This is a genomic window from Pseudomonas sp. SORT22, from assembly GCF_018417635.1.
GTDB lineage: Bacteria > Pseudomonadota > Gammaproteobacteria > Pseudomonadales > Pseudomonadaceae > Aquipseudomonas.
In genome coordinates this window covers 840,962-895,698 of record NZ_CP071007.1, presented here as the reverse complement: position 1 = coordinate 895,698, position 54,737 = coordinate 840,962, and the positions used below count along the sequence as shown (strand labels likewise).

The 54,737-nt window shown below is 63.8% G+C and carries 57 protein-coding genes (2 of these 57 running past the window's edge); 26 read left to right on the top strand and 31 right to left on the bottom strand.

Annotation, left to right across the window (positions count from 1 at the left end; genetic code table 11):
- Positions 1-813: the 3' portion of a TIGR03862 family flavoprotein gene (locus JYG36_RS04265; RefSeq protein ID WP_213603190.1), read on the top strand. The gene continues 423 nt to the left of window position 1, outside the view; the window shows 813 of its 1,236 coding nt (coding positions 424-1,236); its start codon lies off the left edge, out of view; the stop codon is at positions 811-813.
- Positions 814-824: 11 nt separating this feature from the next.
- Here the strand turns inward: JYG36_RS04265 and rhlE1 are convergent, their stop codons facing one another.
- The 3 genes from rhlE1 to yedA all read right to left on the bottom strand — a co-directional run bounded on the left by rhlE1 (position 825) and on the right by yedA (position 4,113).
- Positions 825-2,156 (bottom strand): RNA helicase RhlE1, encoded by a 1,332-nt coding sequence (gene rhlE1, locus JYG36_RS04260; RefSeq protein WP_045200051.1) that lies wholly within the window; start codon positions 2,154-2,156, stop codon positions 825-827.
- A gap of 74 nt (positions 2,157-2,230) precedes the next feature.
- Positions 2,231-3,139, bottom strand: coding sequence for a hypothetical protein (locus JYG36_RS04255; protein WP_213603188.1), 909 nt, complete (start codon positions 3,137-3,139; stop codon positions 2,231-2,233).
- Between the two features lie 41 nt (positions 3,140-3,180).
- Complete coding sequence (gene yedA / locus JYG36_RS04250; RefSeq protein ID WP_045199804.1) at positions 3,181-4,113, bottom strand: drug/metabolite exporter YedA; 933 nt, start codon at positions 4,111-4,113, stop codon at positions 3,181-3,183.
- A 153-nt stretch (positions 4,114-4,266) separates the two neighbouring features.
- On the opposite strand from yedA, the gene JYG36_RS04245 reads away from it, so the two are divergent.
- On the top strand, positions 4,267-4,725 hold the full coding sequence (locus JYG36_RS04245; protein ID WP_045199806.1) for an Lrp/AsnC family transcriptional regulator: 459 nt from the start codon (positions 4,267-4,269) through the stop codon (positions 4,723-4,725).
- Here the strand turns inward: JYG36_RS04245 and JYG36_RS04240 are convergent.
- From JYG36_RS04240 to JYG36_RS04230, 3 genes are all read right to left on the bottom strand, one after another.
- Entirely contained in the window at positions 4,722-5,324 is a 603-nt protein-coding gene (locus JYG36_RS04240) for a 3'-5' exonuclease (protein WP_045199808.1), read from the bottom strand. The genes JYG36_RS04245 and JYG36_RS04240 overlap by 4 nt on opposite strands.
- Positions 5,325-5,343: 19 nt before the next feature.
- A complete protein-coding gene (locus JYG36_RS04235; RefSeq protein WP_036996945.1) occupies positions 5,344-5,823 on the bottom strand; it encodes a LabA-like NYN domain-containing protein in 480 nt (159 codons plus the stop codon).
- 101 nt (positions 5,824-5,924) lie between these two features.
- Entirely contained in the window at positions 5,925-6,671 is a 747-nt protein-coding gene (locus tag JYG36_RS04230) for a DUF2076 domain-containing protein (protein ID WP_213603186.1), read from the bottom strand.
- A 153-nt stretch (positions 6,672-6,824) separates the two neighbouring features.
- Between JYG36_RS04230 and JYG36_RS04225 the strand changes: the two genes are divergently transcribed.
- Together JYG36_RS04225 and JYG36_RS04220 are read left to right on the top strand one after the other, a co-directional pair.
- Entirely contained in the window at positions 6,825-7,493 is a 669-nt protein-coding gene (locus JYG36_RS04225) for a DUF7847 domain-containing protein (protein ID WP_045199812.1), read from the top strand.
- An 11-nt stretch (positions 7,494-7,504) separates the two neighbouring features.
- Positions 7,505-8,584 carry an endonuclease/exonuclease/phosphatase family protein gene (locus JYG36_RS04220; protein WP_123565135.1) on the top strand — a complete coding sequence of 360 codons (1,080 nt, stop codon included), beginning with the start codon at positions 7,505-7,507 and terminating at the stop codon, positions 8,582-8,584.
- On the opposite strand, the gene hrpB is transcribed toward JYG36_RS04220, so the two are convergent.
- Positions 8,585-11,110 carry an ATP-dependent helicase HrpB gene (hrpB, locus tag JYG36_RS04215; RefSeq protein WP_213603184.1) on the bottom strand — a complete coding sequence of 842 codons (2,526 nt, stop codon included), beginning with the start codon at positions 11,108-11,110 and terminating at the stop codon, positions 8,585-8,587.
- 118 nt (positions 11,111-11,228) lie between these two features.
- Between hrpB and pmcY the strand changes: the two genes are divergently transcribed.
- On the top strand, positions 11,229-11,648 hold the full coding sequence (pmcY, locus tag JYG36_RS04210) for a periplasmic Zn2+ metallochaperone PmcY (protein ID WP_093379221.1): 420 nt from the start codon (positions 11,229-11,231) through the stop codon (positions 11,646-11,648).
- A gap of 25 nt (positions 11,649-11,673) precedes the next feature.
- On the top strand, positions 11,674-12,546 hold the full coding sequence (locus JYG36_RS04205; protein WP_213603182.1) for a cation diffusion facilitator family transporter: 873 nt from the start codon (positions 11,674-11,676) through the stop codon (positions 12,544-12,546).
- Positions 12,547-12,582: 36 nt separating this feature from the next.
- On the opposite strand, the gene JYG36_RS04200 is transcribed toward JYG36_RS04205, so the two are convergent.
- A complete protein-coding gene (locus JYG36_RS04200; protein WP_093379215.1) occupies positions 12,583-13,332 on the bottom strand; it encodes a DUF6515 family protein in 750 nt (249 codons plus the stop codon).
- Between the two features lie 406 nt (positions 13,333-13,738).
- On the opposite strand from JYG36_RS04200, the gene JYG36_RS04195 reads away from it, so the two are divergent.
- Both JYG36_RS04195 and JYG36_RS04190 read left to right on the top strand, forming a co-directional pair.
- Positions 13,739-14,215 carry an Lrp/AsnC family transcriptional regulator gene (locus tag JYG36_RS04195; protein WP_010222927.1) on the top strand — a complete coding sequence of 159 codons (477 nt, stop codon included), beginning with the start codon at positions 13,739-13,741 and terminating at the stop codon, positions 14,213-14,215.
- Positions 14,216-14,270: 55 nt separating this feature from the next.
- Positions 14,271-14,474, top strand: a complete 204-nt coding sequence (locus tag JYG36_RS04190; protein ID WP_010222926.1) for a DUF2788 domain-containing protein — start codon at positions 14,271-14,273, stop codon at positions 14,472-14,474.
- Here JYG36_RS04190 and JYG36_RS04185 read toward each other — a convergent pair.
- The 4 genes from JYG36_RS04185 to JYG36_RS04170 form a co-directional block, all read right to left on the bottom strand.
- Positions 14,471-15,100 (bottom strand): pseudouridine synthase, encoded by a 630-nt coding sequence (locus JYG36_RS04185; protein WP_045199823.1) that lies wholly within the window; start codon positions 15,098-15,100, stop codon positions 14,471-14,473. The two genes, JYG36_RS04190 and JYG36_RS04185, sit on opposite strands and share 4 nt — an antisense overlap.
- A gap of 6 nt (positions 15,101-15,106) precedes the next feature.
- Positions 15,107-16,612 carry an AMP nucleosidase gene (amn, locus tag JYG36_RS04180; protein WP_401292543.1) on the bottom strand — a complete coding sequence of 502 codons (1,506 nt, stop codon included), beginning with the start codon at positions 16,610-16,612 and terminating at the stop codon, positions 15,107-15,109.
- Positions 16,613-16,644: 32 nt separating this feature from the next.
- A complete protein-coding gene (locus JYG36_RS04175) occupies positions 16,645-18,297 on the bottom strand; it encodes an acyl-CoA dehydrogenase family protein (RefSeq protein WP_213603180.1) in 1,653 nt (550 codons plus the stop codon).
- Positions 18,298-18,380: 83 nt separating this feature from the next.
- Positions 18,381-20,372 (bottom strand): sensor histidine kinase, encoded by a 1,992-nt coding sequence (locus JYG36_RS04170; RefSeq protein WP_045199830.1) that lies wholly within the window; start codon positions 20,370-20,372, stop codon positions 18,381-18,383.
- 263 nt (positions 20,373-20,635) lie between these two features.
- Between JYG36_RS04170 and JYG36_RS04165 the strand changes: the two genes are divergently transcribed.
- The 4 genes from JYG36_RS04165 (at position 20,636) to JYG36_RS04150 (ending at position 24,096) form a co-directional block, all read left to right on the top strand.
- The gene (locus JYG36_RS04165) at positions 20,636-21,433 is read left to right on the top strand and encodes a hydroxymethylpyrimidine/phosphomethylpyrimidine kinase (protein WP_045199832.1); all 798 of its coding nucleotides are present in this window, start codon (positions 20,636-20,638) and stop codon (positions 21,431-21,433) included.
- 21 nt (positions 21,434-21,454) lie between these two features.
- Complete coding sequence (thiE, locus tag JYG36_RS04160; RefSeq protein ID WP_213603178.1) at positions 21,455-22,081, top strand: thiamine phosphate synthase; 627 nt, start codon at positions 21,455-21,457, stop codon at positions 22,079-22,081.
- Positions 22,082-22,096: 15 nt separating this feature from the next.
- A complete protein-coding gene (gene hemL / locus JYG36_RS04155; RefSeq protein ID WP_045199836.1) occupies positions 22,097-23,377 on the top strand; it encodes a glutamate-1-semialdehyde 2,1-aminomutase in 1,281 nt (426 codons plus the stop codon).
- 170 nt (positions 23,378-23,547) lie between these two features.
- On the top strand, positions 23,548-24,096 hold the full coding sequence (locus tag JYG36_RS04150) for a tetratricopeptide repeat protein (protein ID WP_045199838.1): 549 nt from the start codon (positions 23,548-23,550) through the stop codon (positions 24,094-24,096).
- Positions 24,097-24,103: 7 nt separating this feature from the next.
- Here the strand turns inward: JYG36_RS04150 and JYG36_RS04145 are convergent, their stop codons facing one another.
- Positions 24,104-24,430, bottom strand: coding sequence for a DUF1820 family protein (locus JYG36_RS04145; RefSeq protein ID WP_010222917.1), 327 nt, complete (start codon positions 24,428-24,430; stop codon positions 24,104-24,106).
- 130 nt (positions 24,431-24,560) lie between these two features.
- Here JYG36_RS04145 and miaB point away from each other — a divergent pair, with 130 nt between their 5' ends.
- The 5 genes from miaB to lnt all read left to right on the top strand — a co-directional run bounded on the left by miaB (position 24,561) and on the right by lnt (position 29,875).
- Positions 24,561-25,889 (top strand): tRNA (N6-isopentenyl adenosine(37)-C2)-methylthiotransferase MiaB, encoded by a 1,329-nt coding sequence (gene miaB, locus JYG36_RS04140; RefSeq protein ID WP_045199840.1) that lies wholly within the window; start codon positions 24,561-24,563, stop codon positions 25,887-25,889.
- A 123-nt stretch (positions 25,890-26,012) separates the two neighbouring features.
- Positions 26,013-27,014: a PhoH family protein gene (locus JYG36_RS04135; protein WP_213603176.1), complete on the top strand. Its 1,002-nt coding sequence runs from the start codon at positions 26,013-26,015 to the stop codon at positions 27,012-27,014.
- Positions 27,007-27,504, top strand: a complete 498-nt coding sequence (ybeY, locus tag JYG36_RS04130; protein ID WP_045199843.1) for an rRNA maturation RNase YbeY — start codon at positions 27,007-27,009, stop codon at positions 27,502-27,504. Before JYG36_RS04135 ends, ybeY begins: the two co-directional genes overlap by 8 nt.
- Positions 27,505-27,509: 5 nt before the next feature.
- The gene (locus tag JYG36_RS04125; RefSeq protein ID WP_010222913.1) at positions 27,510-28,349 is read left to right on the top strand and encodes a CorC family transporter; all 840 of its coding nucleotides are present in this window, start codon (positions 27,510-27,512) and stop codon (positions 28,347-28,349) included.
- 8 nt (positions 28,350-28,357) lie between these two features.
- Positions 28,358-29,875, top strand: coding sequence for an apolipoprotein N-acyltransferase (gene lnt, locus JYG36_RS04120; protein ID WP_045199845.1), 1,518 nt, complete (start codon positions 28,358-28,360; stop codon positions 29,873-29,875).
- Here the strand turns inward: lnt and JYG36_RS04115 are convergent.
- Both JYG36_RS04115 and JYG36_RS04110 read right to left on the bottom strand, forming a co-directional pair.
- The gene (locus JYG36_RS04115) at positions 29,872-30,633 is read right to left on the bottom strand and encodes a YdcF family protein (protein WP_213603174.1); all 762 of its coding nucleotides are present in this window, start codon (positions 30,631-30,633) and stop codon (positions 29,872-29,874) included. The two genes, lnt and JYG36_RS04115, sit on opposite strands and share 4 nt — an antisense overlap.
- A gap of 124 nt (positions 30,634-30,757) precedes the next feature.
- Entirely contained in the window at positions 30,758-31,072 is a 315-nt protein-coding gene (locus JYG36_RS04110) for a hypothetical protein (RefSeq protein WP_045199850.1), read from the bottom strand.
- Positions 31,073-31,312: 240 nt separating this feature from the next.
- Between JYG36_RS04110 and leuS the strand changes: the two genes are divergently transcribed.
- The 5 genes from leuS (at position 31,313) to JYG36_RS04085 (ending at position 37,318) form a co-directional block, all read left to right on the top strand.
- A complete protein-coding gene (leuS, locus tag JYG36_RS04105; RefSeq protein WP_213603172.1) occupies positions 31,313-33,919 on the top strand; it encodes a leucine--tRNA ligase in 2,607 nt (868 codons plus the stop codon).
- Positions 33,920-33,984: 65 nt separating this feature from the next.
- Complete coding sequence (locus JYG36_RS04100; RefSeq protein WP_045199854.1) at positions 33,985-34,590, top strand: LPS-assembly lipoprotein LptE; 606 nt, start codon at positions 33,985-33,987, stop codon at positions 34,588-34,590.
- A 36-nt stretch (positions 34,591-34,626) separates the two neighbouring features.
- A complete protein-coding gene (gene holA, locus JYG36_RS04095) occupies positions 34,627-35,664 on the top strand; it encodes a DNA polymerase III subunit delta (protein WP_045199856.1) in 1,038 nt (345 codons plus the stop codon).
- 111 nt (positions 35,665-35,775) lie between these two features.
- Entirely contained in the window at positions 35,776-35,940 is a 165-nt protein-coding gene (gene arfA / locus JYG36_RS04090) for an alternative ribosome rescue factor ArfA (RefSeq protein ID WP_045199858.1), read from the top strand.
- Between the two features lie 61 nt (positions 35,941-36,001).
- Positions 36,002-37,318: a lytic murein transglycosylase gene (locus JYG36_RS04085; protein WP_213603170.1), complete on the top strand. Its 1,317-nt coding sequence runs from the start codon at positions 36,002-36,004 to the stop codon at positions 37,316-37,318.
- Here the strand turns inward: JYG36_RS04085 and JYG36_RS04080 are convergent.
- The 13 genes from JYG36_RS04080 to JYG36_RS04020 all read right to left on the bottom strand — a co-directional run bounded on the left by JYG36_RS04080 (position 37,309) and on the right by JYG36_RS04020 (position 49,686).
- Positions 37,309-38,316 (bottom strand): S66 peptidase family protein, encoded by a 1,008-nt coding sequence (locus JYG36_RS04080; protein ID WP_045199860.1) that lies wholly within the window; start codon positions 38,314-38,316, stop codon positions 37,309-37,311. The genes JYG36_RS04085 and JYG36_RS04080 overlap by 10 nt on opposite strands.
- A gap of 91 nt (positions 38,317-38,407) precedes the next feature.
- Positions 38,408-39,406, bottom strand: a complete 999-nt coding sequence (lipA, locus tag JYG36_RS04075; RefSeq protein WP_010222903.1) for a lipoyl synthase — start codon at positions 39,404-39,406, stop codon at positions 38,408-38,410.
- A gap of 2 nt (positions 39,407-39,408) precedes the next feature.
- The gene (lipB, locus tag JYG36_RS04070; protein ID WP_045199863.1) at positions 39,409-40,056 is read right to left on the bottom strand and encodes a lipoyl(octanoyl) transferase LipB; all 648 of its coding nucleotides are present in this window, start codon (positions 40,054-40,056) and stop codon (positions 39,409-39,411) included.
- Positions 40,056-40,328, bottom strand: a complete 273-nt coding sequence (locus JYG36_RS04065) for a DUF493 domain-containing protein (RefSeq protein ID WP_045199865.1) — start codon at positions 40,326-40,328, stop codon at positions 40,056-40,058. The genes lipB and JYG36_RS04065 overlap by 1 nt, the downstream gene beginning before the upstream one ends.
- Before the next feature lie 75 nt (positions 40,329-40,403).
- Positions 40,404-41,564, bottom strand: coding sequence for a D-alanyl-D-alanine carboxypeptidase family protein (locus tag JYG36_RS04060; RefSeq protein WP_045199868.1), 1,161 nt, complete (start codon positions 41,562-41,564; stop codon positions 40,404-40,406).
- Positions 41,565-41,698: 134 nt separating this feature from the next.
- Positions 41,699-42,703, bottom strand: a complete 1,005-nt coding sequence (locus tag JYG36_RS04055; protein ID WP_045199870.1) for a septal ring lytic transglycosylase RlpA family protein — start codon at positions 42,701-42,703, stop codon at positions 41,699-41,701.
- Positions 42,703-43,713: a lytic murein transglycosylase B gene (mltB, locus tag JYG36_RS04050; RefSeq protein WP_045200056.1), complete on the bottom strand. Its 1,011-nt coding sequence runs from the start codon at positions 43,711-43,713 to the stop codon at positions 42,703-42,705. The genes JYG36_RS04055 and mltB overlap by 1 nt, the downstream gene beginning before the upstream one ends.
- Positions 43,714-43,730: 17 nt before the next feature.
- The gene (gene rodA, locus JYG36_RS04045) at positions 43,731-44,834 is read right to left on the bottom strand and encodes a rod shape-determining protein RodA (protein WP_045200058.1); all 1,104 of its coding nucleotides are present in this window, start codon (positions 44,832-44,834) and stop codon (positions 43,731-43,733) included.
- Positions 44,835-44,872: 38 nt separating this feature from the next.
- Positions 44,873-46,762: a penicillin-binding protein 2 gene (gene mrdA / locus JYG36_RS04040; RefSeq protein ID WP_045199872.1), complete on the bottom strand. Its 1,890-nt coding sequence runs from the start codon at positions 46,760-46,762 to the stop codon at positions 44,873-44,875.
- A gap of 16 nt (positions 46,763-46,778) precedes the next feature.
- On the bottom strand, positions 46,779-47,246 hold the full coding sequence (gene rlmH / locus JYG36_RS04035; protein WP_045199875.1) for a 23S rRNA (pseudouridine(1915)-N(3))-methyltransferase RlmH: 468 nt from the start codon (positions 47,244-47,246) through the stop codon (positions 46,779-46,781).
- A 9-nt stretch (positions 47,247-47,255) separates the two neighbouring features.
- Positions 47,256-47,681 carry a ribosome silencing factor gene (gene rsfS / locus JYG36_RS04030; protein ID WP_045199877.1) on the bottom strand — a complete coding sequence of 142 codons (426 nt, stop codon included), beginning with the start codon at positions 47,679-47,681 and terminating at the stop codon, positions 47,256-47,258.
- A gap of 45 nt (positions 47,682-47,726) precedes the next feature.
- On the bottom strand, positions 47,727-48,377 hold the full coding sequence (gene nadD / locus JYG36_RS04025; RefSeq protein WP_050990013.1) for a nicotinate-nucleotide adenylyltransferase: 651 nt from the start codon (positions 48,375-48,377) through the stop codon (positions 47,727-47,729).
- A gap of 37 nt (positions 48,378-48,414) precedes the next feature.
- Positions 48,415-49,686: a glutamate-5-semialdehyde dehydrogenase gene (locus JYG36_RS04020; protein ID WP_045199881.1), complete on the bottom strand. Its 1,272-nt coding sequence runs from the start codon at positions 49,684-49,686 to the stop codon at positions 48,415-48,417.
- 184 nt (positions 49,687-49,870) lie between these two features.
- On the opposite strand from JYG36_RS04020, the gene JYG36_RS04015 reads away from it, so the two are divergent.
- Complete coding sequence (locus tag JYG36_RS04015; RefSeq protein WP_213603168.1) at positions 49,871-50,563, top strand: DNA-3-methyladenine glycosylase; 693 nt, start codon at positions 49,871-49,873, stop codon at positions 50,561-50,563.
- A 4-nt stretch (positions 50,564-50,567) separates the two neighbouring features.
- Positions 50,568-51,884, top strand: a complete 1,317-nt coding sequence (locus JYG36_RS04010; protein WP_045199883.1) for a bifunctional DedA family/phosphatase PAP2 family protein — start codon at positions 50,568-50,570, stop codon at positions 51,882-51,884.
- A 4-nt stretch (positions 51,885-51,888) separates the two neighbouring features.
- Here the strand turns inward: JYG36_RS04010 and JYG36_RS04005 are convergent, their stop codons facing one another.
- From JYG36_RS04005 to JYG36_RS03995, 3 genes are read right to left on the bottom strand one after another with little or no spacing between them, the layout of a single operon-like run.
- Positions 51,889-52,479 (bottom strand): LON peptidase substrate-binding domain-containing protein, encoded by a 591-nt coding sequence (locus JYG36_RS04005; RefSeq protein ID WP_045199885.1) that lies wholly within the window; start codon positions 52,477-52,479, stop codon positions 51,889-51,891.
- A gap of 9 nt (positions 52,480-52,488) precedes the next feature.
- Positions 52,489-53,205 carry an LrgB family protein gene (locus JYG36_RS04000; RefSeq protein ID WP_045199887.1) on the bottom strand — a complete coding sequence of 239 codons (717 nt, stop codon included), beginning with the start codon at positions 53,203-53,205 and terminating at the stop codon, positions 52,489-52,491.
- Positions 53,202-53,564: a CidA/LrgA family protein gene (locus JYG36_RS03995; RefSeq protein WP_045199889.1), complete on the bottom strand. Its 363-nt coding sequence runs from the start codon at positions 53,562-53,564 to the stop codon at positions 53,202-53,204. The genes JYG36_RS04000 and JYG36_RS03995 overlap by 4 nt, the downstream gene beginning before the upstream one ends.
- A 158-nt stretch (positions 53,565-53,722) precedes the next feature.
- On the opposite strand from JYG36_RS03995, the gene JYG36_RS03990 reads away from it, so the two are divergent.
- Both JYG36_RS03990 and JYG36_RS03985 read left to right on the top strand, forming a co-directional pair.
- Positions 53,723-54,178 carry a MaoC family dehydratase gene (locus JYG36_RS03990; protein ID WP_045199890.1) on the top strand — a complete coding sequence of 152 codons (456 nt, stop codon included), beginning with the start codon at positions 53,723-53,725 and terminating at the stop codon, positions 54,176-54,178.
- A gap of 88 nt (positions 54,179-54,266) precedes the next feature.
- Positions 54,267-54,737: the beginning of a C13 family peptidase gene (locus JYG36_RS03985; protein ID WP_093379172.1), read on the top strand. The gene runs 1,263 nt beyond the window's last position; only the first 471 of its 1,734 coding nucleotides appear in the window; it begins with the start codon at positions 54,267-54,269; its stop codon lies off the right edge, out of view.

Here is a 54,737-nt window from a genome sequence, read left to right as displayed (position 1 = left end):
GGCTGGAATGCCGATGGCAGTTTGCGAATCGCTTATCCACAGGGCGAGCTGGCGCTCAAGCCGACCGCCACCGTGCTGGCGCTGGGCGGCGGCAGCTGGGCACGCCTGGGCTCCGATGCGGCCTGGCTGCCCTGGCTGCAAGCGCAAGGCGTGCAGATCGCGCCATTGCAGGCGGCCAACAGCGGCTTCGAGGTCGAGGGCTGGAGCGCGCTGCTCAAGGACAAGTTTGCCGGCGCGCCGCTGAAGAACATCGCCCTGAGCCTTGCCGGCCAGGCGCCGCGCCTGGGCGAATGCGTGCTCACTGCCCAAGGCCTGGAGGGCAGCCTGGTGTACGCCTGGTCGGCGCAGATCCGCGAAGCGATCAACCGCGATGGCAGCGCCAGGGTGCTGGTCGACCTGCTGCCCAACCGGCCTGTGGATAAAATCCAGCAGGCCCTGGCCAAGCCGCGGGGTTCGCGCTCAATGGCCAAGCACCTGCACAGTCAACTGGGGCTGGACGGGGTCAAGGCGGCGTTGTTGCGAGAGCAGACCGATCAACCGACCTTTGCTGACCCGGCCTTGCTGGCGCGGGCGATCAAGGCCTTGCCGATCACCCTGGTGCGCCCTCGCCCGCTGGACGAAGCGATCAGCAGTGCCGGCGGAGTAACCTTCGAAGCACTGGATCAGCGCTTGATGCTCAAGCAGCTGCCCGGCGTGTTCTGTGCCGGTGAAATGCTCGACTGGGAAGCGCCAACCGGCGGCTATCTGCTGACTGCCTGTTTTGCCAGTGGGCGCAAGGCCGGGTTGGGGCTGCTGGAGTGGCTTAATGGCTGAATAATCGCGGGTCAAGGCTTGCGCTTGCGCGGCCCGGTATTGAAGGCCGGCACCTTGCGTACCGGCTTGGCCTGCGGCGCTGCCGCTGGCGCTTCAGCGCTGTCCATCCAGCGCCCGAGGCTGCGCTTGCTGCTGCTTTCCTTGGGCTTCTTCGGCTTTTTCGGCTTCTTCAGCACCTGGCCGCTGGCATCGGTCATCGGCACCTTGTGGTCCGGAATGAAATCCGGCTCTTCGTGGCGTGGCAAGGTCTTGCGGGTCAGGGTTTCAATCGCCGACAGCAGCTGCACTTCGTCGGCGCACACCAGCGAAATCGCCTCACCGCTATTGCCTTTGCGCCCGGTACGACCGATGCGGTGAATATAGTCCTCGGCGACGATCGGCAGGTCGAAGTTGACCACCAGCGGCAGGTCGTCGATATCCAGCCCGCGCGCCGCCACATCGGTGGCGACCAGGATCTGGATCTCGCGGGCCTTGAAGCTGTCCAGGGCACGCTGGCGGGTTGCCTGGGGCTTGTCGCCATGAATGCCGTCGGCATTGACGCCCTGGCCACGCAGGCGCTCGACCAACTGGTCAACGCCATTGCGGGTCTTGGCGAACACCAGCACCTGCTTCCAGCGCTGCTTGCGCATCAGGTGGCTGAACAGCTCCGGCTTGCGCTTCTTGTCCACCGGCACGATCCACTGTTTGACCGTACTGGCGGTGACATTGCGCGGGCTGACTTCGATGCTCAGCGGGTCATTGAGGGTCTGCGCGGCCAGTTGGCGGATCTCGTCAGAGAACGTCGCTGAGAACAGCAGGGTTTGCCGGCGTGCCGGCAGGGCGGCGTACACCGCGCGCAGCTCTTCGGCAAAACCCAGGTCGAGCATGCGGTCGGCTTCATCGAGCACCAGCGCCTGCAACTGGTTGAACTTGACTGCGTTCTGGCGGAACAGGTCGAGCAGCCGGCCCGGGGTGGCCACCAGCAGGTCGATGCCCTTGCGCAGCTTCATCATCTGCGGGTTGATGCTGACCCCGCCGTACACCGCATAGGTGCTCAGCGGCAGGTGCTCGGCGTACTCACGAATGTTGGCGTGAACCTGTTCGGCCAGTTCACGGGTCGGCACCAGCACCAGGGCGCGCACCGAGTTGCTGGCGACCTTGGCCCCTTCCAGGGTCAGGCGTTGCAGCAGCGGCAGGGCAAAACCTGCGGTCTTGCCGGTGCCGGTCTGGGCGGCGGCCATCAGGTCGCGGCCGGCCAGTACGGCAGGAATGGCCTGGGCCTGGACCGGTGTCGGGGTGTTGTAGTCCAGGCGCTCGAGCGCGCGCAGCAAGGGTTCGATCAGGCCGAGTTTGGCGAAAGTCATGGCAATACCGTCAGGGGAATTCAGCAATGGCGGCAGTTTACCTTGTTCAGGCCCGGCGCGTGCCGCCATCGCTATCAGCCTTGCGGTGCAAAGCGTACCTTGAGCAGGCGATCGAGCCCTTCACCCAGGTAGAACGAAAACGGCCTGCCGCTCTGGTAGGCAATCGCACGACATGCCGCGAATGCTTCGGGATCGCTGCGGATGAAAAACAGGTAAGGCTGATCCCTGACAGTGCCAATTTTGCCGAACTCGAACACCAACCGGTCGATAGTCTCCGGGCGCTGGATCCGCACCCGCATATCGCCCATTTCCAGGCGCTCAAGCAATCGCTGCTCATCGAACGACAATTGCGCCGGCGCCCGCAGTTGTAAACCGCTGGGCATGCGCAGTTTCATCTCGCCACGCAGATCGGCGCCACTGACATCGAACTCGGTCACCTCGAAGGGCAAGGCGCCATTCAGCCTGGCGCTAGCCTCGCAGATCATATCGGCCTGCGGCTTTTGCGCAGTCGCCTGCTCGTTGCGCCGCAGTTGCACATCGATTTGCGAAGGAAAGCTGAAGTGCAGCGCCAGCGACATCTCGCCAAGCGCGACGACTTCAGCGGGCGCCGGGCCAAAATCGTAAACACCCAGGCCCACCTGACGCGCCTGACGCATGTCGACCAGCAGCCGGCCAGTGGGCCGAACCTCTTCCCGCGCAGGCTCGAATGACTCGAACAGCGCCCGCAGTTGCTGACGCTGCCCGGCGTCCAGGGCATCCTTGGCAAAACGCACCTGCAACGCTTGCCGGTTGCCGGGCTCAAGACGCAGTTCGAGCTTGCCCGCCGGGATCGGCCAGGGGGCCATGGCTTGGCGCACGGCCTGCAAATAGGCGGCCTCGATTTCGAAACTGTTTTCCAGAGAGATGGGTTCCTGGAAATACAGGGTCATGAAGGTTTGCTTACCGTCGTACAGCATGACCACGCCCATTACGAGCAAGGCCACACAAGCAAAAATCTTCACTGCCTTCCTGGCAAAACGTCCTTTCATTTACACAGTTCACCTTCCACTTCGCCAACAGTTTTGGCTTTTTCCACTGCCGGCCGGCGCCACTGCGGCACACCGATCAGCACAACGGCGCCAATGATAACCGCCATTGCCACGCATTCCTCGAAACCAATTTGCTCGCCGGCAAAAACGATCCCCAGCAACACCGCCACCGCCGGGTTGACGTAGGCATAACTGGTGGCTGCGGCCGGGCGCACATGCTTGAGCAGGTACATGTAGGCGCTGAAGGCCAGGATCGAACCGAAGAACACCAGATAGGCCAGCGCCCCCCAGCCAGCGGCGGTAGGCATCTGGGTCATGCGTTCGCCACTCAGGGCGCTGCCGAGCAGCAAGACCACGCCACCGACAAGCATTTCTGCGGCGCTGGCCATCGGCCCGGCGGGCAGCGGCAGGCTTTTGCTCCAGACCGAACCGAAGGCCCAGGAGGCGGCGGCAAACAGGATCAGCGCAGCGCCGACCGGGCTGGCCTGCAGGTTGGAGCCGAGGTTGAGCAAGGCGATGCCGACCAGGCCGAGGACAATCCCGGCCCATTCCAGACGGGTGTTGCGATGGCCCCAGAGCAGGCCGAACATCAAGGTGAACAGCGGCACTGTGGCCACCGCCAGCGCTGCCACGCCTGAAGCTACACCGGCATGTTCAGCCAGGGTTACGCCGCCGTTGCCGCAACTGAGCAGCAATACGCCGATGACACTCGCCGCCCGCCATTGCGGCCAGGTCGGCGCCGGCACGCCGCGCCAGCGCAAAAAGCCGTAGAGCAAGGAGCCGGCAATGACGAAACGCACCCCGGCCATCAGCAACGGCGGCCAGGATTCGACGCCGATGCGAATCACCAGGTAAGTCGAGCCCCAGACCAGGTACAAGGCGAGAAAGGCACCGATCAAGACTAACGGGAAGCGACGGGAGGCAGGCATGGGGGGCTCGAATTATGGGTGTCGGGCAGTTAGTTTAGAAAGGCAGCGCAGTAAACATAAGTTACAAAACCTGTTTAAACGAACCGTACACTTTTGAAACAACGGATCTTTTGGCCTTGCGCCTTGGAATCAACAACCCGCCCCTGGAAACCCATGGACAAATACGATCGCATGCTCCTCAGCGCCCTGCTGGACAACGGCCGCGCCTCCTTCGCCGAGCTCGCGCGCAAGGTCAATCTCTCCGCTCCGGCGGTGGCCGAGCGGGTGGCCAAGCTTGAGGCCAGCGGGGTGATTACCGGCTACCAGGCCAAGGTCGACCTGGAGAAGATCGGCCTGCCGATCCAGTGCGTGATCGAACTGCGCCTGGCCAGCCATGGCAACCAGCAAACCTACGAAGAACTCACGCAGATTCCGCAACTGACCGAGTGCCACCGGGTGACCGGCGACCCCTGCGTGATCATGCAAGCGGCAGTGGGTTCGATGCCGGAACTCGAAGAGCTGATCAACCGGGTCGCCCGGTTCGGCTTCAGCAAGACCTCGATCATTCTCTCCAGCGCCGTGGAACGGCGCTTGCCGCTGGGCCACCTGGAACACAACGGCAAGAAGGCCTAGCGATAGGTTTTCAGCGCTTCGCCGATCTTCGCCGCGGGGACTTTCTGCAGGCTGCAGAACAATTGGTGGGAAACGCCGTTGACGCCCTGCTGGCGCAATTGTCCGGCCAGGTGCTGGGCGAGGTTGGCGGCCATTTCGGCATCGGCCATGGCCCGGTGCGCGGTGCCGGTGTCAGGCAGGCCGGCCCAGCGGGTCAGGGTGCCCAGCTTGTGGTTTGGCGCCGAGGGCATCAGGCGCCGCGCCAGCAACATCGAGCAGGCGAAACGCTGACTACGGCTACGGCCGATCTGCGCCAGCTCGTAGTCCCAGAACTTCTGGTCGAACGAGGCGTTGTGGGCGAGCATCGGCGTATCGCCAACGAACTCGGCTACTTCGTTCATCACCCGGGCAATTGGCGGCGCGCTGCGCAGCATGGCGGTGGTGATACCGGTCAGGCCGGCGACAAACGCCGGTACCGGTACCCCGGCATTCATCAGGCTTTGGTAGCGCTCGACGATGCGCCCGCGTTCCAGCATGACCACCGCCACTTCGGTGGCGCGGCAACCGGCGCCGGGTGAAATGCCAGTGGTTTCAAAGTCGATGACAGCGATACGTTCCAAAACGACAACCTCAAAAATCTTAATGCTTGAGCAGCAGGCTGCCCTCGATGGGCACATATCGGCTAGCAGCGCGAATCAGTGAGTTGGCGGTCAGCCCCGGCACGCCATAGGCAACGGCCTGAATGCCGTGACGGCTGATGACCCGTTCCAGCAGCAGGTCGAAATCGCCGTCGCCGGAGGCCAGCACCACCTCATCGACCCGCGCGGCGGCATCGATCACATCGAGGGTGATGCCCACGTCCCAGTCGCCCTTGGCCGAGCCGTCGCTGCGCTGGATGTAGGGTTTGAGTTTGACCGTGAAACCGAGGTTGCGCAGGATCTGTTGAAACTGCTGCTGCTTGCTGTCGCCGCGGTCGATGGCGTAAGCCACCGCCTCGACGATCTGCCCGTGCTGGCTGATATCGGCCCACAGCGCCGCGTAGTTGAAGTGGCAACCGTAGGCCTGGCGCACGGTGTAGTAGAGGTTTTGCACATCGGCGAATACCGCGATCTTCTTCACCGCTTTTCCTCATGGCGCCACGGCGCTGTTGCCGGCCGCCGCACACCGGGGCCGTTTCGGCGCCCAGTATGCCAGCCCGCGGGCCATGCGGGTAAGCGCGGTCAGACGAAGCTGTCGTCGTCGCCGCCGAAGAAGCCGCCATCATCGCTGCCGTAGTCGGTGTCGATGAAGCCGCCCTGGTCGTTGCCATAGCCGCCGTTGTCGGCGGTCAGGCGCTGCTCGTCGTTGCTGCCCCAGCCGCCGCTATCGCTGGCGGGTGCTGGTTCTTCCTTGATCACTTCGACCACCTCTTCAGGCTGCGAGTGATGGTTGAACAGGCTGCTGATGCCCTGGGCCAGCATCACCCCGCCGGCCACGCCTGCAGCAGTTTGCAGCGCGCCACCAAGGAAGCTGCTGGCACCGCCGCGGGCCGGGGCCTGGGCGGGAGCTGCGTTGAAGCCCTGCTGCTGGGCCGGCGGGTTGAACGAGGGGCGCGACGGTTCGCGCCAGCCGCCACCACTGGCAGGAGCGCTGGCCGCCGCCTGGTTTTGCACCGGCTGCGGGTCGCGGGTGCCGCTGCCGAAGATGCTCGACAGGAAGCCGCCACTGCTGCTCGGTGCGGTAGCGGCTACCTGGGCCTTGGCCTGTTTGAGCTCGGCCTGCAGTTGCTTGTTCTGTTCATCCAGGCGCTTGAGCGCCGCTTCCTGCACCAGGATCGCCTGGGCCATGTAGTAAGGCGCCGCCGGTTGCTGCTGCAGGTGCTCGCCAATGCGCGCCTGGGCCTGGGCATCACGCGGCACGGCCGGATCTTCGGCCTGCTTGAGCCGACCGAACAGGCCGTCGATCAGGGTTTGTTCTTCACTGTTCATGGGCAACCTCACTGCAAAAGCGGAAAAACGGGTACCGGTAAAATGGGGTGCCGAGGCGCCAGATTCAACACAAGCCGGGATTAAACTTTCTTCAGGTTGGCCAGCGCCTGGGCTAAAGTGACGCCCTGCTTTTATTCAATGCGATATCGACCGATGAATCCGCTTAGTGTTCTGCGCGACTCCCTGTATTTCTTCCGCCGTCACCTGCTGAGCATTGCCCAGTTGTGCCTGCCGCTGGTGGTGCTCGAAGCCCTGTGCGCCCAATTGCTGTACCAGCAACTGGGCAAGGACGCCTCGCCAGGCTACGGCATGCTGGTCAGCCTGCTGTTCTACCCGCTGTACAGCGCCGCGCTGATCCTCTACCTCGACAGCCGCAGCAACGGCTACGCCCCGCTCAAGCGCAACCTGCTGGCCATGGCCTTGCGCCTGTGGCCGTCGTTTGCGCTGATGGTGATGCTCAGCTCGTTGCTGATCATGGCCGGCGCCGCGCTGTTCATCATTCCCGGCATCTGGGTGATGATCCACCTGGTGTTTGCCGAATACGCCCTGGTATTGCGCGGCCAGCCACCGATCGAAGCCATGCGTACCAGTTTCCAGATGACCACCGGCAACTTCTGGCGCATCTTCAGTTGCGTCCTCGGCGTAATGGCAGTGCTGTGGCTGATCGACGGCCTGAGCATGATGCTGGTGCCCGAGCCGTCGCCGCTGGCGCAACTGGCTCTGGATAGCGGCAACGGCTTTTTGCAGCTGTTCAGCACCGTAGTGATGTTCCGCCTGTACATGCTGGTCAGCGAACCGGCGACAGAGCCACCGCTGTCCTGACTGGTTAGCCGATGACCCGACTACTGCGCAACGCCCTGCTGACCCTGCTTGTTGTGATCGCCCTGCTGTGGCTGCTGGCCAGCCAGCTGAGCTGGCAACCTGAACCGCGCGAGAGCCTGGCGGTCAGTTGCCGGGCCAGCACGGCGGCGCTGGTACCCGGCCAGGTGCTCAAGGTGATGACCTGGAACGTGCAGTACCTGGCCGGCAAGCGCTACGTATTCTGGTACGACCAGGGCCGCGGCGACGATACCCGCCCTACCCCTGAAGACCTCGCCTTCAACCTTGATGAAGTGGCGCGGGTAATCCGCGCCGAGCAGCCGGACATCGTCCTGCTCCAGGAACTGGACAACAACGCCAAGGCCAGCGGCTACCAAGACCAACTGGCACTGCTGCGCGAACGGCTGGTGGATATTTACCCCTGCGCGGTGCAGGCCTACGACTGGAAAGCCGATTTCGTCCCCGACTGGCACATCTTCGGCAGTGTCGGCCGCAGCCTGGCGACCCTGAGCCGCTACCCGATCAAGCAGGCCGAGCGCCTGCAATTGCCGGTCGACGCCAGCAATGCCTGGCAGCGCTTGCTGCAACCGCAGCAGGCGATTGTTGCCAGCTACCTGCCGCTGCGCGATGGCGGTCAGCTGGCGGTGCTCAACACCCGCCTGGCGACCTTCGAAGCCGGCAGCGATATCCAGCGCCAGCAGGTGCAACAGGTGACGCGCCTGCTCGACAAGCTGGAAAGCCAAGGCACGCCGTGGTTGATCGGCGGCGACTTCAACCTGCTGCCGCTCGGCCAGTACCGCCGCCTGCCGGCCGAACTGCGCGGCCAGTACGGTGCCGACAGCGACCTGCATCTGCTCTGGGACAAATACCCGATGATCCCCAGCAACGCCGAAGCCAGCGGCGCCGACCGCGCGGCCTGGCTGACCCACTACCCCAACGACCGCAACCTGCAAGGCCCGGACCGCACCCTCGACTACCTGTTCCACAGCCCCAAACTGCAGCGTCTGGGGGCACAGGTAATTCAGCAGGACACCCTGGAGATTTCCGATCACCTGCCAGTGACGGCGCGCCTGCTGTTGCCGGCGCAGCCGTGACTACTTGCGCGGCTTGGCCCGCGCCGTGGCTTCGGCCACCAACGGGTCATCCGGCCAGTAGTGCTTGGGGTAGCGCCCTTTGAGGTCTTTCTTCACTTCGGCATAGGTACTGCGCCAGAAGTTGGCCAGGTCCTGAGTCACCTGTACCGGCCTGCGCGCGGGCGACAGCAAATGCAGCAGGACTTGCTGACGGCCCTGGGCGATGCGCGGAGTTTCGGCCAGGCCGAACAGTTCCTGCAGACGCACGGCGAGAATCGGCGGGGTTTCGCTGTAGTCCAGGCGAATGTTCGAACCCGAGGGCACACTCAGGTGCACCGGCGCCTGCTCATCCAGGCGCTGGGGCAGCGGCCAGGGCAGCAGGTTGCGCAAGATCGACGCGAGGTCGAGCTGGGCAAAATGGCTCAGGCGGGTGACCTTGCCCAGGTAGGGTTGCAACCACTCGGACAGGTTCGCCAGCAGCGCGGCATCACCCAGGTCCGGCCACTCGCTTTCACCACGGCTTGCCAGGTCGAGCTGGCGCAACAGCGCCACCCGCGCCTGCCACTGGCGCAGCTCGGGCGTCCACGACAGCAACTCCAGACCCTTGCGCCGCACCAGTTCCAGCAGTGCCTTGGCGCGGGCGTCTTCATCCAGGCCGGTCAAAGGCTCGCGGCTGAGCACCAGCTCGCCGACCTTGCGCTGACGCTCGGCACGCAAAACGTTCTCGCGTTCGTCCCAGTCGAGGATATCCAGGCTGCGCACCTGTTCGGCCAGCACCCCATCGAACAGCGCCGGGTCGAAATCGGCGGCCAGGTAAATGCGCTCCTCGCGCTGGCCCTGACGGCTGCCCAGATCGGCGATCACCAGCCACGAATGTTTCATCAAGGCATCGGCTTCGCCAAACAACGCAGCGCGACCGTTGGCCAGGCGATATTCCGCACCGCCGGCACGCCGCTGCTGCGCAACGCGGTCGGGATAAGCCAGTGCCAGCAGGGCGCCGAGCCAGCGCGAATGCTCGGGGTCGGCGACGGCTGCAGTGGCTTTGCCGCGCAGGTAACCGCGGTACTGACGGGCCAGTTGCCGGGCGCGCTGCACACCGCCCTGCGCGCCTTTGGCCGCGCGGGTTTCGCCGCTGAGCAGGGCCAGGCGGCTATGCAGGTCGGCACCGCCGCCGCGCAGAATGTCGCGCTCACCGAGCAAGGCGGCGACATCGCAGGCCATGTCGGCCAGGCCCAGGTCCTGGCCGCGCAACAGCAGGTGGGCGATGCGCGGATGCGCCGGCAGTTCGGCCATGGCCTGGCCGTGGGCGCTGAGGCTGTCCGGGCTGTCGGCCTTGAATGCGCCCAGGCGCTGCAACAGCTCCAGCGCCTGGCCATAGGCGGCCGCAGGCGGTTGGTCGAGCCAGCGCAGTTGTTCGGGGGTAACGCCCCAGCGCGACAGTTGCAGGGCCAATCCAGCCAGGTCAGCCTGGAGAATTTCGGCCGCGCCATAGGCCGCCAGTTGCTCGTGCTGGGCTTCGGACCACAAGCGATAACACACGCCGGGCTCCAGGCGCCCAGCGCGGCCAGCACGCTGGGTGGCGCTGGCGCGGGAGATGCGCTGGGTGTCCAGGCGGGTCATGCCGCTGCCAGGATCAAAGCGCGGCACCCGCGCCAGGCCCGCATCGACCACCACGCGCACACCGTCGATGGTCAGGCTGGTCTCGGCGATGTTGGTCGCCAGCACCACTTTGCGCAGGCCGGCGGCTGGCGTGTCGATGGCGGCGCGCTGGGCATTGAGATCGAGCTCGCCATGCAGCGGGCACAGGAGGATATCGCGGCGCTCGCCCAGGGCCTCCTGCAGTGACTGATGCACGCGGCGAATCTCCGCCTGCCCCGGCAGGAACACCAGCACGCTGCCCGACTCGTCGCTGATGGCCTGCAGCACCGTATCGACCACCCGCGGCTCGATGAACTCGCCTGCCTGGAACGGCCGGCTCCAGCAAATATCCACCGGGTACATGCGCCCTTCGCTGCTGACCACCGGAGCATCGTCGAGCAGGCTCGACAGGCGCTCGCCCTCAAGGGTCGCCGACATCAGCAGGATTTTCAGCGGCGGGTCGTCACGCAACAATTCGCGACCATTGAGGCTCAGGGCCAGGGCCAGGTCAGCATCGAGGCTGCGCTCGTGGAATTCGTCGAAGATCAGCAGGCCCACTCCGTCCAGCGCCGGATCGGCCTGCAGGCGGCGGGTGAGAATCCCTTCGGTGACCACCTCGATGCGCGTGTTCGGCCCGACCTTGCTGTCCAGGCGAATGCGGTAACCGACCGTTTGCCCGACCTGCTCACCCAGCTCGCTGGCCAGCCGTTCGGCCGCCGCCCGCGCCGCCAGGCGCCGAGGTTCGAGCATGAGGATGCGCTGCCCGGCCAGCCACGGCTCATCGAGCAGCGCCAGCGGTACGCGGGTGGTCTTGCCGGCGCCGGGGGGCGCTTCGAGCACTGCCTCGTGGCGCTGGCTCAAGGCGGCGCGCAAGGCTGGCAGTACGGCATCGATCGGTAATGATTTCATGGTGGCCCTCAAACAATCCGCCGAGTATAACGGCGAACCGAGCCTGCCTTATCATGGTCTTAGCTGTAGATACAGGCTCTTTGCCTGTATCTTTGTCGCCTTCATTCCGGAGACTTCCATGCGTATTCCCTCCCGTGTCATTGGCGGCGTCGTGATCGCCACCCTGCTGAGCCAACTGACCGCCTGCGGCACCCTGTTCTTCCCCGACCGGCGCGGCCAGATCGAAGGCAAGATCGACCCGGTGGTCGCTGCCCTCGACGCCATCGGCATTCTTTTCTATGTGATCCCGGGCCTGATCGCTTTCGGCATCGACTTCGCCACCGGCGCCATCTACCTGCCCGGCGGCACCACCGCCCAGGTCGCGCCTGAAAAACTCAATGAAGCCATCAGCGCCGACGGCAAGGTCGACAACAGCAAGCTGCAGGCTATTCTCGAAAGCGAACTGGGCCAGCGCCTGCCGCTCAACGACCCGCGCCTGATCCAGCACAAGGGCAGTGTCGAGCAACTGGCCATGTACGGCCTCAAGCCCGCTGCTTGAACTCTGACAGGAAGCCACTTTAGGCATGACTCCCTCGGCTGAACACCAACGCCTGCTGCGCCTGGCCACCCGCGCATCGCTGGCGGTGGCCAGTATCCTGATCCTGACCAAGGCGCTGGCCTGGTGGCTCAGCGGTTCGGTCAGCCTGCTGGCCGGGTTGACCGACTCGGCCCTCGATGGCGTCGCCTCGTTCCTCAACCTGCTGGCGGTGCACTACGCCCTGCGCCCGGCCGATGACGACCACCGTTACGGCCACGGCAAGGCCGAAGCCATGGCCGGCATGGCCCAGGCGCTGTTCATCGGCGTCAGCGCGGTGTTGATCGGCGTGCAGGCGGTTGAGCGGCTGCAGAATCCGCAGCCTCTGGGTGACACCGGCATCGGCATTGCGGTGATGCTGTTGTCGCTGGTGCTGACCATTGCCTTGCTGATGCTGCAGGGCAAGGTGATCCGCATCACCGGCTCGACCGCGGTGCGCGCCGACTCACTGCATTACCGCTCTGACCTGCTGCTCAACGGCAGCATCCTCGTTGCCCTGGTGCTGGCGCGCTTTGGCTGGCCACAGCTGGATGCAATCTTCGGCCTGGGCATTGCCCTGTACATCCTCTGGAGCGCCCTGCAGATTGCCCGCGAGAGCAGCTCGATCCTGATGGATCAGGAGCTGCCCGGCGACATCAGCGATCAGATGCTGGCGCTGGCCTGCAGTGTGCCGGGGGTGCGCGGCGCCCACGACTTGCGTACGCGGGTGTCGGGTAGCCACTGGTTCGTGCAGCTGCACCTGGAGTTGCCCGGGGACCTGCCGCTGACCCAGGCCCACGCCTTGTGTGACCAGGCAGCGGCGGCGATCAACAGCAAGTACCCCAAGGCTGAAGTGCTGGTGCATGCGGATCCGGTGCTGTGAGGCCTTGCCAGCGATGGGCTGCGCAGCAGCCCTGGGTCAATTGACGCTATAACCTCGCCCGCTCAAACAAGCACCCTGCGCCCGCCGATAGTTATCGGCCACCTGCGCCGACGGCGCGTAGCTGGCCGCAGCCGGGTCAAAACCGGTCTGCTGCACCGCCCAGCGATGGCATTCGTAGCGGTCGCGATCAAGCTGCTGCGGGCTCTGGCCCTGCGCGGGATAAGCAATCACGTCATAACCTGGGCCGCTTCGGGCCGGCGTACTGGCCGCCGGCGGGTTGACCACCACATACTCGCGGCTGTCTTCCAGGTACTGGTAATACGTCCCTGCCGCCAGAAAGAACAGCGCACTGCCTATCCACACTTGCTGGGCATAGTCGGGCAGGTAGTTGACCCGCACGCCATAGGGCGGAGTCACCACTACATAGCGCGGGCCTTGCGGGCGATACCAGTAACCGCCGGAATAGAAGTAGTCATGCCCGCGATAGGGTACTTTCCAGTACTGCTCGGGGAAGTGTTCGATGGTTTGCCCCGGGCGGTATTGCGGCCCCGGCCCCCAGCCATTGCCGTGGCCATTCCCATGCCCGCCGCCACCGGCGTGGTAATAGCGGTTGTCGTTGCGCCGCGGGATATCCTGGTAATAGCCGGTGCGTGGCTCCTGGGTCTGGCGCACTTCATCGGGCCGCGACTGCAGGGGTGAAGCTCCCTGCCCCTCAGCCAGCAGCGGCAGATTGACACTCATGCACAGCACACCCACACCCGCCATACGCCAGACACGCGACTTCATACTTTCCTCTCGGACCGATAACAAGGGGCCTGTGATTACTCTATCAGGCCGTCTGCCAGGGGTTATCGGCCGCCAGATGAAATTTGAGTAATAAAAAAGGGAGACCCTGGGGTCTCCCTTTGAGAATTTTGTCCGTGCTCGGCGCTTGTGACACCGGCTCACCTCACGCCGTCTTGTGGACAGTGTGTAGCCCGGGGGCCGAGCACAACCTGGTGGGGTTGCTGGCCGCAGCTGGCCTGATTCGGCCCGCCGCACTGGACTGATGTCCGGGCAGTGATTCTGGTGATAAGAATACGGCGATGGCAGCGGCAGAGGATTGCGAAGATTGCTCATTTAAATATCACTTGCGCAATTTTTGCCTACAGATTGATAATTCGACGCAATCGAAACAGAAAAGGCCAATCCCATGAGCAAGCTCGACCGTTATGACCTGAGCATTCTTGCCGAATTGCAGCGCGACGCGCGTATCTCCAACCAGGAACTGGCCGAACGCATCGGCCTGTCACCTTCGCCCTGCTCGCGTCGGGTCAAGCAACTGGAAGACGACGGTTATATTGCCCGCCAGGTCGCCCTGCTCGACCGCAAGAAGCTCGGCCTGAGCCTGACCGCCTATGTGCTGATCGGCATGGACCGGCACACTCCCGAGCGTTTCGAGACCTTCGAGGCGGCGATCCGCAGCCTGCCGCAGGTGCTCGAATGCAGCCTGGTGACCGGGATGGATGCCGACTACCAACTGAAAGTCGTGGTGCCCGACATGGACCATTACCAGCAGTTGCTGCTCGGCCACCTGACCCGTATCGAAGGCGTGACCAGCGTGCGCTCCAGCTTTGTTCTCAACCAGGTACTGGCCAGCACCGAACTGCCGCTCACGCACCTGCGTTAGTCAGGCTGGCAACGGCGGCGTATAATCGCGCGCCTCAACCTGCCGGAGAGTATCGATGGATCCTGCGTTGTTCGAAGAATGGATGATGACCATCCTGGTCACCATCCTGATTGGTTTCATGGGTTTTATCGTCTGGGACCTGGCGAAAAAATCCAAGGCCGGCAAGTTCGGCACCTTCATCCTGTTTTTCGTGCTGGGCCTGGGCATCCTCGCCTTCATCATCAAAAGCGTGGTGATCGGCTTTATCGAAGGCGTCTAAAGCCTGGCCGGTACTTCCCGCCACTGGCCCTGATCGAGGCCATCCAGGCTCCAGTCGCCGATCCGCACGCGCACCAGGCGCAGGGTCGGCAAGCCGACGGCAGCGGTCATGCGCCGCACCTGACGGTTGCGCCCTTCCTTGATGACCAGCTCCAGCCAGCTTGTCGGTACGCTTTTGCGAAAGCGTACCGGCGGGTTGCGTGGCCACAGTTCGGGCTCGTCGAGCTGACGGGCCTGGGCCGGCAAAGTCGGGCCGTCGTTGAGCTCGACGCCATCGCGCAAACGCTGCAGTTGCTCCTCGCTCGGCTCCCCTTCTACCTGTACCCAATAGGTTTTCGCCAGCTTGTGCCTGGGGTCGGCGATCCGCGCCTGCAACTGGCCGTCGTTGGTCAACAGCAGCAGGCCCTCGCTGTCACGGTCCAGCCGCCCAGCCGGGTAGATGCCGGGGATGGCGATGAAGTCCTTGAGGGTCGCGCGCCCTTCGCCGTCGCTGAACTGGGTCAGCACGTCAAAGGGCTTGTTGAACAGGATCAACCGCGGCTCGGCCGGCGGCGCCTTGGCGTGGCGACGCGGGCCGGCGGGTTTGGCCGCGGGGCGCCGCGGCTTGGAGCGTGGGGGTAACGACATGGGGCCTCAGCGGAACGGCGGCTCGTCAAAACTGCGCAGTTTACGCGAGTGCAGTGAGTTGAGCTCGGTACGCAGCAGGTCGAGGGCAGCGATGCCGATCTTCAAGTGCTGGCTGACCGCCCGGTTGTAGAAGGCGTTGGCAGCCCCCGGCAGTTTGATCTCGCTGTGCAGCGGCTTGTCGGAAACGCACAGCAAAGTGCCGTAGGGTACCCGCAGACGATAGCCCTGGGCGGCGATGGTGCCGCTCTCCATGTCTACCGCCACCGCCCGCGACAGGTTGATCAACGGCCGCTCCTGCGCCCAGCGCAACTCCCAGTTACGGTCGTCGTAGGTCAGCACGGTGCCGGTGCGCAGGCGCTTTTTCAGCTCGTCGCCACGCTCGCCGGTCACTTGCGCCGCCGCTTCCTGCAAGGCCAGTTGCACTTCGGCCAGGGCCGGAATCGGAATGTTCGGCGGCACTACCCGGTCGAGAATCCCGTCGCGGCGCATGTAGGCGTGGGCCAGCACGTAGTCGCCGATGGTCTGCGATTGGCGCAGGCCGCCACAGTGGCCGATCATCAGCCAGCAATGCGGGCGCAGTACCGCCAGGTGGTCGGTGATGTTCTTGGCGTTGGACGGGCCGACGCCGATGTTGACCAGGGTGATGCCGTCGCCATCGGCGGCGATCAGGTGGTAGGCCGGCATCTGGTAGCGGTGCCACACCACTCCGGCAACCAGGGCCTGCGCTTCGCCGTTGTCCATGGCCTTTTCGATGATTACGTTGCCGGGCAGGACCATGCGCACGAAGCGCGGGTCGTCACGCAACCGCTCGAGGCCGTGGCTGATGAACTGGTCGACATAGCGGTGGTAGTTGGTCAGCAGGATCCACGGCTGCACATGGCGCCAGTCGCTGCCGGTGTAATGCACCAGGCGGCGCAGGGAAAAATCCACCCGCGCGGCGTCGAACAGCGCCAGCGGCAGCGGGTCGACGTTGGCCCAGTCGTACAGGCCGTCAGCGATGCCATCGGTGGCGGCAGAAAGATCGGTGCTGGGGAACACCCGCGCCAGCGCCGCAGCCGTAATGCCCGTACCGGCCAGCTCATCGCCCTGCTCGACCACATAGGGGTACGGAATGTTCTGCTGACTGACGCCCACTTCAACCGTGACGGTGAAGTCGCGCATCAGCGGCTTCAATTGCTCCAGCAGGTAAGCCCGGAACGCCGCCGGCTGGGTCACGGTCACGCTGTAGGTGCCCGGCAACTGGACCTTGGCATAGGCGCGGGTGATCGCCGGCACTTCGCCATGGTACTGGTAGGTCAGGCGCAGCTCGGGGTAGCGGAACAGTGCGCGCTCCTCGGCATCCGGCTCGGTACGGTCCTTGAGGTAGCGCTTGAGCGCCTGGCTCAGGGCCGCGGTGGCTTGTTCGTGCAGGGCGGCGAGGCGATCGACGGCCTGCTCGGCGGTTGCTACGACAACGAAGGCTTCATCAGTACGGCTCACAATGTACTTCCTGTCTGACATGCATACGCCCATCTTGCCTATATCCGGCGGCAAAGGCACGCACGTTAGAGCGGCCAGTTCGGGGTCGAGCGTTGCACCAGCGCGGCGACGTCGACGCCACGGGGCAGTACGCCATACACCCGGCCATTGCCGCCCAGGCGGCTGGCAATAAAGGCATCGCTGACCGCGGCGTTACCGGCTTCGAGCAGCAGCTTGGCCTGCAGGCCGACGGCGATGTCTTCGGTGAGCTGGCGGGCGCGGTACTGGATGTCCGCGGTGTCGGCAAAGGCCGCCTTGAGGTTACCGATATGTGCGGCCAGGCGCGGGTCGCCGTGGCCATCACCGAGCTCGGCGAACAACGTGTCGAGCACACCTGGCTCCTTGGACAGTGCCCGCAACACGTCCAGACACTGGACATTGCCCGAACCTTCCCAGGTCGAGTTGACCGGCGCTTCGCGGTACAGCCGCGGCAGGATGCTATCTTCGACATAACCGGCGCCGCCCATGCATTCGGCCGCTTCGTTGATCATTGCCGGCGCACGCTTGCAGATCCAGTACTTGCCCACGGCGGTAATCAAGCGGGCAAAACGCGTCTGGTGCGGATCATCCGGCTGGTCGAGGGCGCGGCCCATGCGCAGGCTCAGGGCCAGCGCCGCTTCGCTTTCCAGGGCCAGATCGGCCAACACGTTCTGCATCAATGGCTGCTCGGCCAGCAAGCGCCCGCCGACCTGGCGATGGGCACAATGATGGGCAGCCTGGGTCAGGGCCTGACGCATCAGGGCGCTGGAGCCGACCATGCAGTCGAAGCGGGTCATGGCCACCATCTCGATGATGGTCGGCACGCCGCGGCCTTCTTCGCCGATCATCCAGGCCAGGGCGCCACGGAACTCGACCTCGCTGGAGGCGTTGGAGCAGTTGCCGAGCTTGTTCTTCAGGCGCTGGATATAGAACTGGTTGCGGCTGTCATCCGGGCGGTGGCGCGGCAGCAGGAAGCAGCTCAAGCCCTTGTCAGTCTGCGCCAGGGTCAGGAAGGCATCACACATCGGCGCCGAACAGAACCATTTATGCCCGACCAGCTCATAGGCCTGTCCCGGGCCGGGTGCTCCCACCGGATAGGCGCGGGTGGTGTTGGCACGCACATCGGTGCCGCCCTGCTTCTCGGTCATGGCCATGCCCAGGGTCACGCCGGCCTTGTGGCGATCGCCGAGGTTGCGCGGGTCGTATTCGGTGGCCAGCACTTTCGGCAGCCAGTACTCGGCCAGCTCAGGTTGCAGCTTGAGCGCCGGCACCGCGGCAAAGGTCATGGTCAGCGGGCAACCACTACCGGCTTCGGCCTGGCTGTGCAGGTAGGTCATCGAGGCGCGGGCGACATGCGCGCCTTCACGCGGGTCGGTCCACGGCAAGGACGGCAGGCCATGCTCGATGGCCGTGCGCATCAGTTCATGATAGGCCGGATGGAACTCCACCAGGTCGATGCGATGGCCATAACGGTCATGGCTGCTGAACTGCGGCTTGTTCTGGTTGGCCAGAAAGCCTGCGGCCATCAGCGGCCCGCCGGCCAGGGCACCGTACGCGTCGATGCGCTCCTGCGCCCAACCCGCCCCGTAGCGCCGCGACCATTCCTGCAGTGGCAGGTCGATGCGGTACAGGTTGGCCCCGTCCAGGGACGGTGGCTGGTTGGTGACCTCATGGGTTTCAGCGTACTGGTGCAGGTTCATCGAGGGGCCTCCTGGATCCTGGCGTGACTGAATTTTCAGTGAATCACGCCCTGCCCCCCTGTCAAAGTGACAAAAACGCCTAACTAGCCGTGGTTTAACCCTGGCCGAGGCATGCCCAACTGCGCCTGGGGCGGGCTCAAGGGCACGCTCAGGTTCAGCTCGAAACGGCTGCCCAGGCCCGGGTTGGATTCGTGCTGCAGGCGTGCACCGATCAACTCGACCAGCTGCCGGCAAATCGCCAGGCCAATGCCCAAGCCGCCGTATTCACGGGTCATCGAACCGTCGACCTGGAAGAAGCGCTGGTACAGCGTGGCTTCGTCCAGGCAGTCAAAACCGATGCCGCTGTCGCTGACACTGATGCTCAGGCCCAACAGGTCCGGCCCCAGCCGTGTGCCGCGGGCCTGCAACATGACTCCACCCTGGTGGGTGAATTTGATGCCGTTGTCCATCAGGTAACCCAGGCACATGGCCAGCTTGTGTCGATCGCCGATCAGTACGTCAGGCAGCTCCGCCGGGATATCCAGGCTCAGGTACAAGCCCTTGGCCATGGCCGGCGCGGCGTATTCGGCACGCACTTCCTGCAGCAGCGAGCGCAGGCTGAACGGTGCATTTTGCGCGCTGAGGCGGCCGGCCTGCAGTTCGGTGAGGATGAGGATGTCATCGACCATGCCCATCATGTCCTGGGCCGCGGAGCTTGCGGTGTGCTGGTACTGGGCCAGCTCGCCGTCCAGCGACATGGTCTGCATCAGTTCCAGCGAACCGATCACACCGTTCATCGGCGTGCGCAGTTCGTGGGTGACGGTAGCCAGGAACTGGTCCTTGAGACGGTTGCTGTTGGCCAGCTCGATGTTCAGCTGTTCCAGGGTACGGCCGGTTTCGCGCAGGGTCCGGGCCTGCTCGTCGCGCATGCTGTTGATGCGGTCGGCCAGGGCCAGGGACAACAGGCCGACCTCCAGCGCCGAACCGATCTGGCTGGCATACATGGTCAGGAACACGTTCGGCAGGTAACCCAGCACCATCAGGGTGTTGACCAGGCCGCCGAGCAAGAATGCCGACCAGGCGATGATGAAGTAGCGGGCCACGCGCAAACCACGGCGCCAGGCGAAAATCCCGGCGGCGAAAATGCACACGGTAAACAGCAGGGCCAAGGCGGTGGCCAGGCGCAGGGCAACACCGTAGCTGCTGGTCAGCGACAACAGCATGACCAGCGCGCCGCAGCCCATCAGCACCTTGAGCACTGCATCGAAGACACGGCTGTGATTGCTCAATTGCAGGAAACTGCGGGCAAACTGGCAACCGAACAAACCTGCCGCGCCGATGAACATCGGCGTGGCGGCGTTCGCCCACCAGGGACTGTCCGGCCAGAAATACGCCACGCCAGCGCCGTTGACCGACACCTGGTACAGGCCGAACGAGGCGATGTAGAGGATGTAATACAGGTAACTGGTGTCGCGTACGCTCAGGTAGATGAACAGGTTGTACACCAGCATCCCCAGCAATACGCCGTAGATCAGGCCCAACACGTACAAGCGGGTGGGCTGTGCTTCGAGGTAAGCCTGGGCCGACCACAGGGTCAGCGGCGCTTGCACCGAACCTTCGCTGTGCAGGCGCAAATAAGCGGTGGTGGTCTGGCCGGGGGTGAACGGTAATTCGAACAGGTAGTTGTTCTGTTTGATCTGCCGGCTGGCATAGGGCAAGGCGTCGCCGGTGCGCTGGGCCAGGTGGAAGGTGCCGCTGGCGTCGGCCAGGTAGAGTTCCAGGTGATCGAGCGGCGGGTAGGCCAGTTCCAGCAACCAGGCGCGGGGCGCAGCCGAGGGCAAGGCGGTGTAGCGCAGCTGGACTTTCAGCCAGAACACCGAGGTGGAGTAACCGGCGTTGAGGACCTCGGCCCGGTGCGGGCGAAAATGCTCGGCGAACGAGGGCGCACTGACCTGCGCAATGCTGGCATTGCCATCGCGGTCTTCGAACACTTGCATCACTTGCCCCAGCGGCAAGCTGCGGGTGGAGTCGTCGAAATCGACCGCCGGGGCCAGTAACGGCAACCAGCCCAGCACAACAATCAGCAAATAGCGCATACAGCCCCAGCATGGCCTGTCCCGGTCGCGTCGCGTAGCCTCCTGTCCGTTTGAGGCGATGCAATCCGGCAGTAACCGTTATCGGTTTATTCGAGCACTCTAGCATAGCTTTCCGAGCCTGCCAGATGCCACTGAAAACTTTACGCCGAAGGCTCTAGAACGCCACTTTCAGCGATTTCACAAGTACAGTTCAAACGCCCGTTGAAAAATCCCCGGCGCCGGGGCGGACCCAGCAAAAGCGTTTGGTGATAAGCTCGCGCACCATGAATACCTACAGCTCCCGCCCCGTTGTCCTCTGTCTCTCCGGCCACGACCCCAGTGGCGGTGCCGGCTTGCAGGCAGATATCGAAGCCCTGATTGCGCAAGGCTGTCATGCCGCTCCGGCCGTGACCGCCCTGACCGTTCAGGATACCGTCAATGTCACTGACTTCCGTGTCCTCGACCGCGAGTGGGTACTGGCCCAGGCCAATGCCGTGCTTGCCGATTCGACCGTAGCGGCGGTCAAGCTGGGCATGCTCGGCTCGACCGAAATGGTCGATACCGTGGTCGAACTGCTCAGTGCCCACCCGCACCTGCCGCTGGTCTGCGACCCGGTCCTGCGCGCTGGCGGCGGTGGCCGCCTGGGCAAGGATGAAGTCGGCTACGCCATGCGCGAACGCCTGCTGCCGCTGGCAACCATTGCTACCCCCAACCTTCCCGAAGCGCGCATCCTGGCCGAGCTGCCCGACGGCAGCGCCGATGAATGCGCCGAAAAACTCCTGCCGTTTGTCAGACACCTGCTGATCACCGGCGGTCACGGTGACGAACACGAAATCCACAACCGCCTGTACAGCCGCGACGGCCAGCGTCATACCTGGACCTGCCAGCGCCTGCCCGGCAGTTACCACGGTTCCGGCTGCACCCTGGCCAGCGCCCTGGCCGGCCGCCTGGCCCTTGGCGAGCAACTGCAAAGCGCGGTGCGTTCGGCCCTGGACTACACCTGGCGAACCCTGCGCGACGCCGAGCAACTGGGCAAAGGCCAGTACGTGCCGCGCCGCCTGCCCCTGGATTTCTGTTCCTGATCTTCGCTTGAGGTCTACACCATGAAGTTACGCGGCCTGTATGCCATCACTGACAGCCAGTTGCTGGCCGGCAAGTTCCTGCCCTATGTCGAAGCGGCGCTTGAAGGCGGCGTGACCTTGCTGCAGTACCGTGACAAAAGTCAGGACGAGTCCCACCGGCTGCGCGAAGCCGAAGCCCTGGCCGAGCTTTGCGCACGCTACAAGACCCAACTGATCATCAACGACGATGCCGAGCTGGCCGCGCGCCTGGGTGTCGGTGTGCACCTGGGCCAGACCGATGGCCCGCTGACGCCAGCGCGCACCCTGCTCGGCCGCAACGCAATCATTGGTTCAACCTGCCACGCGCAACTGGACCTGGCCGAGCAGGCCGCCCGAGAAGGCGCCAGCTACGTCGCCTTTGGCCGCTTCTTCAACTCGGTGACCAAGCCGGGCGTGCCCGCCGCCGACATCGCCTTGCTGGAACAAGCGCGCACCCGCATCAAGCTGCCGATCTGCGTGATCGGCGGCATCACCCTCGACAACGCCGCCCCGCTGGTCGCCCACGGCGCCGACCTGCTGGCGGTGATTCATGGCCTGTTCGGCGCCGACAGCACGCAGGAAGTCACCCGCCGTGCCCGCGCCTTCAACGCCCTGTTCGCATCTGCCTGATTGAGAGAGCCCATCATGTCTCGTTCCGAAACCCTGTTTGCCAACGCCCAGAAACACATCCCCGGTGGCGTCAACTCGCCGGTGCGGGCGTTCAAGAGCGTTGGCGGCACGCCACTGTTCTTCAAGCATGCCGCTGGCGCCTATGTCACCGATGAAGATGACAAACGCTACGTCGACTACGTTGGTTCCTGGGGCCCGATGATCCTTGGCCACAGCCACCCGGACGTGCTCGACTCGGTGCGCAAGCAGCTGGAACACGGTTTGTCTTATGGCGCGCCAACCGCCATGGAAACCGAAATGGCCGATCTGGTCTGCTCGATCGTGCCCTCGATGGAAATGGTCCGCATGGTCAGCTCCGGCACCGAAGCGACCATGAGCGCCATCCGTCTGGCCCGTGGTTACACCGGCCGCGACAGCATCATCAAGTTCGAAGGCTGCTACCACGGCCACTCCGACAGCCTGCTGGTCAAAGCTGGTTCCGGCCTGTTGACCCAGGGCGTGCCAAGCTCCGCCGGCGTGCCGGCAGCCTTCGCCAAACACACCCTGACCCTGCCGTTCAACGACATCGACGCGGTCGAGAAGATGCTCGCCGAAGTCGGCCAGGAGGTCGCCTGCATCATCGTCGAGCCGGTAGCCGGCAACATGAACTGCGTGCCACCGGCGCCGGGCTTCCTCGAAGGCCTGCGTACGCTGTGTGACAAGCATGGCGTGGTGTTGATTTTTGACGAAGTGATGACCGGTTTTCGCGTCGCCCTGGGTGGCGCCCAGGCGCACTATGGTGTTACTCCGGACCTGTCGACCTTCGGCAAGATCGTCGGCGGCGGCATGCCGGTCGGTTGCTTCGGCGGCAAGCGCAAGATCATGGAACAGATCGCGCCGCTGGGTCCGGTCTACCAGGCCGGCACCCTGTCGGGCAACCCGCTGGCCATGGCCGCCGGCCTGACCACCCTCAAGCTGATCAGCCGCCCGGGCTTTCATGACGAGCTGAGCGCCTTCACCAGCCGCCTGCTCGATGGCCTGCAACAGCGCGCCGATGCTGCTGGCATCCCGTTCGTCACCACCCAGGCCGGTGGCATGTTCGGCCTGTACTTCAGTGGCGCCGACGATATCGTTACTTTCGATGACGTCATGGCCAGCGATGCCGAGCGCTTCAAGCGCTTCTTCCACCTGATGCTCGAAGGTGGCGTGTACCTCGCGCCAAGCGCCTTCGAAGCCGGCTTTACCTCGATCGCCCACGGTGACACCGAGCTGCAGATCACCCTGGATGCGGCTGAGAAGGCGTTTGCCAAGCTGTAATTCAGTGGACCATCGCGGGGCAATCGTGCGCCTGCAGGCGCACGATTGCCCCGCGATGGGGCCTTGCAAAGCAGAAAATCGAGTAAAGACTTTGTAAGGTAGGCGCTGCTTATCCCATAATGTGCCACCAGACACTTTGGCCGCAGCTTTGCAGAGGTATGTCGATCCCCATGAACCGCACCGGCCGCGCCCTCGCCCTGGGCTGCCTGTTGCTTCTTCAGCCCCTGCTGGCCACGGCAGGCGGTAACTCGTTGCTGATTCCGGCAACGGGCCGCTGCACCCTCGATTCCCAGCCCGAAGACCTGCCGCAAGCCCTCGCCGCCTGCCAGGACGCGGCAAAGTCCGGGGATGCCCAGGCCCAGTACGAGTTGGGTGAGTTCTACTACGAGGGCACCAACACCCCGCGCGACCTCAACCAGGCCCTGAGCTACTTCGAGCAAGCCTCGCTGCAAGGCCACGCCGAGGCGCAATACCGCCTGGGCAGCATGTTCTACAAGGGTGAAGGTGTGGCGGCCAACAATGTGCAGGCCTACATCGTGCTGAAGATGGCGGCGGTCAACGGCGCCGAAGATGCCCTGGACATGGCCGACGAGGTGTCTGCGAAGATGCCCCGCGATGAACTGGAAGTCGCCACCCAGGTGCTGGGGCAGATTTTCCGCAAGTACCTGCTGGAGCTGCAGACCGCCGAAGGCCGCACGCCCTTCTCGCCGCTGCCCTGATCCCCGCTTACTTTTCCGGCATTGGCATCGGGAATGGCATTACATTGCCAGTACCGCGTGCTTCGCTGATCTTCGGCGTGCCCAGACGCTCCACCTCGTCGATACGCACGATCGAATGCATCGGCACAAAGCTGCGCACCACGCCTTCGAACTGGGCCTTGAGCTTTTCTTCGCTCGGGTCGACCACCACCTGGGTGCGCTCGCCAAAGACAAACTCCTCGACCTCAAGGAAGCCCCACAGATCGCTTTGGTAGATCTGTTTGGCGTACATCTCGTACACCTGGCCCTGGTTGAGAAAGATCACTTTGTAGATCGGAGCTTCGCGTTTGGTCATTTTGGGCGGGGACAATCAAGGGTGGTAAAGAAGTCGCAAACTATAACATAGGCACCGGGCCGACAACGCTAGGATCCACGGCGCCGGCCCCTTATAATGTGCGGTTCTTCGAATTACCAGATGATCTCCCATGGCCAAGAAGCTTTACATCGAAACCCACGGTTGCCAGATGAACGAGTACGACAGCTCGCGCATGGTCGATCTGCTGGGTGAACATCAAGCCCTTGAAGTCACGGCCCGCGCCGAAGACGCCGACGTCATCCTGCTCAACACCTGCTCGATCCGCGAGCGTGCCCAGGACCGGGTGTACTCCCAGCTGGGCCGCTGGCGTGAACTCAAGGACCTCAAACCGGACATGGTCATCGCCGTCGGCGGCTGCGTGGCCAGCCAGGAAGGCGAGTCGATCCGCAAGCGCGCGCCCTATGTCGACGTGGTCTTCGGCCCGCAGACCCTGCACCGCCTGCCGGAGATGATCGACGCCGCACGCACCACGCGCCTGCCGCAGGTCGATGTGTCGTTCCCGGAGATCGAAAAATTCGACCACCTGCCCGAGCCACGCATCGACGGCCCCACCGCCTATGTCTCAGTGATGGAAGGCTGCAGCAAGTACTGCACCTTCTGCGTGGTGCCCTACACCCGCGGCGAGGAAGTCAGCCGGCCGTTCGACGACGTGCTGGCCGAGGTCATCCACCTGGCCGAGAACGGCGTGCGTGAAGTCACCCTGCTGGGGCAGAACGTCAACGGCTACCGCGGCCAGACCCACGACGGCCGCCTTGCCGACCTTGCCGAGCTGATCCGCGTGGTCGCCGCCGTCGATGGCATCGAGCGCATCCGCTACACCACCTCGCACCCGCTGGAATTTTCCGACAGCCTGATCCAGGCCCACGCCGAGGTGCCGGAGCTGGTCAAGCACCTGCACCTGCCGGTGCAATCGGGCTCCGACCGGGTGCTGGCGGCGATGAAGCGCAACCACACCGTCCTCGAGTACAAGTCCAAGCTGCGCAAGCTCAAGGCGGCGGTACCGGGCATCTGCATCAGCTCGGACTTCATTGTCGGCTTCCCCGGCGAAACCGAGAAAGACTTCGAGCAGACCATGAAGCTGGTGGCCGACGTCGGTTTCGATTTTTCCTACTCGTTCGTCTACAGCCAGCGCCCGGGCACCCCGGCCTCGGACTTGCCGGACGAAACCCCGGAAGAACTGAAAAAAGAGCGCCTCAAGGCCCTGCAGCACCGCCTCGACACCCAGGGCTTCGAGATCAGCCGACAAATGGTCGGTACGGTCCAGCGCATTCTGGTCACCGACTACTCGCGCCGCGATCCTGGCCAGTTGCAGGGGCGTACCGAGAATAATCGTATCGTCAACTTTCGCTGCGACAATCCCAAGCTGATCGGCCAGTTCGTCGATATCCATATCGACGACGCGCGCCCACACTCGCTGTTCGGCTCGCTGGCCCACTGAGCTGTCCTGCCGGGCCTGGTTACAGGCCCGGCGACCCTTGATCGTTTCAGCGCTTTCGCCCTGCAGCGGCTAGGGTTATCCTTGAGACCATATCCTTTGCCGTTGGGCGGCTGAAAAACGACCTTGAACGCACCTATCGAACCACTTCGTTTCATCCTCGAGCCTTTCGAGGCCCATCGCTTCGCCAACCTGTGCGGGCAGTTCGACGAGCATTTGCGCCTGATCGAACAGCGCCTGGCCATCGAAATCCGCAACCGCGGCAATCAGTTCGAACTGATCGGCGAACCCAAGCACACCTCCTCTGCCGAGCAACTGCTGCGCCGCCTCTATCGCGAGGCCAAGGCCACCGAGCTGTCGCCGGAAATGGTCCACCTGTACCTGCAGGAATCGGCCGTCGAAGAGCTGGAGAACCCGGCCGTCAACGAAGTCAGTGTTTCCTTGCGCACGCGCAAGGGCATGATTCGTCCGCGCGGGCTGAACCAGCAGCGCTACGTGAAGGAAATCCTCGGCAACGACATCAACTTCGGCATCGGCCCGGCCGGTACCGGCAAGACCTACCTGGCCGTGGCCTGCGCGGTTGATGCCCTGGAGCGTGAACAGGTGCGACGCATCCTGCTGGTGCGTCCGGCGGTCGAAGCGGGTGAAAAACTCGGCTTCCTGCCCGGCGACCTGGCACAGAAGATCGACCCGTACCTGCGCCCGCTGTATGACGCGCTGTACGAGATGCTCGGCTTTGAACACGTGGCCAAGCTGATCGAACGCCAGGTGATCGAGATCGCACCGCTGGCCTACATGCGCGGGCGCACCCTGAACAACAGCTTCATCATCCTCGACGAAAGCCAGAACACCACGGTCGAGCAGATGAAGATGTTCCTCACCCGCATTGGTTTCGGTTCCACCGCGGTGATCACCGGTGACATCACCCAGGTCGACCTGCCGCGTGGCACCAAGTCGGGCCTGGCCCATGTCATCGAGGTGCTCAAGGGCGTGCCGGGCATCAGCTTTACGCACTTCCAGCCCAAGGACGTGGTCCGCCATCCGTTGGTGCAGCGCATTGTCGAGGCCTACGAGCGCTTCGACAGCCAGCAGCAGAACCCGACCGAAGGCAAACACCGCGATGCTTGAGCTCGATCTGCAGCTGGCAAGCGATGCGAACCACCCGACCGAAGATCAATTCCGCCAATGGTGCGAGCTGGCCCTGCGCCAGCGCACGGCCGACTCGGAGATGACCATCCGTCTGGTCGATGAAGCCGAAGGCCGCGAACTGAATCACACCTGGCGGCACAAAGACTACGCCACCAACGTGCTGTCGTTCCCGGCCGATGTGCCTGACGAGTTGCTCGACATTCCGCTGCTCGGCGACCTGGTGATCTGCATCGCCGTGGTCGAACGCGAGGCTGTCGAACAGGGCAAGGCGCTCGAGGCCCACTGGGCGCACCTGGTCATCCATGGCTGCCTGCACCTGCTGGGCTACGACCACATCGACGACGATGAGGCCGAGGAAATGGAAGCACTGGAACGAACGTTGCTTGCTGAACTGGGTCATCCGGACCCGTACGCCGACGACGAACACGACGACAATTCAACACTGATATCTGCAAAGGATCACGAGTAACCGCCATGAGCGAAGATCGATCGAGCAACGGGCAAAAGTCCTGGCTGGGCAAACTGACCCAGGCTTTTGCCCACGAGCCGAAAAACCGTCAGGAGCTGCTTGAGCTGCTGCGCGAAGCCCATCAGAACAAGCTGCTCGACAGCGAGGCGCTGACCATTGTCGAGGGCGCCATCCAGGTCGCCGACCTGCAGGTGCGCGACATCATGGTGCCGCGCTCGCAGATGATGAGCATCAAGGCGACCCAGTCGCCGCGTGAGTTCCTGCCGGCGGTGATCGACGCCGCCCACTCGCGCTACCCGGTGGTCGGCGAAAGCCACGATGACGTGCTCGGCGTGCTGCTGGCCAAAGACCTGCTGCCGTTGATCCTCAAGGAGAACGGCGACAGCTTCAACATCAAGGACCTGCTGCGCCCGGCCACCTTCGTGCCCGAGTCCAAGCGCCTGAACGTGCTGCTGCGCGAGTTTCGCGCCAACCACAACCACATGGCCATCGTCATCGACGAGTACGGCGGCGTGGCGGGCCTGGTGACCATCGAAGACGTCCTCGAGCAAATCGTCGGCGACATCGAAGACGAGCATGACGTCGAGGAAGACAGCTACATCAAGCCACTGCCCAGCGGCGACTTCCTGATCAAGGCGCTGACGCCGATCGAGAACTTCAACGAGTTCTTCGACAGCCAGTTCTCCGACGACGAGTTCGACACCGTCGGCGGCCTGGTGATGAGCGCCTTCGGCCACCTGCCCAAGCGTAACGAGACCACCGAGATCGGCCCGTACCGTTTCCGTATTCTCAACGCCGACAGCCGCCGGATTCACCTGCTGCGTCTGACCCCTATCACCCGTTAAGGACAACCATGCGCTGGATCACCCGCCCCGGCTGGCCCGGTAACCTGCTGGCCGTGGCGGCCGGTGCAATCACCACCCTGGCCCTGGCGCCGTTCGACATCTGGCCGCTGGCATTGCTTGCGGCCGGCCTGTTCTACCTCGGCCTGCGCGAGCTCAGCCCGCGCCAGGCCCTGGGCCGCGGCTGGTGCTTCGGCTTTGGCCTGTACGCCGCCGGCACCAGCTGGATCTACGTCAGCATCAATACCTACGGCGGCGCCACGCCGCTGCTGGCCACCGGGCTGTTGCTGGCGTTCTTTGCCGCCATTGCCTGGTTCTTCGCCCTGCCCGCCTGGCTCTGGGCGCGCTGGCTACGGCGCAACGAGGCGCCGTTGGCCGATGCCCTGTGCTTCGCCGCCTTATGGGTCGGCCAGGAGGCGTTCCGCGGCTGGTTCCTTACCGGTTTCCCCTGGCTGTACTCCGGTTACAGCCAGCTCGACGGCCCGCTGTCGGGCCTGGCGCCGCTGGGCGGCATGTGGCTGATCTCGTTCTGCCTGGCGCTGTGCGCGGCGCTGCTGTGCAACCTGCCACGCCTGCGCGCGCGCACGTCGTTTCTGGCGGTGGCCGTGGTCTTGCTGCTGGCGCCCTGGGCCATCGGCCTGGCGCTGAAAAACCACGCCTGGACCAGCCCGGCGGGCAAGCCGCTGACCGTTGCTGCGCTGCAAGGCAACGTCGAGCAGGAAATGAAGTGGAACCCCGAACACGTCAATGCTCAACTGGCCCTGTACCGCGACATGAGCTTCAGCTCCAAGCCGGTCGACCTGCTGGTGTGGCCGGAAACCGCGGTGCCGATCCTCAAGGACCAGGCCCAGGGCTACCTGGACATGATGGGCAACTTCGCCGCCGAGCGTAATACCGCCTTGATCACCGGGGTTCCGGTACGTGAAGTGGTGCACGAGCAACGCCGCTATTACAACGGCATCACTGTCACCGGCGAAGGCGATGGCACCTACCTCAAGCAGAAACTGGTGCCATTTGGCGAGTACGTGCCGCTGCAGGACATGCTCCGTGGCCTGATCGCCTTCTTTGACCTGCCAATGTCGGACTTCGCCCGTGGCCCGGCCGATCAGCCACTGTTGCAGGCCAAGGGCTATCAAATCGCGCCGTACATCTGCTACGAAGTGGTTTATCCGGAGTTTGCCGCAAGCCTGGCGGCCCGCAGCGATATCCTCCTGACCATCAGCAACGACACCTGGTTCGGCACCTCGATCGGCCCCCTGCAGCATCTGCAGATGGCGCAGATGCGTGCCCTGGAAGCCGGCCGCTGGATGATCCGCGCCACCAACAACGGTGTCACCGGCCTGATCGACCCGTTCGGGCGCATCACCGCACAGATCCCGCAGTTCGAGCGTGGCATCCTCTATGGCGAAGTGGTGCCGATGCAGCAACTCACCCCGTACCTGCAGTGGCGCTCCTGGCCATTGGTGATTCTCTGCGCGCTGCTGCTGGGCTGGGCCCTGCTGGCCAGCCGGATCGCCAAGACCGTCTAGTAGAACAGCTTGTAGCCGAGCAGGCCGACTGCCTCATTGAGCAGTTGGCCGCTCTGCCACAACGACTTGCCTTCCGGCAGCCAGCCACCGAAGGGCCGGGCATGGTCACGACCCAGAAAGCCCACCGGTGCCGGCACCACGACAAACCCCGCCTGCTCGAAGCTCCAGCGTGAACGCTGCATGTGCCAGGCCTGGGTCACCACCACTACGCGCTTGATCCCCAGAGGCTGCAACAACTCGGCACTCATCTGCGCGTTTTCCCAGGTGGTACGGCTGCGTTCTTCCTTCCAGCGTACGCTCACGCCCAGATCGCGTTGCAACGAGTCGGCCATCAGCTGTGCTTCGCTGGGCGGCGTACCGTAATGCAGACCGCCGCTGGTCAATACTGGCAACCCCGAGGCCTTGGCCAGCTGCGCGGCGTAACGCATGCGCTCCATGGCCACGCCCGTGGGCTGGTCCTGCGAGTCCCAGGCAGGGTCGCCGCGCTCGCGCCCGGCCCCGAGGATGACGATGGCATCGGCCTGTTGCGCAAGCCCCACCCACTGGCTGCGGGCCAGTGCCGGCTCGCTTTCCAGTTGCCGGGCAGCCTGCTCCACCACGATCGGCAGGCTCATCAGCCACAAGCCGCCCAGGCCCAGGACAAAGCACAGGGTCGACAGCCGCGGCCAGGATTTGCGCAGCCACCAGGCAGCAATCAGCAAAAGAAACAGGATGCCGGGCGGCATGATCATTTGTTTGATGAGATAGCGAATGGGCACAGGACACCTCCTTGGAGGTGCGCAGCCTAAGAGGAACGGCACCTGGCAACAATAGTCAGGTGCCGCTCCGGGAAGTTTTTGCTGCAGTGGCGCACTCCGCCTTGCGCCGGAAAAACCCGAACAGCTACTTGAAATGCAGCGTCCTGGACTTCGCTGTGGTAGCGGAGCGCTTGTCCTTGAGCCAGACAACTCTGGCCGCAGGTGGCGTCTCCACGTGTGGCAATGCGCCGACGCGTCCATGCCCGCCCTCCGGAAGGGATTCCAGATAGGCCTTGATCACTTCGAATTCAGCGCGGCTCAAACCACGCAACTCCAATTCAGCAGGCACTTCATCGCGTAATCGAACGGAGGTTCTGGCGACCTCGAGGGCCAGGCCCAGACGATCGATCAGCCGTTCGTAAAGCTCCGGTTTGGTTACTTGTTGCTGCGACTCTCCCATCCGTTCACCTCATTGAAGATAAATATATCTCCCCCCACACATGAGCTTAGCGTTACTCGCAAAAGCAGCCGGACGCCGCGACCAACGGCCCGCCGCGCCAAAGGCGGTGCAATCAGGGTTTCCCTCGGTGGACAGGGGTCATGTATGCTAGGGCGTTCACCATACTTGACACCGGATTGCCGATGCAGCGGTTTGATCGCTGCCTGGATAAGGTCTCCCATTTCTCAGCGCAAAGTAGCCATGCACGAACTCTATCAGCCCCGCGAAATCGAAGCCGCCGCCCAGTCTTACTGGGATGAGCAAAAGTCTTTTGAAGTCAGTGAACAGCCAGGCAAGGACACGTACTACTGCCTATCGATGTTCCCGTACCCAAGCGGCAAGCTACATATGGGCCACGTGCGCAACTACACCATCGGTGACGTGATCGCCCGTTACCAGCGCATGCTCGGCAAGAACGTCCTGCAGCCAATGGGCTGGGACGCCTTCGGCATGCCGGCGGAAAACGCCGCGATGAAGAACAACGTCGCCCCGGCCAAGTGGACCTACGAAAACATCGACTACATGAAGACCCAGCTCAAGAGCCTGGGCCTGGCATTCGACTGGTCGCGTGAAGTCACCACTTGCAAGCCGGACTACTACCGCTGGGAACAGTGGCTGTTCACCCGCCTGTTCGAAAAAGGCGTGATCTACCGCAAGAACGGTACCGTGAACTGGGACCCGGCCGACCAGACCGTGCTCGCCAACGAGCAGGTCATCGACGGTCGCGGCTGGCGTTCGGGCGCGCTGATCGAGAAGCGCGAAATCCCGATGTACTACTTCAAGATCACCGACTACGCCGACGAGCTGCTGGAAAGCCTCGACGAGTTGTCGGGCTGGCCTGAGCAGGTCAAGACCATGCAGCGCAACTGGATCGGCAAGTCCCGCGGCATGGAAGTGCAGTTCCCCTACGACCAGGCCAGCATCGGCCACGCCGGGGTGCTGAAAGTCTTCACCACCCGTCCGGACACCCTGATGGGCGCCACCTACGTGGCCGTTGCCGCCGAGCACCCGCTGGCCACCCAGGCCGCCCAGGGCAACCCCGAGCTGCAAGCCTTCATCGATGAATGCAAGAGCGGCAGCGTCGCTGAAGCCGACATCGCCACCCAGGAGAAAAAGGGCCTGGCCACCTCGCTGTTCGTCGAGCACCCGCTGACCGGCGAGAAGTTGCCGGTGTGGGTCGCCAACTACGTGCTGATGCACTACGGCGATGGCGCAGTAATGGCGGTACCGGCACACGACGAGCGCGATTTCGAGTTCGCCCACAAGTACAACCTGCCAGTGAAGGCCGTGGTGCGCACCAGTGCCGGCGATGAAGTCGGCAACGAGTGGCTGGCCGCCTATGGCGAGCACGGCCAGCTGATCAATTCCGGCGAATTCGACGGCCTGGACTTCGCCGGCGCGTTCGACGCCATCGAAGTGGCGCTGATCAAGAAAGAGCTGGGCAAATCCCGCACCCAGTTCCGCCTGCGCGACTGGGGCATCAGCCGCCAGCGCTACTGGGGCTGCCCGATCCCGATTATCCACTGCCCGTCCTGTGGCGATGTGCCGGTACCGGAAGAGCAACTGCCGGTCATCCTGCCAGAAAACGTCGTGCCCGATGGCGCCGGCTCGCCGCTGGCGCGCATGCCCGAGTTCTACGAGTGCAGCTGCCCGAAATGCGGCACCGCGGCCAAGCGTGAAACCGACACCATGGACACCTTCGTCGAGTCGTCGTGGTACTTCGCCCGCTACGCCTCGCCTAACTACGAAGGCGGCATGGTCGACCCGAAAGCGGCCAACCACTGGCTGCCGGTCGACCAGTACATCGGCGGTATCGAACACGCGATCCTGCACCTGCTGTACGCGCGCTTCTTCCACAAGCTGATGCGCGACGAAGGCCTGGTCACCTCCAACGAGCCGTTCAAGAACCTGCTGACCCAGGGCATGGTCGTTGCCGAAACCTACTACCGCGTTGCCAGCAACGGCGGCAAGGACTGGTTCAACCCGGCCGACGTCGAGATCGAGCGCGACGCCAAGGCCAAGATCATCGGCGCCACGCTGAAAACCGACGGCCTGCCGGTCGAGATAGGCGGCACCGAGAAGATGTCCAAGTCCAAGAATAACGGCGTTGACCCGCAGGCGATGATCGAAGCCTACGGCGCCGACACCTGCCGCCTGTTCATGATGTTCGCCTCGCCGCCGGACATGAGCCTGGAATGGTCCGACTCCGGTGTCGAAGGTGCCAACCGCTTCCTGCGCCGCGTCTGGCGCCTGGCCCAGGCCCACGTGGCCCAGGGCCTGCCGGGCAAGCTGGATGTCGCCAGCCTCGATGACGGGCAAAAAGTGATCCGCCGCGCCATCCACGCAGCCATCAAGCAGGCCAGCACCGATGTCGGCCAGCACCACAAGTTCAACACCGCCATCGCCCAGGTGATGACCGTGATGAACGTACTGGAGAAAGCCCCGCAAGCCAGCGAACAGGACCGCGCCCTGCTGCAGGAAGGCCTGGAAGCTGTAACCTTGCTGCTGGCACCGATCACCCCGCACATCAGCCACGAGCTGTGGCAGCGCCTGGGCCACCAGGACGCAGTGATCGATGCGGCCTGGCCGGTACTGGACGAGAGCGCCCTGGTCCAGGACAGCATCGTCCTGGTCATCCAGGTCAACGGCAAGCTGCGTGGCCAGATCGAAATGCCGGCCGCGGCCAGCCGTGAAGAAGTCGAAGCCGCCGCGCGCAGCAACGAGAACGTGCTGCGCTTCACCGAAGGCCTGAGCATCCGCAAGGTCATCGTGGTACCGGGCAAGCTGGTCAACATCGTCGCCAACTGACAGGAAAAGCCGGCCCGCCACAGCGCGGGCCGGCGCACAGAATCGGCCCACAAGGGAGCTACAACATGATCAAACGCAATCTGCTGGTAATGGGCCTGGCCGTTATGCTCAGCGCCTGCGGTTTCCAGCTGCGCGGTACCGGCAACACGGAACTGGCGATCAAGGAACTGGACCTGAGCGCGCGTAACGCCTACGGCGATACCGTGCTGCAGTTGCGCCAGGCATTGCAAAGCAACGGCGTCAATGTCCACGCCGGCGCGCCTTACAAGCTGGTGCTGACCAACGAACAAGAGTCCCAGCGTGCGGCAACCTACGCCGGTTCCGGGCGCTCGGCCGAGTACGAACTGACCACCGTGCTGAGCTACAGCATCGAAGGTCACAACGACACCAACCTGCTCAACGACAAGCTCGAAGTGCGCAAGATCTACGTGCATGACGGCAACAACATCACCGGTTCCGACCAGGAAGCCAACCAGACCCGCAAGGAAATGCGCCGCGACCTGGTGCAGAACATGCTCGTACGCCTGCAACTGCTGACCCCGAGCCAGCTTGAAGGCCTGCAACAAAAGGCTGACGAACGTGCGCAAGCCGAAGCCGACGCCCTGGAAGCTGCCCGCCGTGCCCAGGACGAAACGCCTCAGCAGTCGCCGCTGCAACTGCCGCGCAACTGAGACTGAACGGGGCACTTCGGTGCCCCGTCTGCCATCATGAAACTCACTCCCGCCCAGCTCAACAAACACCTGCAAGGCAGCCTCGCGCCGGTTTACGTGATCAGCGGCGATGACCCGCTGCTGTGCCAGGAAGCGGCCGACGCCGTGCGTGCCGCGGCGCGCCAGCAAGGCTTCGATGAACGCCAGGTGTTCAGCGCCGACGCCAACTTCGACTGGGGCACCCTGCTCCAGGCCGGGGCCAGCCTGTCGCTGTTCGCCCAGCGCCGCCTGCTCGAGCTGCGCCTGCCCTCCGGCAAGCCTGGCGACAAGGGCGCGGCAGCACTGATCGAGTACTGCGCCAAGCCTGCCGAAGACACCCTGCTGCTGATCAGCCTGCCCAAGCTCGATGGCAGTGCGCAGAAGACCAAGTGGGGCAAGGCGCTGATCGAAGGCCAGCACGTCCAGTTCGTGCAGATTTGGCCGGTAGACAGCCACCAGTTGCCGCAATGGATCAGCCAGCGCCTGTCCCAGGCCGGGCTGAGCGCCCAGCGCGACGCGGTTGACCTGATCGCCGCCCGGGTTGAAGGCAACCTGCTGGCAGCAGCCCAGGAGATCGAGAAGCTCAAGCTGCTGGCCGAAGGCAATCAGATCACGGTTGAAACGGTCCAGGCGGCAGTAGCCGACAGTGCCCGTTTCGATGTGTTCGGCCTGGTCGATGCGATCCTCAATGGCGAGGCAGCCCATGCTTTGCGCATGCTTGAGGGCTTGCGCGGCGAAGGGGTCGAGCCACCGGTGATTCTCTGGGCCCTGGCCCGGGAACTGCGCCTGCTGGCCGGGCTTGCTCAGCAGTTCAGCCAGGGCGTGCCGCTGGACAAGGCCTTCAGCCAGGCCCGGCCGCCGGTCTGGGACAAGCGCAAGCCGCTGATGAGCAAAGCCCTGCAACGCCATTCGGCGCAGCGCTGGAGCCAGTTGCTGCAGGATGCCCAGCGCATCGATGCGCAGATCAAGGGCCAGGCCCAGGGTTCGCCGTGGACCAGCCTGGCGCGCTTGTCGTTGTTGATGGCGGGGCAGCGCCTGGCTTTGCCGGCGGAGTGAAATGTATCGCGGGGCAAGCCCGCTCCTACCGATTTGTGTGGGAGCGGGCTTGCCCCGCGATAACTTCACACCTATATTGCGCCCCACACCCACCCTGCAGGACTCCCTGTCATGAGCAAAAAACCCGCAAAGCCCGGGCCCAACAAGGCCAAATCCATCGTCGCCCAGCCCTTGTTCCGCAGCCGCCAGGAACGCGCCGGCAAAGGCAAAGGCAGCTACCGCCGCGAAGCCTTCCAATCGAGAGATTGGGAGGCTTCTTACTTTTTGGCCGCATAAAGGCAAGAATCCGGCAGGCATGGTATGGTCGGCACCTGACCTGAAATACCTGGACCTGTGCATGCCCCTTTGTCTTTCCCGTCGCTGGCAACCTCGCCAGCTGATTGCCGCCTCCAGCCTCATCCTGCTTGTCGCCTGCGCGGAGAAACCCACCGCCGCCGATGCGCTGCCGCTGGCCCCTGCCCAACCGGCTCCAGTCGTCACCCTGCCCACCCCTGCCGTCGACACGCTCAGCGAGATCCAGCCGCTGCAAAGCTTCGCCCAATGGCAGGCGGGATTCCGCCAGCAAGCCCTGCAAGCGGGTATCAATGCCAGCACCTTCGACCGCGCATTCCTCGGTGTCACACCCGACATGGACGTGATCAAGGCCGACCGCAGCCAGCCTGAGTTTACCCGGCCGGTATGGGAGTACCTCGATGGTGCGCTGTCGCCACTGCGGGTACGCAACGGCAAAGGCCTGCTGGAAAAACATGCCGAGTTGCTGAGCCAGATCGAACAACGCTACGGCGTCGACCGCAATGTGCTGGTGTCGGTGTGGGGAATGGAGAGCAACTTTGGCCAGTTCCAGGGCAACAAATCGGTTATCCGCTCTCTCGCCACCCTGGCCTATGAAGGCCGCCGCCCGGCATTCGCCCAGGCGCAGTTGATCGCGGCGCTGCAAATCCTGCAAAACGGTGATATCCAGCCCGACGCCATGAAGGGCTCGTGGGCCGGGGCCATGGGCCAGACCCAGTTCATCCCCACCACCTACAACACCCATGCCGTGGACTTCGACGGCGACGGCCGCCGAGATATCTGGAACAGCTCGGCTGACGCCCTGGCCTCGACTGCGCATTACCTGCAGAGCTCCGGCTGGAAACGCGGCGAACCCTGGGGTTTTGAGGTGCTGCTGGTGCCTGGCTTCGACTACTGGCTGGCCGATGGCAGCCAGCGCAAGCCGGTATCGGAATGGCTGCAGATGGGCCTGAAACTGCCCGCCGGCGTACGTTTGCCAGCCGGCAGCGAGCAGCTGTCCGCCGCCCTGCTGTTGCCGGCCGGTTATCGCGGCCCGGCATTCCTGGTACTGGACAACTTCCGCGCGATCCTCAAGTACAACAACTCGTCGTCCTACGCCATGGCCGTCGGCCTGCTCGGCCAGCGCTTCGATGGCTCGGGCTACATTGCCGGCTCATGGCCCAAGGATGACCTGCCACTGAGCCGCAGCGAGCGTGTCGAGCTGCAGACCCTGCTCAGTGCCCGCAACTACGACGCCGGCGCCGCCGACGGCATCATCGGCGCCAACACCCGCAAGGCCATCCGCAGCGCCCAGCAGGCGCTGGGCTGGCCGGCTGATGGCTATCCGACGCACAAGCTGCTCGATAGCTTGCGTCAGCGCTGAAGCACCTCGCGGGGCAGGTCACTCTGGCCTGCCCCGCGATGGCGCTCAAACAAATCCTGCTCCAGTCGTAAACACTTGCCATCGGCATCCAGGCACACCCTGGCCCCCATCGGCAACGTCAGGTTCGGGTCGCAATGACCACTGCGCCAGCCGGCCAGCACCGGCACCTGCAGCGGTGCAAAGAACTGGCGCAGCAAGGGCGCCAGCGCCTCTAGTGCAATCCCGGCGAAATCCCCGACCAGCACGCCACGAATCCCTTCGAGCTTGCCCGCCAGACGCAATTGCGTCAGCAGGCGGTCGACCCGGTACAGCGGCTCGTTGACGTCTTCGATAAACAGAATACCGCCATCACAGTGGAGTTCTGCCGGGGTGCCCAGGGTCGCGCACAACAACGACAGATTACCCCCCAGTAAAGGCCCGCTGGCAGTGCCTGGCAGGATGGTGGTCAATGGCCAGGCCTGAGGGTGCTCAAGACGGTCACCGGCGCCCAGCTGGCCGCGCAGCTGCTCGAACAGCGAAGAGAGTGTCGGCTCCTGCTTGTTGCCCAGCAGCTCCGACTTGAGCATGGCACCATGGAAAGACACAAACCCGGCATGACGGGCAATCGCCGTGTGCAGCGCGGTAATGTCGCTGTAGCCGACCAACGGCTTGGGATGCCGGCGCAGCAAGTCGAAATCGATGTTTTCCAGCAGGCGCATGCTGCCGTAGCCACCGCGCAGGCAGATGATGGCATCGACATCCTTAGCGGCAAATGCACTGTGCAGGTCTTGCAGGCGCTGCGCATCGCTACCGGCCAGATAACCCTCGGCGGCGGTAACTCCCGGGTAGATCCGGCAGCGATAGCCGCGCGCCTCGAACCACTGGTTGACCTTGAGCGTATCGACCTGGGCGGGACCTGCCGGGGCGATGATTGCGATCAGCCCGCCAGCGGGCAAGGCGCTCGGTAACGGCAAGGCATGCGCCAGCACGCCAGCCTCTTGAGTAAAAGGTAGGTTCATCCAGACGACTCCTTGTGTGGACAGGTCGGCAAACAAAAATGCCGATGTCGCTTTGCAGCAGACATCGGCATCGAGACAACCAGGCTGTCGATCAGAGCTTGATCTTGGCCTCATGCGCCTGCTGGTCGGCATGGTACGAAGAACGCACCAGCGGACCGGAAGCAACGTTCTTGAAGCCCATCTTGTAACCTTCTTCGGCGAACCAGGCAAAGGTGTCCGGGTGCACGAAACGCTGCACCGGCAAGTGGCTGCGCGACGGCTGCAGGTACTGGCCGAGGGTCAGCATGTCGATGTTGTGCTCGCGCATGCGATGCATCACTTCGATCACTTCTTCATCGGTTTCGCCAAGGCCCAGCATCAGCCCGGACTTGGTCGGTACGTGCGGCACCAGTTCCTTGAACTTCTGCAGCAAGGTCAGCGACCACTGGTAGTCCGAACCCGGACGCGCGGCCTTGTACAGGCGCGGTACGGTTTCGAGGTTGTGGTTGAACACATCCGGCGGGGTTTCGGCGGTAATCGCCAGGGCTACATCCATGCGCCCGCGGTAGTCCGGCACCAGGGTCTCGAGCTGCACACCCGGCGACAGCGCGCGGATCTCACGGATACAGTCGGCAAAATGCTGGGCACCACCGTCGCGCAGGTCGTCGCGGTCCACCGAGGTGATCACCACGTACTTCAGGCGCAGGTCGGCAATGGCCACGGCGAGGTTCTTCGGCTCGTCGACGTCCAAGGGCTTCGGCCGGCCATGGCCGACGTCGCAGAACGGGCAGCGACGGGTGCAGATGTCACCCATGATCATGAAGGTCGCGGTGCCGCCCGAGAAGCACTCGCCCAGGTTCGGGCAGGAGGCTTCTTCGCAGACGCTGTGCAGCTTGTGCTTGCGCAGCAGTTGCTTGATGCGGTCGACTTCCGGCGAAACCGGGATACGCACGCGAATCCAGTCAGGCTTCTTTGGCAGCTCGTCAGTGGGGATGATCTTTACCGGGATACGCGCGACTTTTTCCGCGCCACGCAGTTTGACACCCGCCTCGACCTTCGGCCGAGGCGCTGGCGTCACGCTTTGCACTGGTTCTTGCACAACAGTAGTCATATTCAGAAGATTCCGCCCGTAAGGGTCGTCTGCTCAGCATAGTCGAGGTGCTTGACCAGCTGCCCGCGCAGCCTTGCCCTTACCTCAGAGAGTTCGATCGAGCCTGCCTGGTCGCGCAGCTGGGTCATGGCCAGCCCCGCATACCCGCAGGGGTTAATCCGGCGGAATGGCGCCAGGTCCATGTCCACGTTCAAGGCAAGGCCGTGGAACGAACAGCCATTGCGAATCCGCAGGCCGAGCGAGGCGATCTTCGCCCCGTCGACATAAACGCCTGGGGCATCGGCCTTGGCCGCCGCCTCGACGTTGTAACTGGCCAGCAACTCGATCAGGCAGCGCTCGATGCGGCTGACCAGATCGCGCACGCCAAAACCCAGGCGGCGTACATCCAGCAGCAAGTACGCCACCAGCTGACCCGGGCCGTGATAGGTCACCTGGCCGCCGCGATCGGTCTGCACCACCGGGATGTCACCCGGTACCAGCAGATGCTCGGCCTTGCCGGCCTGGCCCTGGGTGAACACCGCCGGGTGTTCAACCAGCCATACCTCATCCGCGGTACCCGGGCCACGCTGGTCGGTAAACCGACGCATGGCCTCCAGCACCGGCTCGTAAGGCAGCAGGCCGAGGTCGCGAAAGCCGAGACACGCGGGCATCAGAGCACCATTTTCACGATTCCGGTCGCGCGCAGGGCGCTGTTGATATCGTGCAGCTGGTCTTCACCCGTGGCGATGATGTGCAGTTGCACCGTGGTGTACTTGCCTTCCTTGCTCTGACGTTCAGCCAGGGTACTCATGTCGACCGTGGCGTACTTCTTGAGGATCTCGATCACCGTGTCCTTGAAATTGACCACGGTGTCGCCGATGACCTTGATCGGGTAATCGGCGCAGGGGAATTCGATTTTGTGCGACTTGTCAGCTTCGGTCATAGCAGTAACGGCCTCGTAAGCCGTGGCAACAACAACGCCCCCGCATGAGTGGCGGGGGCGTGGCAGGTCACGATATCAGTTGAACAACCCGTAGAAGAATAGCCGAATGCTATCCCACACACGACGGAAGAAACCACCTTCCTCAACGCCATCCAGCGCGATCAGGTCGGCACTGTGGACAACCTTGTCATCCAGTTTGACTTCCACTTTACCGATCACGTCACCTTTGTTGATCGGAGCGATCAATTGCGGGTTCATGGTCATGCTTGCGGCCAGCTTTTTCAATTGGCCTTTAGGCAAAGTCATGGTCAGGTCTTCGGCGAGACCGGCTTTGACCTGATTGGTTGCGCCCTTCCAGACCGGTGCCTGGGCAAGCTCGGTACCCTTCTGGTAGAAGGTCTGGGTTTCGAAGAAGCGGAAGCCGTAGGTCAGCAGCTTCTGGGTTTCGGCCGCACGCGATTGCTCGCTGTTGGTACCGAAGACCACGGCGATCAGGCGCATGCCGTCACGTACTGCCGAAGACACCATGCAGTAGCCGGCTTCGTCGGTGTGGCCGGTTTTCAGGCCGTCGACGGTCTTGTCGCGCCACAGCAGCAGGTTGCGGTTAGGCTGCTTGATGTTGTTCCAGAAGAACTCTTTCTGCGAGTAGATCGCATAGTGAGCCGGGTCTTCGTGGATGATCGCGCGCGCCAGCACCGCCATGTCATGAGCCGACGAGTAGTGCTCGGGGTTCGGCAGGCCGGTCGGGTTCATGAAGTGGCTGTTGCTCATGCCCAGGTCGCCGGCGGTCTTGTTCATCATGTCGGCGAAGGCGTCTTCGCTGCCGGCGATGTGCTCGGCGAGGGCGACGCTGGCGTCGTTACCCGACTGGATGATGATGCCGTGCAGCAGGTCGCTGACGCTGACCTGGGTGCCGACCTTGATGAACATCCGCGAACCGCCGGTGCGCCAGGCGTTTTCGCTGACGGTGACCGGGTCGTTTTCGCCGATCTGCCCGCGGCGGATATCCAGGGTCGCGATGTAGGCGGTCATCAGCTTGGTCAGGCTCGCCGGAGGCAGACGCTGGTCACCATTGTTCTCGACCAGGATGTTGCCGCTGGAGGCTTCCATGAGCACGTAGGACTTGGCAGCCAGTTGCGGCGGCGACGGCATCATTTGCTCTGCCGCGAAGGCGGCAGGGGCAATCATCAGCGGTACAAGCAGGCAAAGGCGTTTGGCAAAGCTGGTTATGTTCATCCGTCTCTCGAAATGGCTAATGGGCTCATGCCCTCATGGGCAAAACGTTTACAGGCGCATGGCCTGACGGGCAAAACCGCCATTGTACATGGCGGCTGCGCCCGGCTGCATGACAAACCGATCAGTCCCCCCGATCAGTCTGCCGTGACGACTTTGGGCTGCCCCAGATTGGCCAGGCGCACGCTGTCCTGCATCTGCTGGGCTTCACCCTGGCTGTTGATCGGCCCCAGGCGGACCCGGTGCAGGGTCTGCTGGTTGCGCACGATCGAACTGATGAACACCGGTGCGCTGACCATGCTGCTGAGCTTGGAGCGCAGCAGTTCGGCGGCATCGGGGTTGGCAAAAGCGCCGACCTGCAAGTAAAGACCATTGCTGGCCATCGTGTTGTTGCTGGCGACTTGCAGGGGTACGACCGCAGCGGCGTGCTGCTGCGGCGGTGGCGTCCATTGCTCGACCGTGCCGGTGCTGGCCGGCAGCGCCTGGGTCTGGGCCACTTGCGGCTGGTCGAGGACCATCGGCGCCGGCTGGCCGCGCTGGGCCCACCATTGTTTCGGGTCGATGCCTTCAACGCGCACCCGCGCGGTGCCGGTCTCGGCATAGCCGAGCTTCTTCGCCGCCGCGTACGACAGGTCGATGATGCGGTCGGAATAGAACGGCCCGCGGTCGTTGACCCGCAGGATCACGCTGCGCTGGTTGTCGAGGTTGGTAACCTTGACGTAGGCCGGCAGCGGCAGGGTCTTGTGCGCCGCGCTCATACCGTAGAGGTCATAGACCTCGCCGTTGGCGGTGTTCTGGCCGTGGAACTTGGTGCCGTACCAGGATGCCGTGCCCTCGGCGCGGTAGTTGCGCGAGTCGGGGATCGGGAAGTAGGTCTTGCCCAGCACGGTGTAGGGGTTGGCCTTGTAGTTGCCGGTGTGCACGGTCGGGGTCGCGTCGGGGATCTTCGAGACGTCGACGTCCCACCATGGCGCGCCGTCCTTGTGGGCCCGGTTGATGTCCAGGCCGGGCTTGGCCCGCACGACATTGGCATTACCCTGGGTGGAGGTGCTCGGGCGGCTGCTCGAACAGCTCACCAGCACCAGGCCCAGGGCCGCGCAACCCAGCAGTTTCAGCGATGTAGCGGAGAACATTACGCGCATTACTTGGCGCCCCGTGCTTGAACCAGCAGGTCCGAGAGCTGATGCACTGCCATGGCATACATCACGCTGCGGTTATAGCGAGTGATCGCGTAGAAGTTTTTCAGGCCCAGCCAGTATTCCGGGCCGTTGTCACCTTCGAGCCGGAAGGCGGTGACCGGCAGATCATCGCGCAGCGCATCATGACTCGACCAGCCCAGTGCCCGCAACTCCCCGACCGTCTTGACCGCGTCGATGCCCGGGCTCAGGCCTTCGTCGACGCGTTCGCCACGCACCGTGGCGCGGCTGACCACCTGTTCGCCGGCTACCCAGCCATGACGCTTGAAGTAGCTGGCAACGCTGCCGATGGCATCGTCCGGGTTGTTCCAGATATTGATGTGGCCGTCGCCGTCAAAATCCACGGCGTAGGCGCGAAAGCTGCTCGGCATGAACTGCGGCAAGCCCATGGCCCCGGCGTAGGAGCCCTTGAGGGTCAGCGGGTCGACCTGCTCTTCACGGGCCAGCAACAGGTACTCGCGCAGCTCCTTGCGGAAGAATTCGGCACGCGGCGGGTAATCGAAGCCCAGGGTCGACAGCGCATCGATCACCCGGTAATTGCCGGTGTTGCGGCCAAAGAAGGTTTCGACGCCGATGATCGAGACGATCACCTGGGCCGGCACGCCGTATTCCTGTTCGGCGCGGGCCAGGGTGGCCTCATGCTGGCGCCAGAAGTCGACGCCGCGGGCGACGCGGGCGTCGGTGAGGAACATCGGCCGGTAGTCTTTCCAGGGTTTTACCCGTTCAGCCGGGCGCGAGATCGCGTCAAGGATCGACTGCTTGCGCTGAACCTCGCGAAACACCCCCATTAGTTGCTCACCGGCAAAACCGTAGTCGCGGGTCATTTCGCCGACGAACTCGGCTACCTGGGGCGAGCCGTCGTAGTCGCCGGCAGCAGCGCCTTGCGCTCCGCCGAGCAAACCTACAAAGCCGACCCAGGGCGCACAACGAGCCGCCCAGCCACGCATTGCTTGCATGTAATTCTTCACCTTATTCAAACCTGCGCAATCCATTTGCGATGCGTATGGATCGACATTAAAACCCCAAACGCTGACAGCAGCGTCACCAACGAAGTTCCGCCATAACTAATGAAGGGCAGCGGCACCCCCACCACGGGCAACAAGCCGCTGACCATACCGATATTGACGAACACATAAACAAAGAAGGTCATGGTCAGGCTGCCGGCCAGCAACTTGCCGTAGAGCGTCTGGGCCTGGGCGGTAATCACCAGGCCGCGGCCGATCAGCAGCAGGTAGATCAAAAGCAGCGCGCAGATGCCGACCAGGCCGAACTCCTCGCCAAGCACGGCGATGATGAAGTCGGTGTGGCTTTCCGGGAGAAAGTCCAGGTGCGACTGGGTGCCCAGCAGCCAGCCCTTGCCGAACACCCCGCCCGAGCCGATCGCCGCTTTCGACTGGATGATGTTCCAGCCGGTGCCCAGCGGATCGCTTTCCGGGTCGAGAAAGGTCAGTACCCGCTGTTTCTGGTAGTCGTGCATGACGAAGAACCACATCGCCACCGCCACCGGCACTGCCGCCGCCACCACGCTGAGGATCCAGCGCCAGCGCAGGCCGCCCATGAACAGCACGAAGGCGCCGGAGGCGAGGATCAGCAAGGCGGTACCCAGGTCTGGCTGGCGCACGATGAGGATGAACGGCAGGCCGATCAGGATCAGGCTGATCACCACGTGCTTCAAATGCGGCGGCAGCGAGCGCTTGGCCAGGTACCAGGCGATGGTCGCCGGCATGATGATCTTCATGAACTCCGAGGGCTGGAAGCGGATCACCCCGGGAATGTTGATCCAGCGCGTGGCGCCCATGGCGTTGTGGCCCATAACGTCGACCACCACCAGCAGGATCACCCCGACCACATAGGCAAGGGGCACCCAGCGCGCCATGAAACGTGGTTCGAGCTGGGCAATGACGAACATCGACACCAGGCCGATGCCGAACGAACTGGCTTGCTTGAGCAGCAGGTCCCAGTTCTTGCCGCTGGCCGAATAGAGCACGAACAGGCTGCCGGCAGCCAGGGTCAGCAGCAGGATCAGCAACGGGCCGTCGACATGGATGCGCTGCAGGAAGCTTGCGCGACGACGCATTACGTCCTCGCTGGAAAGCATGCGATCGAAATTGTTCTTCACTGGGCCGATTCCTGAACGACGGTGGCGGGAGCGAACTCGGATTTGAGCCGGCCATGCTCGTCGAGCAACCAGGCGTCCATTACCTGACGCATCACCGGCGCCGCGACGCGGCCACCCGCTTCGCCGTTTTCGATCATCACCGAAACCACGATCTTCGGGTTCTCTGCCGGGGCGAAGCCGACGAACAGGGCGTGGTCGCGGTGGCGTTCCTGAACCTTGTTGCGGTCGTACTTCTCTCCCTGCTTGATCGCTACCACCTGGGCGGTACCACTCTTGCCGGCAATCCGGTACTGGGCACCGGCGGCGGCGGCGCGGGCGGTACCGCGGGCGTTGTGCATCACCTGCTCCATGCCATGGGTGACCCTGGCCCAGTCGGACTTGTCACGCAAGACGATGTCTTCCATCGGGTTCTCGTCCACCGGCGGCTGGCCTTCGATGGTCTTGGCCAGGTGCGGACGGTTCCACTTGCCCTTGCTGGCGATCAGGGCGATGGCCTGGGCCATCTGCAGCGGCGTGGTCTGCATGTAGCCCTGGCCGATACCGAGGATCAGCGTCTCGCCCGGGAACCAGGCCTGGCGGCGGGTGGCGCGCTTCCATTCGCGAGTCGGCATCAGGCCGGCGGACTCCTCGAACATGTCGAGGGAGACTTTCTGCCCGAGGCCGAACTTGTTCATGTAGCTGGACAGACGGTCGATGCCCATCTTGTGCGCCAGGTCGTAGAAGTAGGTGTCGTTGGAGCGCATGATCGCCAGGTCGAGGTCGACCCAGCCGTCGCCGCTGCGGTTCCAGTTGCGGTACTTGTGGTCATAATTGGGCAGTTGGTAGAAGCCCGGGTCGAACACCCGGCTGCTGGCGGTGACCACACCACTGTCGAGGCCGGCGATGGCCACTGCCGGCTTGATGGTCGAACCCGGCGGGTACAGGCCGCGCAGCACGCGGTTGAACAGCGGCCGGTCGATCGAATCGCGCAGCTCGGCATAGGCCTTGAAGCTGATGCCGGTGACGAACGGGTTGGGGTCAAAGCTTGGCTGGCTGACCATCGCCAGTACTTCGCCGGTATTTGGGTCGAGTGCGACAATGGCGCCGCGGCGCCCGCCCAGCGCGGCCTCGGCAGCTTCCTGCAGCTTGATGTCGAGGCTCAGGACGATGTCTTTGCCGGGGATCGGGTCGGTGCGCTTGAGCACCCGCAATACCCGGCCACGGGCGTTGGTCTCAACCTCTTCGTAACCCACCTGGCCGTGCAGTTCCGGTTCGTAGAAGCGCTCGATGCCGGTCTTGCCGATATGGTGGGTACCGCTGTAGTTGACCGGGTCGAGGGTCTTCAGCTCTTTCTCGTTGATCCGCCCGACATAACCGACCGAGTGAGCAAAGTGCGCTCCCTGCGGGTAATGGCGCACCAGTTGGGCGACCACCTCGACGCCGGGCAGGCGGAACTGGTTCACCGCAACCCGGGCGATCTGTTCTTCGGTCAGTTCGAACAGGATCGGCACCGGCTCGAACGGCCGGCGGCCCTGGCGCATGCGCTTTTCAAACAGGGTGCGGTCGTCCGGGGTCAGCTCGAGCACCTCGACGATCACATCGAGTACCTGCTGCCAGTCGCCGGAGCGCTCACGGGTCATGGTCAGACTGAAGCTTGGCCGGTTATCGGCGACGATCACCCCGTTGCGGTCGAAGATCAGCCCGCGAGTCGGCGGAATCGGCTGCACATGCACCCGGTTATTTTCCGACAGGGTCGAGTGATAGTCGTACTGGATCACCTGCAGGTAATACAGGCGGGCGATCAACACGCAAATCAGCAGGACGATCGCCACTGCACCGACCACGACGCGGCTACGCACCAGACGGGCGTCTTTCTCGTGATCCTTGAGGCGAATCGGCTGCGACATTGAAAAGGCTTAAGGCTTATTTGTGGTAGGGGTGCCCGGACAATACGGTCCAGGCGCGGTACAGCTGTTCGCCGATCAGTATCCTTACCAACGGGTGGGGCAGTGTCAGCGGCGACAGCGACCAGCGCTGCTCGGCCCGCGCACAGACTTCCGGCGCCAGCCCTTCGGGGCCGCCGACCATGAAGTTGACGGTACGCGAATCCAGCCGCCAGCGGTCCAGCTCGACCGCCAGTTGCTCGGTACTCCAGGGCTTGCCATGGACCTCCAGGGTGACAATCCGTTCCCCTGGCTGGACCTTGGCAAGCATGGCCTCACCCTCCTGACGGATCAGGCGGGCGACGTCGGCATTCTTGCCCCGGGTATTGAGCGGTATTTCCACCAGCTCCAGCGACAGCTCCGCGGGCAGGCGCTTGGCATATTCATGCCAACCGTCCTCAACCCACTTGGGCATGCGCGAGCCGACCGCGATCAGACGCAGACGCACGAGCCTTCCTTATTCCCGATCTTTCAGCTTGTCTGCAAAGTCGTGGGTGTTTTCCGGGCTGTGGTGCTTGCCATCGGCGGCACGGCTCTGCTCGGCACCCATCCACAGACGCTCAAGGTCGTAGAACTGACGGGCAGCGGCAGTCATCATGTGGACGATGACATCATTCAGGTCCAGCAGTACCCAGTCGCTGTCGCCCTTGCCTTCTTCGCCCAACGGCTGCACGCCCTTGGCCTTGACCTGCTCACGGACCTTTTCCAGCATCGCGCTGATCTGGCGGTTGGAGGTACCGGTGGCGATGATCATGTAGTCGGTCAGGCTGTGCTTTTCTTTTACGTCGATAACCTGGATGTCCTGGGCCTTGACGTCTTCCAGGGCGGACTTGGTCAGTTCGACCAGCTCTTCGGCGCTGACGTTGTGTTTTTGCTTGGTCATATAAAACTCATTCAACTCAATAGTATGAGGCGCTTCTCAGCACCCTCAGTTCGGCGCACGGTAAAGGTTGTGCGCATCGATGTAGGCCAGTACTGCGTCCGGCACCAGAAACCGCACCGACTTGCCGCTGGCCAGCAGCTGTCGGATCTGCGTGGCTGACACCGCAAGCGGCGTCTGCCAGACGAATGCAATATTCCCGGCAGGCCCTTCAAGGGCCTGCGGATCACTGACCGAACGTGCGGCCAGCAGGTTGCGCAAGGCATCCGGCGGCTCGACGTCGGCATCCGGGCGTTGCAGCACCAGGATGTGACAGTGTTGCAGCAATTCTTCCCAACGGTGCCAACTGGGCAGGCCGCAGAACGCGTCCCAGCCCAGCAGCAGAAACAGCTGCTCTGAGGCGGCCATTTCGGCACGCATCAGTTCCAGCGTTTCGATGGTGTACGACGGCTTGTCACGGGCCAGTTCGCGGGCATCGACCGACAGCGTAGGCACGCCCTGAACCGCGCACTGGACCATCGCCAGCCGGTCCTGGGCCGACACTTGCGGCGTATCACGGTGCGGCGGGCGGGCGTTGGGCATCAGCCGCAGCTCGTCGAGCGCCAGCACTTCGGCGACCTCCAGCGCACTGCGCAGGTGTCCGATGTGCACCGGGTCGAAAGTCCCGCCGAGCACGCCGATGCGCCGGGCGGGCGACATCGTCGAGACTGGGGCGAGCGGTTTGCGCTCGGCCAAGTCAGAGCGACTCCTGTCCGCGCAGCTGACCGTCGCCGATCACCACGTATTTTTCGCAGGTCAGGCCTTCCAGGCCAACCGGGCCTCGGGCGTGCAGCTTGTCGGTGGAAATCCCGATCTCCGCGCCCAGACCGTACTCGAAACCGTCGGCAAAGCAGGTCGGGGTGTTGATCATTACCGACGACGAATCGACCTCGGCCATGAACTGGCGAGCCTGCGCCTGGTGTTCGGTGACGATCGAATCGGTATGGTGCGAGCCATAGCGATTGATGTGTTCGATGGCCTGGTCCAGACCGTCCACTACGCGGATCGACAGAATCGCCGCGAGGTATTCGGTGTTCCAGTCCGTTTCGGTCGCCGGCAGCGCCTCGATGATTTTCAGCGTGCGCTCACAACCGCGCAATTCGACGCCTTTTTCCCGAAATTGTCGCGCCATTTCCGGCAGGAACTCGGCCGCGACCGACTGATCGACCAGCAGGGTTTCCATCGCCCCGCAGATGCCGTAGCGGTAGGTCTTGGCGTTGAAGGCGATGCGCCGGGCCTTGTCCAGCTCGGCGTGCTCAGCCACATAGACGTGGCAGATACCATCGAGGTGCTTGATCACCGGCACCCGCGCGTCGCGGCTGATGCGCTCGATCAGGCCCTTGCCGCCACGCGGCACGATGACGTCGACGAACTCCGGCATGCTGATCAGCGCACCGACTGCTTCGCGATCGGTGGTTTCGACCACTTGCACCACCGCCGCCGGCAAGCCGGCCTCGGCCAGGCCGCGCTGGATGCAGGCGGCAATGGCACGGTTGGAATGGATGGCTTCGGAGCCGCCGCGCAGGATGGTGGCGTTGCCCGACTTCAGGCACAGGCTGGCAGCGTCGATGGTCACGTTCGGACGCGATTCGTAAATGATGCCGATCACCCCCAGCGGCACGCGCATCTTGCCGACCTGGATACCCGATGGCCGGTAGCTCATGTCGCGGATCGCGCCGACCGGGTCCGGCAGGCTGGCCACCTGGCGCAGCCCGACGATCATGCCGTCGATGCGTGCCGGGGTCAGCGCCAGGCGCTCGAGCATGGCCGCTTCCAGGCCATTGGCGCGGCCAGCAGCGAGGTCCAGTTCGTTGGCGGCGGTCAGCTCGGCGCGGGCAGCGTCCAGGGCGTTGGCGGCGGCTTGCAGGGCGCGGTTCTTTTGCGCAGTGCTGGCACGGCCGATCACGCGCGACGCCGCGCGGGCAGCGCGACCCAGGCGGGTCATGTAGTCAAGAACGGACTCAGTCATGGGCTCAGTGGTCTTGGCGAAGGGGAAAATCGGATGATTATAACTGTCGTGTGGCCCCACGCCCAGCGGTGACAGGCGGATGGTCGAAAAGAGTGCCGGCCCCTCGCTTCATAATGGCCATTCAGGGTTGGTTAAGACAGAAATTGCTATCATCGCCCACCTGTCCACCCGCGAACCTGCCCGCATGCCAGACTCCGCCCCCTGCCCGCCCAAGGCCCTGCCCGACAGCTTCTTCGACCGCGACGCTGGCGAATTGGCCAGGGCCCTGCTGGGCAAGGTCATCCGCCACCGCTACGGCCCGTACTGGCTGGCGGCACGGATTATCGAGACCGAGGCCTACTACCTCAGCGACAAGGGCAGCCACGCTTCGCTCGGCTACACCGAAAAACGCCGGGCGCTGTTCCTCGACGGCGGGCACATCTACATGTATTACGCCCGCGGCGGCGACTCGCTGAACTTCAGCGCCCACGGGCCGGGCAATGCGGTGTTGATCAAATCGGCCTACCCCTTCGTCGATGCCTTGTCGGATGACAACAGCCTGGCACAGATGCAACTGAACAACCCTGACGCCAGCGGCCAGGCGCGCCCGCCCGAACGCCTGTGCGCCGGCCAGACCCTGCTGTGCAAGGCCCTGGGCCTGAAAGTGCCGCACTGGGACGGCAAACGCTTTGATGCCGAGCAGCTGTTTGTCGAGGACTGCAGTATCAAAGTGAAACAAATTATCCAGACCACCCGCTTGGGGATTCCCCACGGCCGCGATGAACATCTGCCCTACCGTTTCGTCGACGCCGACTTTGCCCGCCATTGCACACGGAACCCGCTGCGCCGGGGCCAAGTCGAAGGCCGGGACTACTTTTTACTGACACAAGGAAACTGACACGATGGGCCCATGGCTCGACAGCCTGACCACCTGGCTCAGCGCCAACCCGCAGTGGCTGGGATTAGCGATTTTTCTGGTGGCCTGCGTGGAATGCCTGGCGATTGCCGGGATTATCGTCCCCGGCACCGTTTTGCTGTTCGCCGTCGCGGTACTGGCCGGCAGCGGTGCGTTGAGCCTGGGCGAAACCCTGTTGCTGGGCTTTGCCGGTGGTTTGCTCGGCGACGCGATCTCCTACACCTTAGGCCGGCGCTTTCACCAGAACATCCGCCGCTTGCCGCTGCTGCGCCACCATCCGGAATGGATCGGCAGCGCCGAAACCTACTTTCAGCGCTATGGTATCGCCAGCCTGCTGGTCGGGCGCTTCATCGGCCCGCTGCGGCCGATGCTGCCCATGGTCGCCGGCATGTTCGACATGCCGCTGCCGCGTTTTATCGCCGTCAGCCTGCTGGCCGGGGCCGGTTGGGCAGTGGCTTACCTGCTGCCGGGCTGGGCAACCGGCGCGGCCATGCGCCTGCCGTTGCCGGAAGGCTTCTGGCCACAGGCTGGGGTAGTTATGGGCGGCCTGGCGGTGCTGGTCGGCCTGAGCATCAACAGCAGCCTGCGCAGCATGCGCCGCGGCACCCGGCTGATTGCCGGGATGAGCTTGCTGGCCCTGACCGGGCTGTTTCTCGGCTGGCCATACCTGACCCAGTTCGACCAGGGCCTGATGACCCTGATCCAGGAGAACCGCAGCCGCGCCATCGACGGCACGGTGGTACTGATCACCCGCCTCGGCGATTTCCGAACCCAGTTCTTCCTCGGCGGCCTGCTCACCGGCCTGTTATTGCTGGCCCGCCAGTGGCGCCCGGCGATTTTCGCCGGCAGCACCCTGATCGGCACGGCCCTGGCCAATGGCAGCCTCAAGTGGCTGTTTGCCCGGGCGCGCCCGGAGGTACTCACTGATCCGCTGACCACCTACAGCATGCCCAGCGGCCACAGCTCGGCGTCGTTTGCGTTCTTCCTGGTACTGGCGGTGCTGGCCGGGCGCGGGCAGCCGCCGCGCATGCGCCTGACCTGGATCATGCTGGGCTGCATTCCCGCGCTGGCGATCGCGCTGTCACGGGTGTACCTGGGGGCGCACTGGCCGACCGACATCCTCGCCGGCGCCATGCTCGCCTGCTGCGTGTGCGCTACCAGCCTGACCCTGACCCAATACCGGCAACCGCTCACCGCCCTGCCGCTACGGGTCTGGTGGCTGATCCTGCCGGCCTGCGTCGCCCTGCTGGCGTTCTTCGCCCTGCACTCGCTGCCGCACGCCTTGCTGCGCTACCAGTACTGAGGCATCAGGCGAACAGCTCGCCTTGCAGCCGGTCAAGCAGCGCCTGGATAGCCTCCAGGCGCTTGTGCGGTGAGTCGATGGCCAGCAGGTCGAGTTTGTCTTCTTCAACGAACGGCAGCAGGTAGGCGAGCTGGTTGGCCAGGGCCTGCTGGCCGTGGACCGTCACCGGCATGCCCAGCGCCTCGACCATCGGGTGCTCGCCCAGGGCTTGCAGCAGCGCCAGCAAGTCGTGATGGTCATCTTCCAGCGGCTCGTCGGCAAGCTCCGGCAGCCACGACACATCAGCGACCAGCAACTGGTCCTTCTGCACCTCGAACGGCCCGACACGAAAGCGCCGGGTGCCTTCGACCCGAATCCCCAGCAGGCCGTTGTCCTGCTGCTGAAAATCGCGAATCAGCGCCTCGCAGCCAACCTGCGAGAAACCGCTGGGCGCAGCGCCAACCTGCTCGCCCTCAAGGATGCACACCACGCCAAAACCACCGCCCTGCTTCATGATGCGACCGATCATGTCCAGGTAACGCGCCTCGAAGATCTGCAGATCGAGAAAGCAGCCCGGGAACAGCACGGTATTGAGCGGAAACAGGGGTAACGTCATTGCAACTCCTCAAGCAACCAGGCTAACCGCCAGTGGCAGGAATACCGCCGTGGCAACCCCCATCAGGCTCATCGCCAGGGCCGCGAAGGCCCCGCATTCTTCACTTTCCTGCAGCGCTACCGAAGTACCAACCGCATGCGCAGTCACGCCTAAAGCCATGCCGCGCGCTTCAGGGCTGTGCACACCACAACGCGACAGCAGCGCCGGGCCGAAAATCGCCCCGATCACCCCGGTGATCAACACGAACACCGCCGCCAGCGCGGCCACGCCGCCAATCTGCTCGGCCACCAGCATGGCAATCGGCGAGGTCACCGATTTTGGCGCCATGGTCATCAGGATCATGTGCTCGGCGCCAAACCACCAGCCCAGCAACAGGCAGGCGCCGGTGGCGAACACCCCTCCGATTACCAGCGTAGTAAAGGTCGGCCAGAACAGCTGGCGAATGCGCCGCAGGTTGAGATAGAGCGGCACCGCCAGGGCCACGGTCGCCGGGCCCAGGAGGATGTTCATGATCTCGGTGCTTTTGCGATATTCGCTGTAAGTCAGGCCACAGCCCAGCAGTACGCCAATGACTACCAGCATCGACACCAGCACCGGCTGCAGGAAGATCCAGCGGGTTTTCTCGTAGGCCGCCAGCACCAGCTGGTAGGCGCCCAGGGTGATGCCGATGCCAAACAGCGGATGGTGAATGACGGCGTTGACGGCGCCGCTCCAGTCCAGGCTCATGGCTGCTCCTCATGGCTGCCCTGGCGGGCCATCAGTTTGTGCATCAGCACGCCGACGAACACCAGGGTGAGCAGCGCCGACAGCACCAGGGCGCCGACGATGGCCCAGAAGTCGGCGGCGATATCTGCGGCATAGACCATTACCCCCACCGCCGGCGGCACCAGCAGCAGTGGCAAGTAGCGCAGCAGGCTGTTGGCCGCCTCGCTCAGGGGCGCGCCCACCTCGCCACGCAGCATCAGGTACACCAGCAGCAACAGCAGGCCGATGATCGGCCCGGGGAGGATCGGCACCACCAGGTGATTGATCGCCGTTCCGAGCAACTGGAACAGCACCAGCCAGGTCAAACCACGCAACAGCATAAGCATCTCCTTGAGGCCTGGCGGCCATTATAAGCACGCTAACGACCGGGCTATAAGCCGATCTTCGCCGACTTGACCACTTCCTGCAGGCGTGCTGATCTTAGACTTTCGAATCTGCCGAAGTCATAACAAAACCAAAGACAATCTGGAGAGTCACAATGCCCTATGTACCTGTTGCAGAGCTTTCGCAGTACGTTGGAAAGGAACTGGGACGTTCCGAATGGCTGACCATCGATCAACAGCGCATCAACCTGTTTGCCGAGGCGACCGGCGACTTTCAGTTCATCCATGTCGACCCGGACAAGGCGGCAAAAACGCCATTTGGCAGCACCATCGCTCACGGTTTTCTCACCCTGTCGCTGATCCCCAAGTTGATGGAAGGCATTCTGGTTGTGCCTGAAGGCCTGAAAATGGCCGTCAACTATGGCCTGGACAGCGTGCGTTTCATCCAGCCGGTGAAAGTCGACAGCAAGGTGCGGCTCAAGGTCGATCTGGCCGAGGTGACCGAGAAGAAACCCGGACAGTGGCTGCTCAAGGTCACCGCCACCCTGGAAATCGAAGGCCAGGAAAAACCTGCCTACATCGCCGAACCGCTGTCGCTCTGCTTCATCTGAGCCAGGCACTGGGTGAAACCGTCCTGGCGACTGTTTCACCCCCCGCGTTCTACGGCATACTCGGGGCCTCACTTGTCCGGACCCCGCCATGCGCCCACTCGTTCCCCTTGCCCTGACCCTGCTACTGGCCGCTTGCGGTGACGGCGAACCCCTGTCGCCGCCCGATGCGCGCCTGCCCGATGGCGGCCGCTATCGGGGCGAGGTGGTCGACGGCCTGCTGCAAGGTGCCGGGCGCATCGACTACCCCAACGGCAGTTGGTACAAGGGCAACTTCCTCAATGGCCAGTGGCATGGCCAGGGTGAATGGCATGGCAGCAATGGCGAGGTCTACCGCGGCGGGTTCCAGCAGGGCCTGTTCCACGGCCTGGGCACCCTGAAAACACCGGGCAGCAGCTACACCGGTGGGTTCAAGCTCGGCCGCCGCGACGGCGAAGGCACCCTCAAGGAACCCGGCCTGCTTTACCGTGGCCAGTTCAAGGACGACCAGTACCACGGCGCCGGCCATCTCGAACTGGCTGACGGCAGCCAGTACCAGGGCCTGTTCGCCCGCGGCAAACCC

Bases quoted from the DNA above. Each gene is read 5' to 3' on its own strand.
- pmcY (WP_093379221.1), top strand. From the start codon at position 11,229: ATGCGTATTCCCTCCCGTGTCATTGGCGGCGTCGTGATCGCCACCCTG.
- JYG36_RS03995 (WP_045199889.1), bottom strand. From the start codon at position 53,564: ATGCTGTTGCGTGGTTTGACCTGGCTGGTGCTGTTCCAGTTGCTCGGA.
- hemL (WP_045199836.1), top strand. From the start codon at position 22,097: ATGTCTCGTTCCGAAACCCTGTTTGCCAACGCCCAGAAACACATCCCC.
- JYG36_RS04230 (WP_213603186.1), bottom strand. From the start codon at position 6,671: ATGAACAGTGAAGAACAAACCCTGATCGACGGCCTGTTCGGTCGGCTC.
- JYG36_RS03990 (WP_045199890.1), top strand. From the start codon at position 53,723: ATGCCCTATGTACCTGTTGCAGAGCTTTCGCAGTACGTTGGAAAGGAA.
- lipB (WP_045199863.1), bottom strand. From the start codon at position 40,056: ATGCCCGCGTGTCTCGGCTTTCGCGACCTCGGCCTGCTGCCTTACGAG.
- hrpB (WP_213603184.1), bottom strand. From the start codon at position 11,110: ATGAAATCATTACCGATCGATGCCGTACTGCCAGCCTTGCGCGCCGCC.
- JYG36_RS04085 (WP_213603170.1), top strand. From the start codon at position 36,002: ATGCCCCTTTGTCTTTCCCGTCGCTGGCAACCTCGCCAGCTGATTGCC.
- JYG36_RS04010 (WP_045199883.1), top strand. From the start codon at position 50,568: ATGGGCCCATGGCTCGACAGCCTGACCACCTGGCTCAGCGCCAACCCG.
- JYG36_RS04225 (WP_045199812.1), top strand. From the start codon at position 6,825: ATGAATCCGCTTAGTGTTCTGCGCGACTCCCTGTATTTCTTCCGCCGT.
- JYG36_RS04100 (WP_045199854.1), top strand. From the start codon at position 33,985: ATGATCAAACGCAATCTGCTGGTAATGGGCCTGGCCGTTATGCTCAGC.
- JYG36_RS04185 (WP_045199823.1), bottom strand. From the start codon at position 15,100: ATGTCGTTACCCCCACGCTCCAAGCCGCGGCGCCCCGCGGCCAAACCC.
- rsfS (WP_045199877.1), bottom strand. From the start codon at position 47,681: ATGACCAAGCAAAAACACAACGTCAGCGCCGAAGAGCTGGTCGAACTG.
- JYG36_RS04005 (WP_045199885.1), bottom strand. From the start codon at position 52,479: ATGACGTTACCCCTGTTTCCGCTCAATACCGTGCTGTTCCCGGGCTGC.
- ybeY (WP_045199843.1), top strand. From the start codon at position 27,007: ATGCTTGAGCTCGATCTGCAGCTGGCAAGCGATGCGAACCACCCGACC.
- lipA (WP_010222903.1), bottom strand. From the start codon at position 39,406: ATGACTACTGTTGTGCAAGAACCAGTGCAAAGCGTGACGCCAGCGCCT.
- JYG36_RS04170 (WP_045199830.1), bottom strand. From the start codon at position 20,372: ATGCGCTATTTGCTGATTGTTGTGCTGGGCTGGTTGCCGTTACTGGCC.
- rodA (WP_045200058.1), bottom strand. From the start codon at position 44,834: ATGCGTCGTCGCGCAAGCTTCCTGCAGCGCATCCATGTCGACGGCCCG.
- JYG36_RS04020 (WP_045199881.1), bottom strand. From the start codon at position 49,686: ATGACTGAGTCCGTTCTTGACTACATGACCCGCCTGGGTCGCGCTGCC.
- rhlE1 (WP_045200051.1), bottom strand. From the start codon at position 2,156: ATGACTTTCGCCAAACTCGGCCTGATCGAACCCTTGCTGCGCGCGCTC.
- holA (WP_045199856.1), top strand. From the start codon at position 34,627: ATGAAACTCACTCCCGCCCAGCTCAACAAACACCTGCAAGGCAGCCTC.
- JYG36_RS04060 (WP_045199868.1), bottom strand. From the start codon at position 41,564: ATGAACATAACCAGCTTTGCCAAACGCCTTTGCCTGCTTGTACCGCTG.
- JYG36_RS04205 (WP_213603182.1), top strand. From the start codon at position 11,674: ATGACTCCCTCGGCTGAACACCAACGCCTGCTGCGCCTGGCCACCCGC.
- yedA (WP_045199804.1), bottom strand. From the start codon at position 4,113: ATGCCTGCCTCCCGTCGCTTCCCGTTAGTCTTGATCGGTGCCTTTCTC.
- mrdA (WP_045199872.1), bottom strand. From the start codon at position 46,762: ATGTCGCAGCCGATTCGCCTCAAGGATCACGAGAAAGACGCCCGTCTG.
- JYG36_RS04145 (WP_010222917.1), bottom strand. From the start codon at position 24,430: ATGACCAAACGCGAAGCTCCGATCTACAAAGTGATCTTTCTCAACCAG.
- JYG36_RS04195 (WP_010222927.1), top strand. From the start codon at position 13,739: ATGAGCAAGCTCGACCGTTATGACCTGAGCATTCTTGCCGAATTGCAG.
- JYG36_RS04015 (WP_213603168.1), top strand. From the start codon at position 49,871: ATGCCAGACTCCGCCCCCTGCCCGCCCAAGGCCCTGCCCGACAGCTTC.
- JYG36_RS04175 (WP_213603180.1), bottom strand. From the start codon at position 18,297: ATGAACCTGCACCAGTACGCTGAAACCCATGAGGTCACCAACCAGCCA.
- JYG36_RS04245 (WP_045199806.1), top strand. From the start codon at position 4,267: ATGGACAAATACGATCGCATGCTCCTCAGCGCCCTGCTGGACAACGGC.
- miaB (WP_045199840.1), top strand. From the start codon at position 24,561: ATGGCCAAGAAGCTTTACATCGAAACCCACGGTTGCCAGATGAACGAG.
- amn (WP_401292543.1), bottom strand. From the start codon at position 16,612: ATGGGCGTATGCATGTCAGACAGGAAGTACATTGTGAGCCGTACTGAT.
- JYG36_RS04150 (WP_045199838.1), top strand. From the start codon at position 23,548: ATGAACCGCACCGGCCGCGCCCTCGCCCTGGGCTGCCTGTTGCTTCTT.
- JYG36_RS04000 (WP_045199887.1), bottom strand. From the start codon at position 53,205: ATGAGCCTGGACTGGAGCGGCGCCGTCAACGCCGTCATTCACCATCCG.
- JYG36_RS04125 (WP_010222913.1), top strand. From the start codon at position 27,510: ATGAGCGAAGATCGATCGAGCAACGGGCAAAAGTCCTGGCTGGGCAAA.
- JYG36_RS04165 (WP_045199832.1), top strand. From the start codon at position 20,636: ATGAATACCTACAGCTCCCGCCCCGTTGTCCTCTGTCTCTCCGGCCAC.
- JYG36_RS04110 (WP_045199850.1), bottom strand. From the start codon at position 31,072: ATGGGAGAGTCGCAGCAACAAGTAACCAAACCGGAGCTTTACGAACGG.
- mltB (WP_045200056.1), bottom strand. From the start codon at position 43,713: ATGCAAGCAATGCGTGGCTGGGCGGCTCGTTGTGCGCCCTGGGTCGGC.
- JYG36_RS04065 (WP_045199865.1), bottom strand. From the start codon at position 40,328: ATGACCGAAGCTGACAAGTCGCACAAAATCGAATTCCCCTGCGCCGAT.
- nadD (WP_050990013.1), bottom strand. From the start codon at position 48,377: ATGTCGCCCGCCCGGCGCATCGGCGTGCTCGGCGGGACTTTCGACCCG.
- JYG36_RS04220 (WP_123565135.1), top strand. From the start codon at position 7,505: ATGACCCGACTACTGCGCAACGCCCTGCTGACCCTGCTTGTTGTGATC.
- JYG36_RS04200 (WP_093379215.1), bottom strand. From the start codon at position 13,332: ATGAAGTCGCGTGTCTGGCGTATGGCGGGTGTGGGTGTGCTGTGCATG.
- JYG36_RS04080 (WP_045199860.1), bottom strand. From the start codon at position 38,316: ATGAACCTACCTTTTACTCAAGAGGCTGGCGTGCTGGCGCATGCCTTG.
- JYG36_RS04190 (WP_010222926.1), top strand. From the start codon at position 14,271: ATGGATCCTGCGTTGTTCGAAGAATGGATGATGACCATCCTGGTCACC.
- leuS (WP_213603172.1), top strand. From the start codon at position 31,313: ATGCACGAACTCTATCAGCCCCGCGAAATCGAAGCCGCCGCCCAGTCT.
- JYG36_RS04055 (WP_045199870.1), bottom strand. From the start codon at position 42,703: ATGCGCGTAATGTTCTCCGCTACATCGCTGAAACTGCTGGGTTGCGCG.
- arfA (WP_045199858.1), top strand. From the start codon at position 35,776: ATGAGCAAAAAACCCGCAAAGCCCGGGCCCAACAAGGCCAAATCCATC.
- thiE (WP_213603178.1), top strand. From the start codon at position 21,455: ATGAAGTTACGCGGCCTGTATGCCATCACTGACAGCCAGTTGCTGGCC.
- lnt (WP_045199845.1), top strand. From the start codon at position 28,358: ATGCGCTGGATCACCCGCCCCGGCTGGCCCGGTAACCTGCTGGCCGTG.